Origin of the sequence: Vibrio sp. RE88, assembly GCF_013113835.1 — a bacterium.
GTDB lineage: Bacteria > Pseudomonadota > Gammaproteobacteria > Enterobacterales > Vibrionaceae > Vibrio.
In genome coordinates, this window is sequence record NZ_VTYQ01000003.1 from 57,672 (window position 1) to 115,342 (window position 57,671).

General features: G+C 45.4%; 57 protein-coding genes (2 of these 57 cut by a window edge). 29 read left to right on the forward strand and 28 right to left on the reverse strand.

Annotated elements, in window-relative coordinates; all coding sequences use genetic code 11:
- Positions 1 to 360: the final stretch of an ABC transporter permease gene (locus F0265_RS06150; protein ID WP_171748226.1), read on the forward strand. Its footprint begins 765 nt before the window's first position; 360 of the gene's 1,125 nt are visible here — the last part of the coding sequence; its start codon lies off the left edge, out of view; it ends in the stop codon at positions 358 to 360.
- 224 nt (positions 361 to 584) lie between these two features.
- Complete coding sequence (locus F0265_RS06155) at positions 585 to 2,060, forward strand: EAL domain-containing protein (protein ID WP_253809359.1); 1,476 nt, start codon at positions 585 to 587, stop codon at positions 2,058 to 2,060.
- Between the two features lie 33 nt (positions 2,061 to 2,093).
- Here F0265_RS06155 and F0265_RS06160 read toward each other — a convergent pair whose 3' ends face one another.
- Both F0265_RS06160 and F0265_RS06165 read right to left on the reverse strand, forming a co-directional pair.
- Entirely contained in the window at positions 2,094 to 2,531 is a 438-nt protein-coding gene (locus F0265_RS06160; protein WP_171748228.1) for a DUF3859 domain-containing protein, read from the reverse strand.
- Positions 2,510 to 2,953 carry an ATP-binding protein gene (locus tag F0265_RS06165; RefSeq protein WP_171748229.1) on the reverse strand — a complete coding sequence of 148 codons (444 nt, stop codon included), beginning with the start codon at positions 2,951 to 2,953 and terminating at the stop codon, positions 2,510 to 2,512. The genes F0265_RS06160 and F0265_RS06165 overlap by 22 nt, the downstream gene beginning before the upstream one ends.
- A gap of 81 nt (positions 2,954 to 3,034) precedes the next feature.
- Here F0265_RS06165 and metA point away from each other — a divergent pair, with 81 nt between their 5' ends.
- Positions 3,035 to 3,976, forward strand: a complete 942-nt coding sequence (metA, locus tag F0265_RS06170; protein WP_171748230.1) for a homoserine O-succinyltransferase — start codon at positions 3,035 to 3,037, stop codon at positions 3,974 to 3,976.
- Here metA and F0265_RS06175 read toward each other — a convergent pair.
- Entirely contained in the window at positions 3,963 to 4,775 is an 813-nt protein-coding gene (locus F0265_RS06175; protein WP_038158757.1) for an alpha/beta hydrolase, read from the reverse strand. The genes metA and F0265_RS06175 overlap by 14 nt on opposite strands.
- 122 nt (positions 4,776 to 4,897) lie before the next feature.
- Here F0265_RS06175 and pilW point away from each other — a divergent pair, with 122 nt between their 5' ends.
- Entirely contained in the window at positions 4,898 to 5,572 is a 675-nt protein-coding gene (gene pilW / locus F0265_RS06180; RefSeq protein ID WP_171748231.1) for a type IV pilus biogenesis/stability protein PilW, read from the forward strand.
- A 13-nt stretch (positions 5,573 to 5,585) separates the two neighbouring features.
- Here pilW and F0265_RS06185 read toward each other — a convergent pair whose 3' ends face one another.
- Genes F0265_RS06185 through F0265_RS06195 form a run of 3 tightly spaced genes read right to left on the reverse strand, consistent with a single transcriptional unit; the run spans position 5,586 to position 7,347 of the window.
- Positions 5,586 to 5,780: a hypothetical protein gene (locus F0265_RS06185; protein WP_038158755.1), complete on the reverse strand. Its 195-nt coding sequence runs from the start codon at positions 5,778 to 5,780 to the stop codon at positions 5,586 to 5,588.
- Positions 5,781 to 5,790: 10 nt separating this feature from the next.
- On the reverse strand, positions 5,791 to 6,834 hold the full coding sequence (gene rlmF / locus F0265_RS06190) for a 23S rRNA (adenine(1618)-N(6))-methyltransferase RlmF (RefSeq protein ID WP_171748232.1): 1,044 nt from the start codon (positions 6,832 to 6,834) through the stop codon (positions 5,791 to 5,793).
- 3 nt (positions 6,835 to 6,837) lie between these two features.
- A complete protein-coding gene (locus tag F0265_RS06195) occupies positions 6,838 to 7,347 on the reverse strand; it encodes a M48 family metallopeptidase (protein WP_171748233.1) in 510 nt (169 codons plus the stop codon).
- Positions 7,348 to 7,459: 112 nt separating this feature from the next.
- Between F0265_RS06195 and F0265_RS06200 the strand changes: the two genes are divergently transcribed.
- A complete protein-coding gene (locus F0265_RS06200; RefSeq protein ID WP_006962058.1) occupies positions 7,460 to 7,690 on the forward strand; it encodes a glutaredoxin family protein in 231 nt (76 codons plus the stop codon).
- Here the strand turns inward: F0265_RS06200 and F0265_RS06205 are convergent, their stop codons facing one another.
- The 4 genes from F0265_RS06205 to F0265_RS06220 all read right to left on the reverse strand — a co-directional run bounded on the left by F0265_RS06205 (position 7,691) and on the right by F0265_RS06220 (position 13,930).
- Positions 7,691 to 10,129 carry a PAS domain-containing hybrid sensor histidine kinase/response regulator gene (locus F0265_RS06205; RefSeq protein WP_171748234.1) on the reverse strand — a complete coding sequence of 813 codons (2,439 nt, stop codon included), beginning with the start codon at positions 10,127 to 10,129 and terminating at the stop codon, positions 7,691 to 7,693.
- A gap of 22 nt (positions 10,130 to 10,151) precedes the next feature.
- Positions 10,152 to 11,366 carry an ABC transporter substrate-binding protein gene (locus F0265_RS06210; protein WP_216607802.1) on the reverse strand — a complete coding sequence of 405 codons (1,215 nt, stop codon included), beginning with the start codon at positions 11,364 to 11,366 and terminating at the stop codon, positions 10,152 to 10,154.
- A 155-nt stretch (positions 11,367 to 11,521) separates the two neighbouring features.
- Positions 11,522 to 12,973 (reverse strand): molybdate ABC transporter ATP-binding protein ModF, encoded by a 1,452-nt coding sequence (gene modF / locus F0265_RS06215; RefSeq protein WP_171748235.1) that lies wholly within the window; start codon positions 12,971 to 12,973, stop codon positions 11,522 to 11,524.
- 87 nt (positions 12,974 to 13,060) lie between these two features.
- Positions 13,061 to 13,930: a LysR substrate-binding domain-containing protein gene (locus F0265_RS06220; protein ID WP_171748236.1), complete on the reverse strand. Its 870-nt coding sequence runs from the start codon at positions 13,928 to 13,930 to the stop codon at positions 13,061 to 13,063.
- Positions 13,931 to 14,046: 116 nt separating this feature from the next.
- Between F0265_RS06220 and F0265_RS06225 the strand changes: the two genes are divergently transcribed.
- On the forward strand, positions 14,047 to 15,288 hold the full coding sequence (locus F0265_RS06225) for an MFS transporter (protein WP_171748237.1): 1,242 nt from the start codon (positions 14,047 to 14,049) through the stop codon (positions 15,286 to 15,288).
- 71 nt (positions 15,289 to 15,359) lie between these two features.
- Positions 15,360 to 15,920 carry a DUF1415 domain-containing protein gene (locus F0265_RS06230; protein ID WP_171748238.1) on the forward strand — a complete coding sequence of 187 codons (561 nt, stop codon included), beginning with the start codon at positions 15,360 to 15,362 and terminating at the stop codon, positions 15,918 to 15,920.
- 21 nt (positions 15,921 to 15,941) lie between these two features.
- On the opposite strand, the gene F0265_RS06235 is transcribed toward F0265_RS06230, so the two are convergent.
- On the reverse strand, positions 15,942 to 17,027 hold the full coding sequence (locus F0265_RS06235; RefSeq protein ID WP_171748239.1) for a diguanylate cyclase: 1,086 nt from the start codon (positions 17,025 to 17,027) through the stop codon (positions 15,942 to 15,944).
- Between the two features lie 185 nt (positions 17,028 to 17,212).
- On the opposite strand from F0265_RS06235, the gene F0265_RS06240 reads away from it, so the two are divergent.
- Positions 17,213 to 17,788: a nucleoside triphosphate pyrophosphohydrolase family protein gene (locus F0265_RS06240; RefSeq protein WP_171748240.1), complete on the forward strand. Its 576-nt coding sequence runs from the start codon at positions 17,213 to 17,215 to the stop codon at positions 17,786 to 17,788.
- Between the two features lie 296 nt (positions 17,789 to 18,084).
- On the opposite strand, the gene btuD is transcribed toward F0265_RS06240, so the two are convergent.
- From btuD to F0265_RS06285, 9 genes are all read right to left on the reverse strand, one after another.
- Complete coding sequence (gene btuD / locus F0265_RS06245) at positions 18,085 to 18,840, reverse strand: vitamin B12 ABC transporter ATP-binding protein BtuD (protein ID WP_171748241.1); 756 nt, start codon at positions 18,838 to 18,840, stop codon at positions 18,085 to 18,087.
- The gene (btuC, locus tag F0265_RS06250) at positions 18,827 to 19,822 is read right to left on the reverse strand and encodes a vitamin B12 ABC transporter permease BtuC (RefSeq protein ID WP_171748242.1); all 996 of its coding nucleotides are present in this window, start codon (positions 19,820 to 19,822) and stop codon (positions 18,827 to 18,829) included. Before btuC ends, btuD begins: the two co-directional genes overlap by 14 nt.
- A 117-nt stretch (positions 19,823 to 19,939) precedes the next feature.
- Positions 19,940 to 20,968 (reverse strand): succinylglutamate desuccinylase, encoded by a 1,029-nt coding sequence (locus F0265_RS06255; RefSeq protein ID WP_006962046.1) that lies wholly within the window; start codon positions 20,966 to 20,968, stop codon positions 19,940 to 19,942.
- A 225-nt stretch (positions 20,969 to 21,193) separates the two neighbouring features.
- The gene (locus F0265_RS06260; RefSeq protein ID WP_171748243.1) at positions 21,194 to 22,984 is read right to left on the reverse strand and encodes a M3 family oligoendopeptidase; all 1,791 of its coding nucleotides are present in this window, start codon (positions 22,982 to 22,984) and stop codon (positions 21,194 to 21,196) included.
- A 3-nt stretch (positions 22,985 to 22,987) separates the two neighbouring features.
- The gene (locus tag F0265_RS06265; RefSeq protein ID WP_171748244.1) at positions 22,988 to 23,608 is read right to left on the reverse strand and encodes a histidine phosphatase family protein; all 621 of its coding nucleotides are present in this window, start codon (positions 23,606 to 23,608) and stop codon (positions 22,988 to 22,990) included.
- On the reverse strand, positions 23,595 to 24,143 hold the full coding sequence (cobU, locus tag F0265_RS06270; RefSeq protein ID WP_171748245.1) for a bifunctional adenosylcobinamide kinase/adenosylcobinamide-phosphate guanylyltransferase: 549 nt from the start codon (positions 24,141 to 24,143) through the stop codon (positions 23,595 to 23,597). Before cobU ends, F0265_RS06265 begins: the two co-directional genes overlap by 14 nt.
- Before the next feature lie 4 nt (positions 24,144 to 24,147).
- The gene (locus F0265_RS06275) at positions 24,148 to 24,918 is read right to left on the reverse strand and encodes an adenosylcobinamide-GDP ribazoletransferase (protein ID WP_171748742.1); all 771 of its coding nucleotides are present in this window, start codon (positions 24,916 to 24,918) and stop codon (positions 24,148 to 24,150) included.
- Positions 24,918 to 25,946, reverse strand: a complete 1,029-nt coding sequence (gene cobT, locus F0265_RS06280) for a nicotinate-nucleotide--dimethylbenzimidazole phosphoribosyltransferase (protein ID WP_171748246.1) — start codon at positions 25,944 to 25,946, stop codon at positions 24,918 to 24,920. Before cobT ends, F0265_RS06275 begins: the two co-directional genes overlap by 1 nt.
- 6 nt (positions 25,947 to 25,952) lie before the next feature.
- Positions 25,953 to 26,564: a flavin reductase family protein gene (locus tag F0265_RS06285; RefSeq protein WP_038511780.1), complete on the reverse strand. Its 612-nt coding sequence runs from the start codon at positions 26,562 to 26,564 to the stop codon at positions 25,953 to 25,955.
- A 524-nt stretch (positions 26,565 to 27,088) separates the two neighbouring features.
- On the opposite strand from F0265_RS06285, the gene F0265_RS06290 reads away from it, so the two are divergent.
- From F0265_RS06290 to cdd, 6 genes are all read left to right on the forward strand, one after another.
- Positions 27,089 to 27,775: an NAD(P)H-binding protein gene (locus tag F0265_RS06290; RefSeq protein ID WP_253809361.1), complete on the forward strand. Its 687-nt coding sequence runs from the start codon at positions 27,089 to 27,091 to the stop codon at positions 27,773 to 27,775.
- Positions 27,776 to 27,966: 191 nt separating this feature from the next.
- Positions 27,967 to 29,340: an L-cystine transporter gene (locus F0265_RS06295; RefSeq protein WP_171748247.1), complete on the forward strand. Its 1,374-nt coding sequence runs from the start codon at positions 27,967 to 27,969 to the stop codon at positions 29,338 to 29,340.
- A 139-nt stretch (positions 29,341 to 29,479) separates the two neighbouring features.
- Positions 29,480 to 30,904 (forward strand): exodeoxyribonuclease I, encoded by a 1,425-nt coding sequence (sbcB, locus tag F0265_RS06300; protein WP_171748248.1) that lies wholly within the window; start codon positions 29,480 to 29,482, stop codon positions 30,902 to 30,904.
- Between the two features lie 145 nt (positions 30,905 to 31,049).
- Positions 31,050 to 31,415, forward strand: coding sequence for a CidA/LrgA family protein (locus F0265_RS06305; protein WP_171748249.1), 366 nt, complete (start codon positions 31,050 to 31,052; stop codon positions 31,413 to 31,415).
- Positions 31,415 to 32,092: a CidB/LrgB family autolysis modulator gene (locus F0265_RS06310; protein ID WP_171748250.1), complete on the forward strand. Its 678-nt coding sequence runs from the start codon at positions 31,415 to 31,417 to the stop codon at positions 32,090 to 32,092. The genes F0265_RS06305 and F0265_RS06310 overlap by 1 nt, the downstream gene beginning before the upstream one ends.
- A 253-nt stretch (positions 32,093 to 32,345) precedes the next feature.
- Complete coding sequence (gene cdd, locus F0265_RS06315; protein ID WP_171748251.1) at positions 32,346 to 33,233, forward strand: cytidine deaminase; 888 nt, start codon at positions 32,346 to 32,348, stop codon at positions 33,231 to 33,233.
- A 53-nt stretch (positions 33,234 to 33,286) separates the two neighbouring features.
- Here cdd and F0265_RS06320 read toward each other — a convergent pair whose 3' ends face one another.
- Positions 33,287 to 34,489, reverse strand: coding sequence for an HD-GYP domain-containing protein (locus F0265_RS06320; protein WP_171748252.1), 1,203 nt, complete (start codon positions 34,487 to 34,489; stop codon positions 33,287 to 33,289).
- A gap of 339 nt (positions 34,490 to 34,828) precedes the next feature.
- Here F0265_RS06320 and purT point away from each other — a divergent pair, with 339 nt between their 5' ends.
- Positions 34,829 to 36,004: a formate-dependent phosphoribosylglycinamide formyltransferase gene (gene purT / locus F0265_RS06325; RefSeq protein WP_171748253.1), complete on the forward strand. Its 1,176-nt coding sequence runs from the start codon at positions 34,829 to 34,831 to the stop codon at positions 36,002 to 36,004.
- A gap of 37 nt (positions 36,005 to 36,041) precedes the next feature.
- Here purT and F0265_RS06330 read toward each other — a convergent pair whose 3' ends face one another.
- Positions 36,042 to 36,689: a thiopurine S-methyltransferase gene (locus tag F0265_RS06330; RefSeq protein ID WP_095663941.1), complete on the reverse strand. Its 648-nt coding sequence runs from the start codon at positions 36,687 to 36,689 to the stop codon at positions 36,042 to 36,044.
- A gap of 316 nt (positions 36,690 to 37,005) precedes the next feature.
- Here F0265_RS06330 and F0265_RS06335 point away from each other — a divergent pair, with 316 nt between their 5' ends.
- The 3 genes from F0265_RS06335 (at position 37,006) to F0265_RS06345 (ending at position 39,418) form a co-directional block, all read left to right on the forward strand.
- Entirely contained in the window at positions 37,006 to 37,779 is a 774-nt protein-coding gene (locus F0265_RS06335) for a phosphoribosylglycinamide formyltransferase (RefSeq protein WP_171748254.1), read from the forward strand.
- Positions 37,780 to 37,839: 60 nt separating this feature from the next.
- Positions 37,840 to 38,307: an ASCH domain-containing protein gene (locus tag F0265_RS06340; protein ID WP_171748744.1), complete on the forward strand. Its 468-nt coding sequence runs from the start codon at positions 37,840 to 37,842 to the stop codon at positions 38,305 to 38,307.
- A 127-nt stretch (positions 38,308 to 38,434) separates the two neighbouring features.
- Complete coding sequence (locus F0265_RS06345; RefSeq protein WP_171748255.1) at positions 38,435 to 39,418, forward strand: DUF3187 family protein; 984 nt, start codon at positions 38,435 to 38,437, stop codon at positions 39,416 to 39,418.
- Here F0265_RS06345 and F0265_RS06350 read toward each other — a convergent pair.
- Positions 39,415 to 40,158, reverse strand: a complete 744-nt coding sequence (locus tag F0265_RS06350) for a sporulation protein (RefSeq protein ID WP_065740236.1) — start codon at positions 40,156 to 40,158, stop codon at positions 39,415 to 39,417. The genes F0265_RS06345 and F0265_RS06350 overlap by 4 nt on opposite strands.
- A gap of 186 nt (positions 40,159 to 40,344) precedes the next feature.
- On the opposite strand from F0265_RS06350, the gene hutC reads away from it, so the two are divergent.
- From hutC to F0265_RS06380, 6 genes are all read left to right on the forward strand, one after another.
- Positions 40,345 to 41,058: a histidine utilization repressor gene (gene hutC / locus F0265_RS06355; protein WP_171748256.1), complete on the forward strand. Its 714-nt coding sequence runs from the start codon at positions 40,345 to 40,347 to the stop codon at positions 41,056 to 41,058.
- 107 nt (positions 41,059 to 41,165) lie between these two features.
- On the forward strand, positions 41,166 to 42,404 hold the full coding sequence (gene hutI / locus F0265_RS06360) for an imidazolonepropionase (RefSeq protein ID WP_171748257.1): 1,239 nt from the start codon (positions 41,166 to 41,168) through the stop codon (positions 42,402 to 42,404).
- Complete coding sequence (hutG, locus tag F0265_RS06365; protein ID WP_038158682.1) at positions 42,397 to 43,395, forward strand: formimidoylglutamase; 999 nt, start codon at positions 42,397 to 42,399, stop codon at positions 43,393 to 43,395. Before hutI ends, hutG begins: the two co-directional genes overlap by 8 nt.
- Positions 43,396 to 43,490: 95 nt before the next feature.
- Positions 43,491 to 45,188, forward strand: a complete 1,698-nt coding sequence (gene hutU / locus F0265_RS06370; RefSeq protein WP_171748258.1) for a urocanate hydratase — start codon at positions 43,491 to 43,493, stop codon at positions 45,186 to 45,188.
- 27 nt (positions 45,189 to 45,215) lie between these two features.
- On the forward strand, positions 45,216 to 46,748 hold the full coding sequence (hutH, locus tag F0265_RS06375) for a histidine ammonia-lyase (protein ID WP_171748259.1): 1,533 nt from the start codon (positions 45,216 to 45,218) through the stop codon (positions 46,746 to 46,748).
- 137 nt (positions 46,749 to 46,885) lie between these two features.
- Entirely contained in the window at positions 46,886 to 47,611 is a 726-nt protein-coding gene (locus F0265_RS06380; RefSeq protein ID WP_006962014.1) for a DUF3581 domain-containing protein, read from the forward strand.
- Positions 47,612 to 47,659: 48 nt separating this feature from the next.
- Here F0265_RS06380 and F0265_RS06385 read toward each other — a convergent pair whose 3' ends face one another.
- Both F0265_RS06385 and F0265_RS06390 read right to left on the reverse strand, forming a co-directional pair.
- Complete coding sequence (locus tag F0265_RS06385) at positions 47,660 to 48,121, reverse strand: isoprenylcysteine carboxylmethyltransferase family protein (protein WP_171748260.1); 462 nt, start codon at positions 48,119 to 48,121, stop codon at positions 47,660 to 47,662.
- Between the two features lie 66 nt (positions 48,122 to 48,187).
- Positions 48,188 to 51,220: an FAD-binding and (Fe-S)-binding domain-containing protein gene (locus F0265_RS06390; protein ID WP_171748261.1), complete on the reverse strand. Its 3,033-nt coding sequence runs from the start codon at positions 51,218 to 51,220 to the stop codon at positions 48,188 to 48,190.
- A 204-nt stretch (positions 51,221 to 51,424) separates the two neighbouring features.
- On the opposite strand from F0265_RS06390, the gene F0265_RS06395 reads away from it, so the two are divergent.
- The 5 genes from F0265_RS06395 to F0265_RS06415 all read left to right on the forward strand — a co-directional run bounded on the left by F0265_RS06395 (position 51,425) and on the right by F0265_RS06415 (position 55,325).
- Positions 51,425 to 52,108: a DUF3334 family protein gene (locus tag F0265_RS06395; protein WP_171748262.1), complete on the forward strand. Its 684-nt coding sequence runs from the start codon at positions 51,425 to 51,427 to the stop codon at positions 52,106 to 52,108.
- Positions 52,109 to 52,279: 171 nt separating this feature from the next.
- A complete protein-coding gene (locus tag F0265_RS06400; protein ID WP_171340885.1) occupies positions 52,280 to 52,963 on the forward strand; it encodes a DUF2786 domain-containing protein in 684 nt (227 codons plus the stop codon).
- A 194-nt stretch (positions 52,964 to 53,157) separates the two neighbouring features.
- The gene (locus F0265_RS06405) at positions 53,158 to 53,826 is read left to right on the forward strand and encodes an OmpA family protein (RefSeq protein WP_171748263.1); all 669 of its coding nucleotides are present in this window, start codon (positions 53,158 to 53,160) and stop codon (positions 53,824 to 53,826) included.
- 114 nt (positions 53,827 to 53,940) lie between these two features.
- On the forward strand, positions 53,941 to 54,975 hold the full coding sequence (locus tag F0265_RS06410; RefSeq protein ID WP_171748264.1) for an SEL1-like repeat protein: 1,035 nt from the start codon (positions 53,941 to 53,943) through the stop codon (positions 54,973 to 54,975).
- Between the two features lie 170 nt (positions 54,976 to 55,145).
- Positions 55,146 to 55,325, forward strand: coding sequence for a hypothetical protein (locus F0265_RS06415; RefSeq protein WP_006962007.1), 180 nt, complete (start codon positions 55,146 to 55,148; stop codon positions 55,323 to 55,325).
- A gap of 78 nt (positions 55,326 to 55,403) precedes the next feature.
- Here F0265_RS06415 and maiA read toward each other — a convergent pair whose 3' ends face one another.
- The 3 genes in view from maiA to F0265_RS06430 are tightly spaced (at most 12 nt apart) and all read right to left on the reverse strand, a layout consistent with a single transcriptional unit that may run on beyond the window.
- Entirely contained in the window at positions 55,404 to 56,057 is a 654-nt protein-coding gene (gene maiA / locus F0265_RS06420; protein ID WP_171748265.1) for a maleylacetoacetate isomerase, read from the reverse strand.
- Positions 56,057 to 57,067: a fumarylacetoacetate hydrolase family protein gene (locus F0265_RS06425; RefSeq protein ID WP_171748745.1), complete on the reverse strand. Its 1,011-nt coding sequence runs from the start codon at positions 57,065 to 57,067 to the stop codon at positions 56,057 to 56,059. The genes maiA and F0265_RS06425 overlap by 1 nt, the downstream gene beginning before the upstream one ends.
- Before the next feature lie 12 nt (positions 57,068 to 57,079).
- On the reverse strand, positions 57,080 to 57,671 hold the 3' portion of the coding sequence (locus F0265_RS06430) for a homogentisate 1,2-dioxygenase (protein ID WP_171748266.1). Its footprint extends 548 nt past the window's final position; only the last 592 of its 1,140 coding nucleotides appear in the window; its start codon lies off the right edge, out of view; the stop codon is at positions 57,080 to 57,082.

Consider the following 57,671-nt stretch of genomic DNA (forward strand, 5'->3'; position numbering starts at 1 on the left):
CAGTTAGCCAGCAGCACTCAGCTTCTCAGTCTACTGTTACCTTTTTTACTGGCGTCCTGCGCGATTGGAATCTGGCTTGGTGCTGTCGTCCCTAGACGTGAATTAGTCACCTTGGTGGTGCTGATAAGCTCGATGCCACTGGTATTCAGTGCTGGGTTTATCTGGCCATTAGAAAGCATTCCGACATCGATAATCTGGTTGTCACAGCTATTTCCAAGTACACCAGCTATTCAGGGTTTTCTTGCCTTGAATCAAATGGGCGCAGATTGGAATCAAGTATCTTCTCAATGGAGTCTATTGTGGCTGCAAAGCTTATTTTGGGGATGTATAGCGTTATATAGCTATCGAAAACATTGTTAATAAAAAGGCTGACTTTATGTCAGCCTTTTTAAAATCCATCGAGAAACAAACTCATTATTTGGGAGGAAAGTTTGATTATCAGCCAAGACTTGGTCAGTAATTAATTTAGTTACTGCGAATATTTTGCGAACAATGTAACATTTCTGCTCATAATATATACTATTGTTCAATTAGTCATCAAACATTCTATAAGTCAAATGAACCGATCTATACCAGCACCAACTTTGACACTAGAAATTAAATCGCTGCTTGCTTACATCTTAATTCCACTCTGCATTGTTTTTCCAGTTTCGCTCTATGTCGCCTATTACGGCATGGCAGATAGTCTAAAAACCATTGCCTACACCTTCGAAGAAAGAATAGAAGACGTAGTCCGTGAGCTCAAAAAAGAAAATATTCAGGCAATGGAGCATCCTGAAAGCTGCTCAGCAATTCGTGAAGATCTTCTGTTTGAAAGTAACCTAAGAGAGCTCATTATAGTTCAAAACGGTATCGCTATTTGCTCATCCAAACGTGGGGAAATAAGTACAGATTTAAGGTACGCCTTTAAAGACGGTGCTGCGAAAACCGGAGTTTATCTATTCGATATAAACCAGGACCCACACCAAAGAACCATGGTGGTGGTTAACATATTACCTGGTACGACTGATAGCGGTGCTTTTGCTATCGTTGACAAAAACTATTTAGTTGAGCGGCTTGGGCGAGTTGAGAATGATAAGTTAAGTTTTATTACCGCTAAGTTTGGCCAGAAAATTTATCCTGCTGATAGGACCTTCGTGTCTGACACCTTGCATTACATAACGACATCTTCCAAGTATGGCTTTTCTCTGATGGTCGAAGCTAGTCCCGAATTTATTCAGCGACGCGTTATTTATTCTGCATTGAGCAGTATCCCGATCTCATTTTTAATTTCTATTACTTTGTTTGTCGTCTTGTCGCGGCTCAAAAATCGCGACAGCCTTGCTGACGACCTAAAGAAAGGACTAAAGAGAGAAGAGCTTTTCCTTGTCTATCAACCTATTGTTGACGCATCCAAGGATCACCAACTGAGTGGTATTGAAGCATTAATACGTTGGCAGCACCCTACGCTGGGTCTAGTTCGACCCGATGTGTTTATTCCATTAGCTGAGCGACAATCGCTCATTGATGCAATTACGGATTATGTCTTAGAAAAAGCACTGGAAGATCTCAGTGCTGAACCCTTGTTTAACAGCATTCATTTAGGCGTTAACGTTCCACCTTCGTATTTACACGAGCAGAAAAACATCGTTAATGTTTGTAATTATGCTCTCCAGTTTAGACGTATTGGAATCCGACTCGCAGTTGAAGTCACTGAACGACAAATATTGGATGACGTTGGAAGAGAAGCTCTCGCTGAACTTCGTAAGAGTGGTATTTTGGTCTCTATTGACGACTTTGGTACCGGGCATACAGCCCTCTCTGTCATCCAGAAAACCCAATTTGATTATCTAAAAATAGATAAGTGTTTTGTGGATACCATAGGTTTGGAAACCGTTAACTCTACCGTGCTCAATACGATCATTGACCTTGGCCATCGCTTGGGAGTAAAAATGATTGCAGAGGGAGTGGAAGAACAAAATCAAGTCGAATATCTGGCTGAAATGAATGTTTCTTATCTGCAAGGATATCATTTCTCCAAGCCGCTAGAATTAGACGAACTTAAAGAGTCTTGGTTATAAATAAAGGCCCATGTCACTAGAACGGGCCTTTTATTAGAATCCTCGCCGCTTCCAGAATTCACCTTCATCACGACTGTATATTTCGAAAGTTTTCTCGGCAATGACTTTCCCATTCATTTCAATGATCATCCGCCACTTACCAATATTGGAGTCAAAGCCATTAATCGGATCGAGCAGCTGGATTGTATCACCCAGATAAAAATCCCAGTCGTTGCTGCCAACGTGGAGGTCGCCAGTAAAAGGATCCAACACTTGGCCTTTTTTGCCTAATACACCTGGGTGTTCAATACAATATTCGATAACTTGCCCTTTGGCTTTTTTGATATTCACAATGAAACCAAATTCGATATCCTGATCAGCAGGCACTTTGGTTGTAAATTCTTGTATCTTCGGTAGGTGTTTTGACTTGGAATCCCACTGGCTATAGATGCCGTAAGACGTCATTTCTACTACCGCTGATCTTTTCGCCATTCTTGCCACCGTTTCTTCATTTGCTGGATGGTGCTCGTTGTTACACCGTGAATATTGCCAAAGTTCTCTTTACATTCAATGATTTCAAACTCAGCGCCGTATCGCTTTGCCATCTGATAGTAAGGCGCTATTTCCCATCTCATCACAAACGTATTCGAAACCACTACGCTTTGCCTTTTCATCAGGCTATCCCGCGTCATGTGCTTACACCAATCATGGGCCTTTGCGATATGTTCTGGCCTGAAGTCATATTCGCCTTTGTCATCAACGAAATACATGTCCGCTTCGTAGTGATTCACATCCAGTGTCTTAGCCAGCGTACTTTTCCCTGAACCAGGCAATCCGCGAATAATGGTCAGTTTTAACGTCATGAAAATGAATAAATCGAATAAAGAAGCGCTGATATTACCGTAAATAAGCATAAAAATGCTATCGACATCTCATTCCGTTTGAGTTAACTTTGGATGTATAGACGTCCAAAACTCAAGCTTAGGGAGAAAGCTGTGCCGATTAAGATCCCCGACCAATTACCTGCCAGTGATGTATTACGTCAGGAAAATATATTCGTAATGCCTGAATCCCGAGCTTCCACTCAGGAGATTCGTCCACTTAAGGTATTGATCCTCAATCTTATGCCGAAAAAGATCGAGACTGAAACTCAGTTCCTTCGTTTGCTTTCCAACAGCCCACTTCAAGTCGATATTGAGCTGCTTCGTATCGATGACAGGCCAAGTAAAAACACACCGACCGAACACCTTGATAATTTCTATCGTCAATTCGAGATGGTGAAAGGGCGTAACTTCGATGGATTGATTATTACTGGCGCTCCGCTAGGGTTAGTTCAGTTTGAAGATGTGATCTACTGGGAGCACCTACAGGCAATCATGAGTTGGGCAAAGAAACATGTCACCTCAACTCTGTATGTCTGTTGGGCTGCGCAAGCTGGCTTAAAACTGCTTTATGACTTGCCGAAACGCACGCGTAAAGAAAAGCTGTCTGGTGTTTATCACCATCAAATTCATCAGCCATACCACCCGGTGTTACGTGGCTTCGATGATACGTTTCTCGCTCCCCACTCGCGATACGCTGATTTCTCTCCAGAGTATTTAGCTGAGCATACCGATTTGGACGTACTGGCGACTTCAGATGTCGCTGGCGTTTATCTGGCCGCGACGAAAGACAAGCGAAACGTGTTTGTCACGGGTCATCCTGAATATGATGCTTTCACACTTCATAACGAATACATTCGTGATCTGGGTGAAGGAATGGAACCTGCGATTCCAGTGAACTACTACCCGAACAATAACCCCGATAACAAGCCAGTTGCTAGCTGGCGAAGTCATGGCCATTTATTGTTCTCAAACTGGCTCAATTACTGCGTTTACCAGCAGACACCTTACGATCTGGATCACTTCAGTGAAGCCAACTTTACTACGGACGATTAAGGTCAGCGATACTGATTAGTTGTTTGATCTCATTAATCACTTTCGGGGTATTTTGCCAAAGGATAAAATGCCCCTCTCCTTTCACTTCGACGAGCTTTTTTTCTTTCCCTGTTAAGCGCTGAATCGCAAATGCCGAGTTTTCTGGATCGGCAATATTATCTTCATCGCCATGAATCAAAGTCACAGGTACTGAGTCCAGTAAACCCCAGTCTTTATTGCTCAACTTGGAAAGTTCATCAGCCAGCGGCATCATCTCTCCATTCGACTTTTTCCAGTTGTCAGACAAAAACACACTGATCAACCAAGTGTCGGCCAATTCGTTGTACCATTTTGGTTCCTCAAGCTTAGGGTCAAAAGCAGGCGCCACCAGCACCATTCCTTGTACGAGATTTGGAAACATAAGGGCAAGATTGAGAGCGATTGGACCACCGAGTGAATGGCCAATGAGAATGTTGACTTTGTCTTTGGAGAGTAGAGATTCTATCGACTTTGATTGTGAGTCCAAATCGGCAGCGAGTTCTTCTGGAGACTGACCATATCCAACGCGATCCACAGAGATGAGCTCAGCATTTTCAAGCAACCAAGTATCTTTAAGATACGCTTCATAACCCTCTTTGTTGCCGGGTGATCCATGTATAAAAATTAGCCGATAATTGCTGGCTTGGTTGCCCTGCTCTACATAAGCGACGCCACTGTCAGCAAAACGAGTGGTGGCATCCAGCTCTGAAGCAATGGACGACTTTATCGATAACCCAGCTAGGAAGCTTAGAACCGTTGCACCAACGACTTGTTTTCTCACACTTCGTCTCCTTTATTTTCTAGTATTGTTGCCAAATCAGCCGCATAATTGGGCTCATTTCTACCAGACCGGACAGACCACGTTATACATTCAAGATACTTAAAATTTTCTTCATCTATCTTATGCGCTTTGTTTGCTTCATCGCCACTATACTTTTATCCGCCTGCGTCACAATTGACCCTCAAACTGTCACTTCGGGCACACAAGACAAGGCCGACGCGCGAATAGCATTGGGCTTGAGTTATTTGCAACGTAATAACAGGGTGAAAGCAAGAGAGAATATCCAAAAGGCACTGGAGCATGCACCAGATTATTATCGCTCTCAATTAGCGATGGCACACTATCTTGAACAGGTTTCTGAGTTTACCCGCGCGGAATACTGGTTTCAAAAGGCGACTTCCCAACACCCTGATAACGGGCAGTTGCTCAACGATTATGGCAGCTTTCTGTGTAAGCAATCCCGATATCAGGAAGCAAACGCACTATTCGAAAGAGCGGTAGTTCAACCCAATTACTACTATGTTGCCGACAGTTATGAGAATGCGGCATTTTGCGCTTTAAAGGCAGACCAGCAAGCTAGCGCTGCCAGTTACTTTGAACGGGCGATTGCTCATGATCCAAACCGACCTCAGGCTATTTTAAATCTGGCGAAATTGGAAATGAATCAAGGAAGGTACGAAGCGGCGCAAAATCGTATAACGCAGTTTCATCAACAGTTTGGCGTGCAGGCACTATCACTGAAACTCATGGTCGAGCTGGAAACCCGAAAGCTTCGGCGTTCTTCTCCAAAGCATTAAATAGCTTGAAAGGTTATCGTTTTTTGCGTTGGGAATGCAGGAGCTTACGGCGCTCGCGGACTCGCGAAGCGCGCTGAATTTTTACGTACTCTCGATAGACAATATAGATAAACCCGATCAGACCAGAAACAAACAAAAGCGCAAAAAGTATCAGTAAACTGTCGCACACCCATTCGGGCTCACAGGGCATATAAATTTCAATTTCCATATGCCCTCCTTTATGCTTTTGCGTCGTACCACGCCTGTCTTTCAGTCGCAGTTTTAAATGTCCAAGCGATAAAGCGGCTCACCTTCTGTCCCTGGCTCATTTCAACGATCTGAACTTCTCTTGCACCGGCTTTTTCTAGGTTCTTGCGCATCCAACGGACATTCTCTTTCTTTGAGACAAGCGTAGAAAACCACAATACCTGATGAGCAAAGTCACGGCTTTCAAACGCCAGATTCTTAATGAACGCTGCCTCACCACCTGGGCACCATAGCTCTGCATTTTGGCCACCAAAGTTAAGTATAGGCGAAGCTTTGACCTTACCTTTCTCACTCGCTTGACCACGTTGTTGCTTACTTCGGCTGAGGTTTTTGAGCTTACGCTCAGTACCTAGTTGCGCTTCCTGCATGGATTTATGAAATGGCGGGTTACAGGTCGTTACGTCAAAGTACTCATTTTCCTTAATCACGCCCTTGAAGAAATAACGACTCTGGGTTTGTAAGCGGCACTCAACACGATCTTTAAGCGCAGGGTTTTCTGAAGCAATTTGGTTAGAGTTCTTAACCGAAGCTGGATCAATGTCTGACCCAACATAATGCCAACCATATTGGGTCACACCAACAATGGGGTAGATACAGTTGGCGCCGACACCAACATCAAGCGCGTTTACCGATTCATGTTTCACTTGCTTACCATCTTTTGACAGTAATTCTGCTAAACGGTGAATGTAATCGGCTCGGCCTGGAATCGGCGGACACAAGTACCCCTTAGGAATATCCCAAGATGTGACACCGTAATGATGCGCAAGCAACGCTTTATTGAGCACCTTTACCGCCAGTGGATCGGAAAAATTAATAGAGGCCTCGCCTTTAGGATTTTTCACGACATACTTTTTAAGCTCAGGTGTCGCTTTTACCAAGTGAGCGAAATCATAACGGCCATGGTGAAGGTTTCGTTTATGAAGGCCTGCTTTGCCTTTTATCACGGTCACTTTCATTTCCGAGCGAATGGTGTCGCTCGCATTTTTTGAATGGGCTGCTTTTTTCTGCTTAGTCATAAGTTACTTATTCGCTTTCTCAACCATCTCGGTATAAATCATGAACAGACGAGCATCCAGCTCTAATTGATGATAGTCGGGTTCCATATGACAACAGAGTTGGTAAAACGCTTTATTGTGTTCTTTCTCTTTCAAGTGAGCTAATTCGTGTACCACGAGCATGCGCAGTAAAGGTTCAGGAGCATTTTTAAATACGCTCGCAATGCGAATTTCATTCTTCGCTTTTATTTTACCGCCATGCACTTTCGCAACGTAAGTATGCAGGCCAAGCGCGTTATTGATTAAGTGAATTTTATTGTCGTAAATGACTTTGCTGATTGGCGCAGTCTTCTTCATGTAACGATTTTTGATCGCGATGGTGTATTCAAACAGCGCTTTCTCACTCTTAATCGTATGATTATCTGGGTAACGCTGCTTAAACCAAGGTTGTAAGCGACCAGACTCCACCATCTGAGTCACAGGCGTCACAATATGCTCTGGGTAGCCTTGGATGTAACGAAGAACGGGATTCATAGGGTAAGTTTCAGTCCGCCAAATTGAAGACGCGTAAGTCTACCTAAATCACACTTGCCATTCACTGTCTTTTCATTACACTCTGCTGCAAAGCAAGATGTAGGAATTTACGATGAAAAGACTCGTGCTATACGTGAAGGACAAATGCCCTCACTGTAAAGATGCTCAGCGTTACCTAGATGAAAAGGGTTATGCGTACAGATTGACCAATGCAAAAATGCAGCGTGGCAGAAAAGAGCTGGATGCGATTGGCGCACGCTCTTTACCTGTGCTCAAAATTGGTGATCGCTATATGATTGGTTGGAATCCTAAAAACTTCGAGAAAATGTACAACTCGAAATGATCAAGCCTCACGCATCGCATTGGCTTCTAGGGGTTTTAGCGTTGCGTGAAATACTTCATCCAGCTTGTCGGAGCTGATAGGCTTTGTGATCACATCCGTACACCCTTCCGAAATCATTCTTTCTCTCGTCTGTTCAAACGCGTCAGCTGTACAACCAATAATCACAGGAGGATTAGGTAAATCAAGTTCCATAATCGCCCTTGTTGCCTTCAGGCCGTCCATCACTGGCATGTGGTTGTCCATTAAGACACAATCAAAGTGTTGGTGCTTTACTTTTTCGACTGCAAGTTCGCCATTCTCAACCACTTCATATTCAAAGCCTTTGTTTTTGAGAAATTTACCTAAAACCAGTGCATTCACGCGAGTATCTTCAGCAATTAATACACTCAGTCCAGTGCCGTCAAAAGCAGATAGTCGCTCTTGTTGATCACTTCCCTGGAGAACCTTTTTCAACCCGACGGGCACCACAATTGCAAACTGGCTGCCTTTACCAACGTCACTGCTAAGGTCGATTGTCCCATTCATGGCTTTAACCAGATCCCGAGTAATCGACAGACCTAAGCCAGTACCACCAAACCTTCTCGTTGTGTCACTTTCCGCCTGTGAGAATGGGTCAAAGATTGCGGACTGTTTCTCAGCACTGATACCAATTCCGGTATCAGAGACATCGATATGAAGTTCAATACGATGGCTTTGCTCTACAACGTCTAGCGACAATGTAATACCGCCCTCAGACGTAAATTTAAGAGCATTGCTTAATAGGTTTTGTAAAATCTGAAGTATGCGCGTCTCATCGGCAACTAGCGCACGATCACATGATTGAGAGTACTCGCACTTAAACTCAAGGTGCTTATCCGCACACAATGGCTCATAGAGTCTTGTAAGTCTTGTCACCACGTCTTTCAGCAAGAACTCAACTTTCTCAAGCTCAAGCTTACCCGCTTCAATTTTAGAGAAATCAAGTATGTCATTAAGCACATTTAGCATGTGTTTTCCTGAGCCTAGAAATGTATCAACATACTCTTGTTGTTCTTGGTTGAGTGTCGTATTTTTGAGAAGGTCCCCAACACCAAGAATACCGTTCATTGGCGTTCTCAATTCGTGGCTCATTGCCGCCAAAAACTGGGATTTTGCAATGTTTGCCGCTTCTGCTTCAATCGCCTTTATCTTAAGAGACTCTTCCAACTTTACGCGTTGAGTGATATCTCTCTCAACAGCCATAAAGCCTTCTACCTGTCCGTGCGTTGAGTACAATGGTGTCAACGCAATTTCTATCCAGTATGACTGTCCTTCCTTGTTGTAGTTGAGCAATTCAAAGAATCCGGGCTCTCTACGATCTATCATTTCTCGAATTTTTCGGGTAGTCCGTTTATCAGTGTCAACGCCCTGAAGCATATCGCCAGGCTTTTTACCCATCATCTCTGGCAGTGAATACCCTGTAAGCCGCTCAAATGCCCCATTCACCCAAATCACTTTGGAATCTAAGTCAGTAAACACAACCGCATCACGCATATGTTTAACAACCCGAGCTAAGCGGGCAGACTCCGCCTCTCGTATTTTTAGCGACTCAGATTGTTCATAAAGTTGCTGCTCAGATTCAGCTAACTTGCGGAATGGTGATACCAAAATTCGCCGCCCAAAAATAAACATAACAACCAGTGTCATACTGGTTGCAACCAACATCCCTATAAGCAGGCTTCCCGTTAAATTAGATTCCGCATCAATGACCAGTTGAGGTGAGACCGAATACAATAAGGACAGATCAGTGCCCTCAATCGGAAACATGTCCATCGTCCAATTACTAGGAGCTTGCATATTCCAATCAAGTCTATTTTGGGCAATACCAAACCAGTGCATACTGTCGGTACCCAAGCTCTCGAAGAACTGACTCTCATCCAGTGGTGTTACATAAGTCCCAAGCCCTTCTGCATAACCGTTGTACAAAATAGGAGAACTAAGAAGGAGATAGTCCCTGCCGTCATTTTTGTAGAGCGAATACGAAGGCTTTCCCATTAAGGCTTCGTTTTCTATACCAGTTGTAATGAAGGTATGTACAACATCAGGCAATGTGACTTCTTGATAAACGTTACCGCCAGAAAAATCATATATGTTAACGTGAGCCGTCGCTCCCGAAGACTTGAGAAGCTCAAGTTGATCTTTAAAAGCACTCCGATCCGTGACTCCTTCTAAGACTGCACCTTTAGTAACGGGGTGAGAGGTCACGCGCTCAAGCCTCTGTTCATGTAATTTTAGAAACTCAAATACGTATCTCTCAATTGCAACAAACTTTCCTTTCAGGCTTTCACCTATCAAGACCTGAGCGGTTTCTCTGGCTTGATGTTGAACAAAGGCAAAACTTGCAAGCATAAAAACGCAGGCCCCGACGATGAGAAACAACGAAAACAGATGCATTCCATTTTTCTTATCAAACTTCAACATAGACCTGCGTTACCTCTGTACTCTAGATGGATTTAGGAATCAGCTTCACGGCGTCTTTATCGTCATAAATAGCCATACAAAAGTCGCTTGCATCTAAGGCCTCATGAGCATCAAAATCATCTTCAGTGAAAGGAGCGAATGGAGAGCGATACTCTTTGATCAACCCTTGAACTGGCTCGTCCATTGATTCCAAAGCTTTCTTCAGTGCGGTTCGGTTAGACTCTGCATCATCCGTTAGCTCTACGGTACTAGCGGCCTTAAGAAATACCTTTGCCAAATCGTAACCGTGGACAAAACCAGCGGGCGCTTCAATATTGGCGTCTTCAAAGTAAGCAGGGAACATCGTCTTTGCATCCTTAAACACATTTTGATTAAAGCTGTTCTGCTCCGAGCTGTAGAAATTGAAACAAGACTGGATGAAATGAAGATTAGCTTTTTCACGAATAGGGAAAGGCACGTTCTGTGCAAACTTGCCGCCAGTGATGCCCCAGTGGCTGTATATCGGCATTTCAATACCAACGTCTGAAACACTTTCAACGATGAGTTTACCTTCACGGCTGTTAGCCACCAGCAGAACACAATCTCCTCCGCTTGATTGTGCTTCACGAATCAATATTCGTGCATCGACATCTTTTATGCCCCAATCAAACCAGCTAGTTTTTACGCGCTCTACCAGATCTCCAGGTAAAGCAGACATCATCGCTTTGTAGTTAGACTTGCCCCATCCCGTGTTTTCTAGAACCAAATGTGGCTGTCTACATTGCTGTTCTAACGCGTAGTCAACTAGTATTTTCCCGACTTTAGAGTCATCAACCGAGAGACGAAATACGTAGTTGTCCTCGGCAGATGGATATCGAGTAATAGGTGTACCCGCAGCCCAAGGAACCAAGGTCAGCATCTTGGATTTATTAATGTATTCTCGGTATTTGATCAACGGAGGGGAATGCAAACCACCGATGTAAACCAATCCATCGCTGTCTTTTAGAAAACGCTCCATGTTTTTCTTGCTACGTAAGACGTTTCCTCTATGGTCAGTGGTAACAAACTCTACTGGTATACCTGATATTTGGTTCCCCTCCTGGGAGAAGGCAACCTTAATTCCATGCTCAATGGAGAGTGCCGATTCCAGATGCCCTGTTCTGTCGGCATCAAGATAGATCTTAAGCACATCGGGTTTTGCAGCCTGCACGACGCTGGCAAACAGCGCTAACACTAAAATTAGAAATTTCCTAGCCATACTTATCACCAACGTAGTCGTTATAATTTGTTTCTATAGTTAGCCTAGGAAAGCATGAAGTTTTTTCCAGTAATTTATTGACTTTACAAAATAAAAAGTGGGTTGCGTCTATTCTTCAAGACACCAACCCACTTTATTTATGTTCAAGATTGCTACTACTGATGAATGGTCGATTTGTAACACGCATCCGCTTCGTCGAAACAGAATTCCAGCTCATTTTGGATACTCTCTAGTTTGTCATCATGATAATGAGAAACGTAGAGAAGTTGGCTGAGATTTTCTTTGGCTATCAGCTCTAGCGTATTTTTTACCAACCTACGACCGAGGTAATCGAGCCCCTGATAAGGTTCGTCCAGAATCAAAATTGCAGGTTGCTTTACAATCGCTCTGGCAATAAGAAGCAAACGTTGCTGACCATATTCCAACTGCTTAAATGACGTTTTAGCATACTCTGACATATGCAGAATTTCTAACCACTCTTGAGCAATTTGGATTTCTTTCTTTGCAGGTTGCTGATATAGGCCGATGGAGTCATAGAAGCCAGATAAAATGACTTCCAGAGCACTGCAACTCACACGATATTGAAGATGCAATGCCGAGGAAACCATACCAATGTGTTTTTTAATGTCCCAGATGGACTCGCCCGAGCCTCGCTGATTACCCAAGATATGAATGTCGTTGGAGTAACATTGAGGATGGTCGCCGAAGATTAACCCAAGAAGCGTGCTTTTCCCGCACCCATTCGGGCCCTTCACCTGCCAATGCTGGCCTTTATCGATTCTCCAGTTCACCTCTGAGAAAATGGTTTTCTCTGTATATTCTACTTTGCCATTTTTAAGCTCAAAAATCGGATTGCTAAACTCTGTTTTGTGTTGATGGCTACGAATGAGATCCATCATTTGCTCACTTTGCTGCTTGGACTGAGCTTTGATTTGGTTGATGACCGGATGCTGATGCCATGATTGGATATCCATCACACTGTCTAACTTGCCGTGGTTAAACAAAGCGAGCTTTTCAATCCATGATGGGACGTCTTCTTCGCGATTGAATGTCACGACCATCTGCAACGACTGCGATAATTCAGTCAGGTAACGAGTCAATGAAGCGCGATGAGCCACATCCAAACCTGTGTAAGGGTTATCGAGAACAATCAGATCCGGCTTAGTTGCCAAAGCGCGGGCTAACATTACACGCCTGGTTTCACCCGTCGACAGGACTCGGAATCCACGCTCACTCAAATGTTCCAGATCCAAATCGTTAAGCAATTGAGCCGTTAATGACTCATCCTGACACTGTTCAAACACCAGAGAATAAACCGAGCTGCCTTTATCTATTCGGTCTAAAAAATCAGTGTCATCTTTCGCCAATTCTTCTTCCAGTAGCCTTTGTTGCTCTACCAAGGAGACTTGTGAAATCTTGCCTCCTGTGAGCTCCAAATCGCCTTGCTGAATTTCTGACTCGCCACAAAGCAAACAGCCAAGAGCAGATCCAATATCACCTTCGGTACTGAAAACGCCCCAAGATTGACCGCTTTCGATGGCCCAGTCTTTTATCTCCAACGTATTCGAACCTGTTTCAACCACCAGATCTGTCATCTTCAACTGCATTTAACCGCATTCCTTTCTTTAATTTTGTATGCAATCAACTTACTTTAATTAGAACAATGTTGCGATCACCTTGAAAAGAAATGTGAACTACACATATTGCTTAACGAATTCGATGAATGTTCTGTCCGCAATCGATAAGTAGGCGTTCTTTCGCCATGCAAGAGATAAGGTGAGATTGACTGGTTCATCAAAGGGAATGGCGACCACATCTTTTTCATGCTCGGTCACCAACTTCAAAAGCGCGGTGATTGCAAACTCATGTTTGACAATGCTGAGTATCATTGGCAATAGATTCGTTTCAAATGAAAACTTCATTTCTTTATCGTGCAAACGCGCCTTATTCTCAACAAAATCACGGTGAAAATAGCCCGGCTTAAACATGACCAATTCGTGTTCGAAAAATTCTTCAAAACTAATACTTTTTCGCTGTGCCAAAGTATGTTCCGGCCCAACTACGGCCACCATCTCTACATTCAGCAAATGGTCCGTTTCGAGATCTTCCGGGACGTTTTCATCATCAATAACGCCAATGTCGAGTTCACCATCCAAAAGCATTCTTCGAATAGAGCGAGTACCCGCATCGATTAACGTGAGTTTAAGGTTCGGATAATGCGATTTGAACGCCATCAAAACTTCGGGGAAAAAGTAAGACCCCATCATGCTTGGCGCACCAAGTCGAACCTCTCCTTTTTCAAGGCCTCTCAGTTCGTCTATTGCTAACTTGGCATCATCGATTTGCTGCAATACGCGCTTTGCGTGCTCGTATAGCACTTTGCCTTCATCTGTGAGCGTTACACGCCGTTCTTCTCGTCGGAATAATTCAACACCCAATTGCTGTTCAAACTTCTTGATTGAGATACTCAGTGCAGGTTGAGCAATATGCAGCGCCTTTGCTGCCATGGTGAAGTGGCCGTGGTCAGCGACGGCAACAAAGTGTTTCAAGTGTCGAGAGTCCATTAACTATCCATATGCAAAATATATCAACTCTATATTTTTAATATATTTCATTAATCCAGATATCACTGATATTTTGATCACAATAAATGATTGGATAACTAGAGTAGCCAACACTAATGATCGAATTTGGAAGCCAAGATTACCGACGAGTCACACTTAGCCTTGCGCTCGGCTCATTCATCGTGTTCTGTAACCTGTACTTGTTCCAGCCGATGCTACCGTATATGGCGCAGCACTTTTCCGTATCGGAGACGCAGGTTAACTGGCTGTTTGCAGCAACGACGCTGGCGCTCTCTTTTAGCCTAGTACCGTGGGCCGTCGCGTCTGAGTCAGTGGGACGAAAACGGGTGATGCTTGCTGGCCTTTTGGCTATGCCTGTAATCGGAATTGGGATGCTTCTGTCACCATCACTTCTTAGCTTAGTTGTTATGCGTGCCCTCATGGGGATCGCATTAGCCGCTTTCGCTTCCGTGGCAGTCGCTTACATGGTGGAGGAGTTGTCTCCTAAAGCCTTCGGTCAAGCCATTGGGGGATATATAGCGGCCAACTCGCTCGGTGGTATTACTGGGCGCATCGTCGGCGGTACCCTCACTCACGCCTTCGGCTGGCAACAAGCAGTGATTGCCATGGCGGTGTTTACCATGATTGGTGCCATCGCGGTATGCGCTATGCTGCCCAGACAGAAACACTTCTCTCCTCAAAGAGGCATGCTCAGATACCACAACCGTGCATTGGTTAAGCACCTAAAAAACAAAGCTATTTGGTTAGCTATGCTGATCGGTGGGGTGAATTTTGCTTTGTTCGTTAACTTGTATTCGGTCATGGGCTTTCGACTTGTTGAGGCACCTCACTCGCTGCCAATTGGCCTAGCTTCGTTGATTTTCCTCTGTTACTTACCCGGAACCTTAAGCTCTAAACTTACGTCGGTGTGGAACCGAAACCGTCAGCCCATTTCAGGCATGGTTTGCGGTGCAATCATAAGCCTGCTTGGCATGCTGGTCGCGTATGTGGATCGTATTCCATTCATGATACTCGGATTAGCCCTTATCAGCTTTGGTGCCTTCTTCACGCATACGCTGGCCTATGCTTGGATTAGCCAAAAAGCCACCCAAGCAAAAGCGACTGCCACGGCTCTTTATCTTGTTCACTACTACGTCGGCGGAAGTCTAGGAGGCTTTTTCTTGATTTATTGTTGGCAACATGGCGGTTGGAGCTATGTTATCGGCGGCGGAATGTTGCTTTATCTGATGATTTTTGCACTGTGCTATAAACTGAATTCGACCCACCAAAGCTCAGCAGAGATGGAGAACGAGGCCAGCGCGACTTCTGAGCTAAAGGCAACACCCTCTTCTCACTAGACTATGTTCGACGCTTACGACCACAAACCGAATCTGTTATTCTTGCTTCCAAATTATAAACTGGAAGCAAGATGACAACCCTAAGCTCAACTCAGACCATCGCAGAGCAAATCAATCAGTGGCTCAATGACGTGGTAATTGGCCTTAATTTATGCCCATTCGCTGCAAAGCCACAGCGCAATAAACAAATAAAAATATTTGTCAGTGAAGCAAAGCAAGAAGAGGCATTGCTGGAAGACATCCTCACCCAGCTAATGGAATTGGAATCAAAGACAGCCGAAGAGTTGGAAACCACATTGGTCGTTGTACCAAACATGCTGGAAGATTTTTATGACTACAACTTGTTTATAGATTGGGTAGAGGCGCTAATCCGTCAACAAGGCTGGGAGGGAATCTACCAATTGGCAACGTTCCATCCAGACTATTGCTTTGGCGGTGCAGATCCGGAAGATGCGGAGAACCTAACTAACCGCTCACCCTACCCAGTGTTCCACTTGATTCGAGAAGAGAGCATGGAGAAAGTGCTCAAGCATTATCCAGATCCTGAGTCAATTCCTGATACCAACATAGCTCGTGTGGAGTCCCTGACTCAGGCCGAGTTAGTGAAGCTTTTCCCCTACTTGTTTAAATAATCATTGCGATAAGAGTGGAGTTCAGTCTCCACTCATCACTTCAGTACCAGGTACTTTCGCTAGTGAACGAACCACCACTCGATTTCGCCCCTGATTCTTCGCCTGATACAAAGCTTCATCAGCCACTAAGATGATTTGGTCAAGTGCACCTTTCTTGTTATCTACCTTTGCCTCGTCCCCAAAATCAAATTCACATACACCGATGGACACGGTAATGGGTTCTCCATCTAGGAGAGTCTCATTGACAGATTGGTGAAGGTCTTGAACTAATCGACGCCTGTCTGCTTCTGTTCTTTCGGGTAACCAGACAACAAACTCTTCACCACCAAACCGTGCAATGAAGTCCCTTTCAGACAAGCAACCCTGAAGTTGTTGTGCCGTTTTCTTTAAAACATCATCGCCGATTTGATGGCCGTGAACGTCGTTTACCTTCTTGAAGTTATCTATATCAATCACAGCCAATGAACCTTTGCCATTGGCAATCTTCATGCGTTCGATATCAAGGTGTATGGTTTTGAACATACAACGGCGGTTGGCAACATTGGTCAACGCATCGTGATAGGCTTGATATTCCAACTGGCTATTTAACTTTCTCAGGCGTTCTTCCTGTTTACGGCGGATTAATTCTACTTCAATCCAAGACGCCATCAGTTTGAGCGCATCAATGTCGATATCTTTGAATTTTCGTGGATAAGGTGATGCTGAGGAAAAATTAAGTGTGCCAAAAACTTCATCATCAACAAAAATTGGGATGCCGATGTATGACTCTAAACCAAACGCTTCATAGGCAGGATGTTTGGCATATTCATCGTTTTCTCCCATGTGCTCAATAGCAACTGGAGCATATGAGCTACAAGTGATCTGGCAATAAGTAGACTCATAGTTGAACGTGTCTCCGGGCTTTAACTCTACACCTTCAGACGTCACGCAATACAACACCGTGTATAGCTCGCCATCAATGCGGGATAAAATACCAATATCAAGATTGAAGCGTTCCAACCCCATCATGATGAGCTGGGTAATCTGAATATCAAACCCTTTCTGATAATCGTTTGTGATCTGATAGAGTCGCCGTATGACCTTTTCACTTTCACTCGCTACAACCATATGCTGTCCTGATAGCTAAAATTTCTTATAAGTAAGATAGACTTATCCTCATAATGATATCAATGGCCTTGCACGTGAAAGTCTGAATACTTTGTCCTTGTCCCCATTTATTTTCGTGCTGTAATGGCACGTTTCATAAGGCTTTGTTAGTATGGCGCGATAATTATCAAATGCAGGTTAAGTTCATGCACCTATCTAAACTTACTCAAGAAATCTTTGACCACCTTTACCGCGACATTACTGAGTTTCGTACTACTTTCGACTTACCTGTTGCCTCTCCAGAAAGCTTAGACGAGAAAGCAGACACGCTGCATACCTCTTTAGCGGTAGAAGAGCTCACTGAACTGGCTGAAGCCGATAATAAGACAGAACAAGCTGACGCGATCATCGACAGCGTTTACGTGTTGATGGGTCGTCTAGTACATTTAGGTGATGATAAGGTTGAGTCGAATCTAGCCATCAGTTACCTGATTGACCTGCTACTTAACGTTGCCGTTAATCGTGGCATTGATTTCATACCGTGTTGGGATGAAGTGCATTCGAGCAACATGAGTAAGGTTTGCCGTAACGAGAAAGAATACGCAGAAACAGAAGCGCATTACGCCGAACAGGGAATCAAACTGATGGCCGTACAGAAAGGTGATTACATCATCGCGAAATGTGCTGAAGATTTCGTTTCAGAAGCGAAAACGATTCGCCAAGGAAAAGTACTGAAGTCTGTTTACTACTGCCCTGCTGATCTTGCGCCGCTAACCGCATAAGCCTCCAGATAAAAAGCCGCCACCTTCGGAAAACCTTAGGTGGCGGAAGCTGCCATAGTCATAAAAATGGCTTATATATGTCAGCTTTCCAGTTTCCCTTCAAATTGACTAAGCCTAACAAGAACGAGAATGTATCGTTTTTAATAAAGCCAAACTTATGCCAAGTTTCTGAAAACGGTAACTAATTGATTTCTATAGGAATGATGTTTTCATCGATTTCTGTAGGATTGGGGCGTGCTCAAATTCAGTGCGCAGTGCACTAATTTGAGAATTGGAAAGTGGGGATTACTGTCTGATTAATCAAAGATTAATACAGATTCTCCGTTAAACTCTGTCTTATGAACACAAGTTTTGAATACTCTAGAAAGCTCACTTGGCTCGAATACCTCACTCACTGGACCTACTTGCTGAATCACGCCTTTATCCAACAACAGAGCCTTATCGGCATGCTTAAGCGTTCGATTGAGATCATGATTAGACATCACCACAGTGATCCCCATATCAGCGACTTTACGAATCAGCTTATACAGTAAGGCTTCCTGACCAATATCCAGCGGCGCAGCAGGCTCATCCAAGATAAGGAGCTTCGCATAAGGATTTAGAGACGGCCATATTTGCAGGCATATCGCACATAACCTAACTCGCTGCCACTCACCTCCAGACAATTGGTGAATCGAACGATGAAGCTTATCCTCCAGTTCAAGTACATCCACCAGCTCTTTGACGGCTTGCTCAACCACATCATCCAAGCGCTGGACGGAGCTTGGAAGTGACAAGGAAAGATATTGCGAAACCTCAAGATTGAAAGCGGGACGATCACTCTGGCTCAGAAAACCACGATAGCTTGCAAGGCTCTCTATGGAGCTACTTTTGACGTCTAAATCAAAAATCGCGGCGTCACCCTCAAAGTCTAACAAGCCAGCAATCGCCGTCAGTAAGGTACTTTTACCACTGCCATTTGGACCTACAATATGAAGCACTTCACCTTTGTCGACAGAGAACGAAAGCGGCAATAAACGTGAGCCAACCGATAAGCTATTAACGTGAATCATGATGTTTCACCAGCATCCAGATAAAGACAGGGGCACCGATCGTTGTGGTGACCACACCTAGCGGTAGCTCAGCAGATTCTAGGGCGACGCGAGCAATGATATCGGCAAACACCAACAGCATCGCACCGGACAATGCGGAAATAGGTAGCAAGTATCGATTCTCACTGCCCAATGCAAGTCTTAGAAGGTGAGGGACAATCAAGCCAATAAATCCAATCACACCACCGAGTGCAACGGCGCCGCCAACCAGAATCGAAACGGCTAAGATTAACTTCCAACGAACCGCTTCTACGTCCACACCGAGTTGTTTGGCATGCAACTCCCCCATCATTAGCTTATCTAGGGTCTTACCTTTCATGCATAGCCAAACAAGAACAGGGACAAGAGCCAGCGTCAATACGTGGTGATACCAGCTTGCACCACCAATGCTACCCATTAGCCAATACATTAACTGCCTTAAGCTAAGATCGTCACTGAAATAGAATGCCCAGGTGACAATCGCGCCTGTCAAAATGCCTAACGCCACCCCAACCAATAAGAGTCTCGTGGTGGTTAAACGCATGACTTTCGCCATTGAAACAAGCAGGAGAGTAAACACCAATGCGCCAATGACCGCGGCGATCATAAACCCAACAGGCGTTGCAAGTGCAGGAAGGAAAAACAACACAATGACCATCATGACACTGGCACCACCAGAAATGCCAAGCACGCCGGGTTCTGCCAGAACATTACCAAGTAAAACTTGCAGCACAGCACCTGAAACGGCCAATGAGGCACCTATGGCAATCGCGGCAAGCAGTCTTGGTAAACGAAGTTGAGTGATCAGTTGTTGTTGAAGGCTTGACAGTTCAGAAAAAGGAGAAATAAAGACTTCACCAACCATTAGATGCGTCGCTGAGAATAGAACAAGCGCAGATAGGATCACGATAAAGTAGCGCTTCCAGCGTTGATGTCTACGGCTTAATAATTGACTCAGTTCCATGCAGCTTCGATTAGCCTTAAACAGCTAAAGTTGTGGGTACAAATAAATAATGGCTTAACGATACCGTTAAGCCATTAAAATAGAAAGCTTCTATGATGAGTTTAGACTGTAAACGCCTTAATCGTAGACAAGTTGACCTTCTTCATAGCGCGTTTTCACTGGGCACACCATGAGGGCTGCACGCTGGCCAACTGCCACATGACGATTAGGGAACACAACCGCTTCCCCTTCATTTTTCGCCATCAGTGGCTTGTCACCATCATGACCAAACACTTCGCCGTGCTTAAACGAGGTAAAGTTTTCAACGTCGTCATCAAACATGAAATCAAAGTCATCATGCAGACGCACAATAGTTCGGCTAACACGATACATCACAGGTGCACGCGGCAAATGCTCAGCTTCGCTGGAAGCGATCAAATCTCGCATTGCCAGATCAAAGGCAACCAGTTTATCAAGATCATTTTCTCCAATACGAGCCACTCGTCCCAACTCAACCGTCAACGCCTGCGCTGCAAAGTTTTCGGCACTGAACCAGCTAAATGTGCTGGAGGGCGCGTTAGAGAACATCACCGCATCAATATGACCACTCGCGACAAACTCCATCAACGCTTTACTGCGTACAGGGTGGCGCGTTTTCGGGCTCACGACAAAGGTGTAGTGTTTGGACAAACGGATCGCACAGTGTAGATCTAGGTGCCAGCGTTTATCAGACGGCGTGTCTTGATAGAAATCAGCAACAATACGTTTCAGGTTCTGCGCAATGGCCAGCTCTTTCGTTGGCTCATATTCTTTATCATCAAACAAACGGTTAAGGTTCATTTCAAGGAAACGTGTATGAGCGTTCGTTGACTCGGGGTGAGCAATGATAAACAACAAACGTTCTGTCACCGGCTGGAAGCCAGACTGGATATCGGAAATGATTTTATCCACTAACTCCATAGGTGCGGTTTCATTACCATGAACACCACAGGAAAGAATGATGTGTTTGCTGTTTTCGTCCAACGTTGATGGGATGACTTCCAGAACTCCGCGTTCATGAAGCTTGAACACAGTGCCATTCGCAACAGTGATTTCTCCTGCTGGCATCTCTTGTTCTAAGTTCAGGCTGTCAAAAAGAAAAGATTGGCGAAAGAGGTTTTTCGTCATGCGCTACTCCTTTATTGCACAGCGGGTATGTTAATGAATTGTTCAGGCAATTTATGTAGCCACGATCTCACTTATCAAGAGAAATCTCGCGCTTCATCGTAAAAAACTCAATTGCCACGCCCGATACTATTTTCCGTTCGGGATAGAATGCTTTCGCTGTACATAAAACAACCGGGCAGACTCCCTGCCCGGCTTGCTGACTATCGTATCATATTTGTGGTGAATTTATTCTTGATCCAACAGAGATTCAAACTCATCAATCTTGTTTTTCACCATGTCGACACTTTGTTGCCAAAACGCTTCGCTATCCAATGCCATACCTAAATGCTTCTGAACCACATCTTCAGCCATCATCGAACCAGTATCGCGCAGAAGGTTAACGTAATCTGAGTAGAAGCTGCCACCTTTCGCTTCACGTTGCGCATACACGCCTTTGCTAAACAGGTAACCAAACAAATACGGGTAGTTGTAAAAACTGACTTCTGAGATAGAGAAATGCAGTTTACTTGCCCAGAAATAAGGATCCGCTTCCGTCATTGACTCACCGTACCACTCTTTCCATGTCTTACTCATTAAGTCACACAGTTGCTCAGCGCTGAGCTCACCTGACATCCTCTGCTGATAGAATTCTTTTTCAAATTCGAAACGAACAGGAATGTTAATCATCAAGGCATAGCAACTAGAGAGCTCTTCCCACAGCATCTCGAGTTTTTCTTCACGACTCTCGACTTGTTCAAGAAGATAATCACGCACAATATTCTCAGCGAAAATAGACGCTGTTTCTGCGAGCGTCATTGGGTAGCGTGTTTGGCACAGCGGCATATCTCGCATCACCCAGTTATGGAAAGCGTGCCCTAACTCGTGAGCGAGAGTCAGCAGGTCAGAACGACTTCCACCCCAAGTCATAAAGACCAATGGTGAGCGTGTAGCTGCAAACTTAGTACAATAAGCCCCAAGTCTTCTGCTGGCAGAAGGCGCGGCATCAATCCATCCATTTTCCACCATCATGGCGACAAATTCCGCCATTTCACCATCCACCTGTGCAAAGGCCTTAGTGATGATGTCAATGCCCTCATCGAAGCTGTAGACCTTAGGCTCGCCGTCAGTCAGGCTCGGCATACCCGCTAAGTGGTTCCATGGTTTCATTTCATTCAGGCCATGAACCCGAGCCATAAGTAGGCCAGCTTTCTGCCCCACATGACGATTGTCTTTGGCGACTTGCATCATAGCGCTCAGCGTCTCTGACTGAATGCGGCTGTCGTGGAGACTGGTATCAAGAAAGTGAACATCTTTAAGGTGAGAGCGTTTTTGATTTTCTGTATGACGCCAACCAGCTAACGCATTTAGAATCCCAGCAAAGCTTTCCTGATGGGTCTGCATCGCTTTTTGAACACCACGCCAAGCGGGCTCTTGATTGTCGAAATCTGTGCCATACAAGATACTGGCAGCCTGGGAAAAACCAATACGGTTCTCATCCCCTTCTTTCAGATCCACCTGGAGTGCACCTGTGATATTGTCGTACATTCGCCCCCAAGCATCACGGCCATCCACCTGCATGGCTGACAGTAGCTGCTCTTCCGCGACACTCAACTTAGTATCTGCCAGCTTTCGTGTGCATTCGATCTGGAATGCCTGACCAGATACATCGCCGTTTTCATGGTTCAAAACTTCAGAGATAAATTCTTGAGGTGCATTGGTTAGAGTGTCTTCATAAGGGGTAAATGCTTGCGATAACTCTGAGCTCAATTTGGCAACGCGGCCAATCATGGCTTTAGCATCACTGTTCATCGCATCAACCGACGCGTGACAACTTGCAAAGGTGTTGATCGTCGCAAGCAGTTTACCCGCGGCTTCACTGGTCAATATTGCGTTTTGCATTACCGTGACCGAGCTGCGCTGATCGACATTCAATCCCAGTACCTGAATGCATTGCTGAACCAGCGCTACATCTTGCTCTATTTTACTATCGTCCAATCCTTGGTAAGCAATAGACAAATTCCAGCTTGGTGTCGTCATGTTTTAATCCTTTATGTGAAGTGGTGTGCCAATAGAACATACGCGCTGATATAGACTGTCCGTTTTGGTAAGTTGAATATGAGTCAGGCTCTGATTGCCTATCTGTAACACGGAGTAAAGTGCGGGGTTTCGCCAGTCTAAGTTTAATAGTGAAGCCAATATCATACGTATGGTACCACCATGGCAGATGATTAATGTGTCCTCTTCGACACTCTCCATCAGTGAGGCCCATTGTCTGCTAACGCGCTGATGAAACGCTTGCAGTGTTTCAGCTTGAGGTAACTCAACCGCCGCAGGGTCATTCCAAAATCGTTCGAGTAGTGGCCACTCTGATTTGATAGAATCAAATGGCTTTCCATCAACCTCGCCAAAATCCATTTCTCTAAGCTCATCTTCAATCGATAAAGAAAGCTGGGAATTCTTTGCAACGAGTAAATCAGCTAAATCAGCGCAACGGCGAAGAGGTGAAGTGATAATATGTTCAAAACTGATTGAAGCGTCTAACAAACTTTGGCAAATCGCTTGCTGTGTGCTGTGAGCGACTAAGACATTGTTCGCTCCGTTGAGCGCCGGTTCGCCTAACGTTTTTCCATGTCGCAATAGGTAAATATTAACTGTCTTCACGCGACTTCTCTTTCAGCACCATAGGCAACCCCGCCGCAACAAACGTTACTTTATCTGCTACCTTCGCGATGGCTTGATTCATCCAACCCGCATGATCAACGAACAGTCGAGTGACTTCTCCCATTGGAATCACGCCTAACCCTACTTCGTTAGAAACAACCACCAGATTAGCTTCACTGGCAGCCAGCGTTTTTACCAAACGCCCCACCCTGTCAGATATCTGGTGTGGCTCAATAGGTTGGCCTTGATTGTAAATGACGTTATTTATCCAAAGGGTTAAACAATCAATCAACACGATATCTTGAGAAGTGAAGCGTTCGATCTGATCTTCGAGAGCATTCGGGCACTCATGCTCTACCCACCCGCTGCCTCTGCTGATTTTATGATGAGCAATTCTTGCCGCCATTTCATCATCAAAAGCCGTTGCAGTCGCAACATAGTGACGTGTGTAAACAGAGTGGCTCTCAACGACCAGTGATTCTGCAAAACTGGATTTTCCTGATCGAGCTCCGCCCAATATCAGATGTACACTCATTCACTCACCTTAAAGACCAGCCAAGAACAATCATGTAAATCAGCAGTTCCATAATTTGCTGAGCGCCGCCTAAGCAATCCCCCGTAAAACCACCTATTCGTTTCATCAACCAGTGTTTAAACATAATACGGAAGATAACGGTTATACCGGCGATCACAGCGACCAATTCAAAATCAAACCACAATAATGGCATCAACGCCGATACTGCCAGCATTGCTAGCTCACTTTTAGATTGTTGATTCGCGAGTGGCTTACTTTTGCTGGCCTCAGAGTCACTTACATAAGGCATGTCATAAATGAGCGATGCAGCCACGGCGCGGCTTAGCGTGTAAGCAGCAACGATAACCAATAAAACATTCGTCAATAATGCAAGCTCAGTTAGCAGGACATACTTACCTAGTAACGCCATCACCAGCGCGCTAGCACCATAAGTACCTATACGGCTGTCTTTCATAATGGTTAAACGCTTTTCTAGCGTCATCCCACCACCAATGCCATCTGCCATGTCTGTCAGGCCATCTTCATGGAAGGCACCTGTGAGCAACAAACTGAACACCATCATGACAACAACCGCCACGCTCGGGCCAAGTACACTTTCAGCCAACCAATACACGGCTGCACATAATGCCCCTAAACACAGGCCGACTAATGCAAAATAACGCCCCGCCTGATTCATGCGTAATTCCGAATAAGGCGTAGACTGAGGTATTGGTAGGCGAGAAAAAAAGCCCAGAGCCAGCCAGAACAATTCAAGTTGATACTTGAGGGTACTGATCACACTGTCACTCCAGCATCTTCAAAACTTGCCATTGAGTTGTAAAATTCAGCCGCTGCGCGAACCAAAGGGACAGCAAGCGCTGCGCCCGTGCCTTCACCGAGACGCATCGACAAATCCAACAAAGGTTTAGCACCTAATTCTTCAAGCAGAAGTTGGTGCGCCAACTCCTCTGACTTATGGGCAAAGATCATAAATTCGCGACATTCAGGTTGAATCAAACTCGCGGCATAAGCGGCCGTTGTGACAATAAAACCGTCAACAATAACTGGCGTCTTAGTTTCACAGGCAGCTAAGAAGGCCCCAACCATCTGAACGATTTCAAAACCACCCACTTCGGATAGAACTTGATAAACATCCCGACCTTGGCATCGTGAGACTCCTTTATCGACTAGAGCCACCTTTTTCGCTAACTGCTCAGGAGTAATTCCTGTGCCTAGACCAACACATGACTGGACATCCTGACCTGTCAAAGCTGCAACTATGGCAGCGGCACTTGATGTATTCCCAATCCCCATTTCACCAAACATGACAAGGTTGCTGCCTTCATTGACCGTTCGCTTAACCAGCTCGTGACCAAACTCAATACCCTGTTTGACTTGCTCACTAGACATTGCTGCTTCATTGGCAAAATTTGCAGTTCTGTCACCCAGTCTTTGCACCACAAAGTTAGGCGCTGTCGCCTCTACAGGAATCAATATTCCCGTATCAACCACCTTAAGCTCAATCTGGTTTATCCTACAAAAACAATTGATTGCAGCTCCACCAGCAAGAAAATTCAACACCATTTGTTGAGTCACTGCGCTTGGCGCGATGCTCACGCCTTCGTCCGCAATACCATGGTCACCGGCAAAAACGATCGCGGTTGGCTTTACTATATCCACATTGGTGACGGCGTCACATTTTGAATTACTCTGAATCAAAGCAAGCTGGTGGGCAAGTGACTCTAGCTGCCCAAGAGCACCCAGTGGTTTAGTTTTTTGATTGATTCGATGCCAAATAGCATCTGAATAAGATTGATCTAACATACGACTTTATTTCGGTCTAGCGACAGTAAAGGTTTGGTCTAGGTTGGCGTATTGACTGCCACCTAAACGAGAAAGAGGATTCACTTTTAGCGCTTCAACAACTAAGCGTTCTTGGTTATTTCCAATCACTTCTGGAGCAATGTATATGTCTTCGATTTGAGCAAAGATTAGGCTTTGAGGTGTTTCACCAATCTCTTTAACTTCAAACAGCTTGCATCCAAAAGCAATTGGGCAATCTTTGATTCGGGGTAATTCAAACCCTTCAAAATCTATGAGTTCTAACCCCGCCAAAGCGACTTCAGATTCTCCATGCGGTAATGTTGCCGAAGTCTGCGTCACTTGTTCCGCCAAATCAGCATTCGCGATATGAACCACCATTCGACCTGTTTCGAGAACATTACGGGTTGTATCTTTGATTTCTCCGGTCGGTTTCTTACCTACAGAGAACATCAACAGAGGTGGATTGCTAGAGATAGGAGTGAAGTAGGAAAATGGAGCTAGGTTGTAATCAGCTTCACTAGATTCCGTCAAAACCCACGCTATTGGCCTTGGAATCACAGTTTGCGTCATTAAGTGGTATATCTGAGTGGGAGCGAGAGTGCTAGCGTCGATATTCATCTTGTTCATCCTTTTGGTATCGCGAGTCCCCTGTGAATCTCAGAGTGTAACGTGAAATCAGCCAGTTAACACCCCTATGCATCGACTGAAAAACGCTATCCTCTTGTCATTTTTGCAATCAAATTGATACCAAAAATGAAACTTTTTCCATTTATCACCTATCTTATTAAATGGGCACAACCTAATCGAACGCTAACTTATTGAATTGTAACAACCTGAATTTTAGACGGCACAAAGACTGCATTAGATACTGCCGTGATGAGGTTAACCCAACTTTGATAGTGCAAGGAGGTTTGTATGTTTGCCAATCAAAAATCAAAGAAACAGAAGCAACACAAGTCGAATCAAAAGACTCAAAAACGAGTCCCTCTCTCTCTTACTTGACCACTCCACCATCAGAATTGGCCTCGATAAACGGGGCCAAACGTAATCTAATTTTACTCGCAACCTAAAAGATTGATCACAGACTTTCTGTGTTTGTTGTTAGATGCTCTGATCGTCACGATTAGCTAAAGGTACGAAATTTGTCTGAGTCTAGAGATCTGGTCGTTATGGTCGCCGGTGCAACAGGGTTAATAGGAACCGAGCTCATCAAACAAATGTTAGAAGAAGATCCTGTCACACGTATCTATGCGCTTAGCCGACGTGAACTCCCTTTTTTCCACCCTAAGTTGGAAGTCCTTCAAAATAAGCAGCTTCAAGTTCAAGAGTGGGACACAGATAAGCCTTCGCCTAAATATGGATTCATCTGTCTAGGCACAACCATTAAGCAAGCAGGCTCTAAGCAAGAGCTAGAGCGTGTTGATTATGAACTGGTGTGTGATGTCGCCCAGACAATGAAAGTACTTGGTGTCACTCATCTGGCTGTCGTTTCAAGTTACGGTGCCTCCGTCCGTTCTCTTTCCCACTACCTTCGCTGTAAAGGGAAAATGGAAATGGCGATTGAACGTATGGGTTTTGAACATATCACCTTCGTTAGACCCGGACCTTTAGTGGGTTTAAGAGACACACCGCGCACTGACGAAGCCATCGTACAAGTCGTCCTAAAATCTTTGCGCCCCCTCATGTTTGGCAAACTGGCAAAACTCATACCGATTCAGGCAAGCGAAGTGGCGAAAGCAATGCAATATGGACTCCTGGCAAATACGGACCGAAAACTTCAAACATTGGACAGCATTCAGATGCGAAATTTGATTAATAAATATCAATAATTCGACTATTTTCGCTGTCTTCCGAACAAATTCGATACAACTCCCATATTTTAATAACTTAAATACATATCAAATATCTTTTTTTCATTTCAATCATACATTTCAAATCATTATCGTTTGTTACAGAATTTAATCCTGTAATCAATTTACTCAATAAATAAGTTACAAACACTCAATAAGGAATATCAATTATGTCAGTAGCGGCTATCGCTTCATTAGTGGCATTTGTCGGCATTCTCTTTTTCCTCTATGGACAGCAGCGAAAAGAGAATACGCTATCCCGACTCGTACTATTGGGCTTAGTACTTGGCAGCTCATTTGGCCTAATACTGCAGCTTGTTTTTGGCGAAGGTAACCCTGTCATCGCTCAAACCTTAGAATGGGTTAACGTCGTTGGCCGAGGCTATGTTGGCCTGCTTAAAATGGTCATCATGCCTCTCGTTCTTGTTTCCATGATCGCAGCCGTTGTCAAACTTGAGAAAGGCGGTTCACTGGGCAAGATTTCAGGCCTTACCATTTCTGTGCTGCTTGCTACTACAGCGATTTCAGCCATTGTGGGCATTGTCATCACCCAAGCGTTTGGTCTATCTGCAGAAGGGCTGACGGAGGGCGCGCGCGAAACCGCTCGTATCGCAGTGCTAGAAGATCGCGTAGGTACTGTCGCTGATCTCACTATTCCACAGATGCTGGTAAGCTTTATCCCTACCAACCCATTCGCAGATCTGACAGGTTCTCGTTCTACTTCCATTATTGCTGTCGTGATCTTTGGTGTCCTGACCGGTATTGCTGCACGTAAGGTGATGGCGGAAAAGGAAGAACTGGAAGCGCCAATTCGCACTTTTGTTGAAGCGACTCAATCTGTTGTGATGCGCTTGGTGAAAATGATTATGGCGCTCACACCATATGGTATTGCGGCGTTGATGGCGAAAGTTGTCGCGACATCCAGTGCGGGTGACATCCTGAATCTATTGGGCTTTATCGTTGCCTCTTACATTGCAATCGCCCTAATGTTTGTTGTTCACGGTATTTTGGTGTCATTCGTTGGTGTGAGCCCGAAAGAGTACTTCCAGAAGATTTGGCCAGTACTGACATTCGCATTTACGTCACGCAGTTCAGCCGCAACTATCCCACTTAACGTGGAAGCGCAAATCAATAAGCTACGCGTGCCACCTGCGATTGCGAACCTTTCAGCGTCATTTGGTGCAACCATAGGACAAAATGGCTGTGCGGGTATCTACCCTGCAATGTTGGCCGTGATGGTTGCTCCAACTGTGGGTATCGACCCAACGGATATCAACTTCATCCTATCTCTGGTCGCTATTATTGTGGTGAGTTCATTCGGTATCGCTGGTGTTGGTGGCGGTGCAACTTTCGCTGCACTAATCGTACTTCCAGCAATGGGATTACCAGTGACCATCGCTGCGCTACTTATCTCAATCGAGCCTTTGATCGATATGGCGCGAACCGCGCTCAACGTATCCGGCGCTATGACGGCTGGCACCATAACCAGCCGTATCCTTGGCGATAAAGTCTCAGACGAAGAGCTTGAAGCTCAACAAGCCTAAAATGACCAAGCCCCGAGTGAAAAACTCGGGGCTTTTTCTATCCGCACAATTTTCTAGCAATCAAGCGCTTCTCGTTTGCCTTGTCACGGTCTCAATGGTCTAATACCCAAGTGAATTTCAAAGACTTGGTAAAGAGATAATGCAACAAGCGCATCAACCTACGTTTTTCTTTTTTGATTATGAAACGTGGGGAACCAGCCCAGCAAAAGACAGACCGTCCCAGTTTGCGGGTGTACGCACCGACATGGATTTCAATATCATCGGTGAGCCTCTTGTTATCTACTGCCAACCACCTTCAGATTATCTTCCATCACCCGAAGCTGCGCTTATCACAGGTATCACACCTCAGACGGCAGCAAGTAAAGGGTTACCAGAACCGGAATTTATTGCCAGAATTCATGAGCAGTTGTCCACGCCAAACACCATCAACTTAGGTTACAACAGCATTCGATTTGATGACGAAGTGACGCGATACACCTGCTACCGAAATTTCATCGATCCATATGCATGGAGCTGGCAAAACGGTAACTCTCGCTGGGATTTACTTGATGTCATGCGCGCCTGTCACGCCCTTCGCCCAGAAGGCATTAATTGGCCAGAGAATGACGAAGGTTTTATCAGCTTTAAGCTAGAGCACTTGTCCGTTGCCAATGGCATTGAACACGAGAATGCACACGATGCGATGGCTGACGTTATAGCAACGATTGAAATGGCTAAAAAGGTCAAAGCCGCTCAGCCTAAGCTCTTTGATTATTTCCTTAGCATGCGCCACAAGCGCAAACTGAACGAACTCGTCGATATCGTGAATATGACGCCGCTTATGCACGTATCGGGTATGTTGGGTCGTGAATGCAATTACACTAGCTGGGTGGTTCCGGTTGCTTGGCATCCAACCAACCAGAATGCGGTGATCGTGGTCGATTTGGCGAAAGATCCTCAGCCGTTGTTGGATTTAGATGTAAAACAGCTTAATGAGCGTCTCTACACCAAACATTCTGAACTTGGCCCAGAAGAACTACCTGTGCCAATCAAACTTATCCATCTCAACAAGTGCCCTATTTTGGCCCCGGCCAAAACATTAACTGCTGAAAATGCGGCCAATATTGGCATTGACAGAGAAAAGTGCTTACAAAACCTTGAGCAACTTAGACAACATCCAGAGATTAGAGAAAAACTCAATTCGCTATACAGCATCGAGCGAGAATACGAAAAGAGCGATGATGTTGATACTATGCTATACGATGGTTTCTTCTCTCCTGCAGCCAAGAAATCAATGGATATCATACGAGAAACTGAAGCACAGAATCTTTCCGCCCTTGATATCTCATTCAGTGACGACAGAATTGCTCCGCTTCTATTCCGCTATCGCGCCAGACATTTCCCGTGGACATTGGACGAGAGTGAACAACAAAAATGGGCGGCACACAGCCGCGAGTACTTCGAAAGTCGAATTGAAGACTACATGCTCAATTTGGAAAACTTAGTTCACGAGCATGAGAGTGACGAAAAAAAGATAGCTATCTTAAAATCTGTTTACCAATACGTTCAAAAGCTAGTATCTTAACAACTTATTGCCTGCACCCTATAACACTCAGGCCTCATAACACTATAAAAAATACCACGTTGATTGAGGCCAGTGAGCATACTGAACCCACGGTTCAGTGCTTTCACATACGCAAAAGTTGATAAAAATTTGGACGACACCACCTATGGCGAAAACCTTGCTTAAATACGTCGTATCTATGGGGCTGATTTTCCTCTGCCTCATGGCAGGCATTAACATTCAAAACCTTCTAGATATCTCCATCCCGGGAAGCATTATTGGCATGCTTATCCTTTTTGCCCTGCTAGCGAGTGGATTAGTACCTTTTGAATGGGTACGCCCAAGTGCCACACTGTTTATTCGCTACATGGTTCTGCTCTTTGTTCCGATCAGCGTTGGACTTATGGAACACTTCGATCTGCTATACAACAATGCCCTGCCAATTCTCGCCAGTGCCGTCGGTGGCACGTTCATCGTACTAGTCTTGTTGGGGCTGATGTTGGATAGAGTGTTGAAGCGAGGTGAGCAATAATGTGGCTACTGGTAACTATTGTCGTATTTCTCTCTGCGCGCTGGCTTTGTCAGAAGATCAGCAGCCCATTTATGAATCCTCTGTTAATCAGTTTAGCGGTGATGATTCCGTTGCTTACGCACCTTAAGGTGCCATTTGAAACTTATTACAATGACAATGAGTGGATTAATTTTCTACTTCAACCCGCAGTGGTTGCACTCGCTTACCCTTTGTATGAGCAACTTCCGCAAATAAGAGCTAACTGGCGAATCATCATGCTGGCGTGTGGTGTCGGTAGTGTCATGTCGATGCTGACAGCCACGGTTATCGCCTCTTACATGCACACGGATCTCTCTTTGATCGCTAGCCTACTGGGTAAATCCGTCACAACTCCCATTGCGATGGAAGTGTCTAGCCACCTAGGTGGTGAGCCAGCCATTGCCGCTATTTTGGTTTTGCTGGTTGGTCTGTTTGGCGCGATCTTGGCTTATCCAATTTACAATTTACTTAACATTACACATCCCATTGCAAAAGGGCTGACCATGGGCACAGTTTCCCATGCTCTAGGTACTGCGACCTGTGCAGAAAAAGACGCTCAAGATGCCGCTTTCAGCTCTTTGGCACTCGTAGTCTGTGGGGTGATTACCTCAATCCTTGCCCCTTCATTCTTTGCGCTGGCTGTCTGGCTTGCCGCATAACACCCTTTGCGTCGGATTGCGTATGCCCGCATTCCGACGTACATCACTCTATCGAATGCTGCAATCGTTATCATGTGTGAGCTCACTCTAATTGTGAAACAACAAATCTCATTACAACAATTTATGTGACTTGCATCTCAGTAAAGTTCTCTGCGTTACATAAAATGAAATACCAGTATCAGGGTAAGCCACTCTAAACAGGTAACTCAGGCAGACCCGTAGATATCTACAATTGCTTAAACAAGGATTCAATATGAGAAGCCGCATTGAACAAGCGCTGTCTGAAGCGCCAGCTAAAGTCGCAGAGTTCCTTTCTCCTATTTTGTTAGCGGACGATTTTGACGCAACGCTCTCTTCGGAACAATTTGCAGAGCTATTAACCATTTCCGGCTTAGAAGACGATGAGCTACGTGTAGCCCTACTTCCTTTTGCAGCAGCTTACTCTTATGCTCCTATCTCGAAATTCTACGTGGGTGCCATTGTTCGAGGACTCACCGGGCGTCTTTACTTTGGAGCAAACGTAGAGATCTTAGGTGCTCAGCTTGGCCAGACGGTACATGCAGAACAATCAGCAATTAGCCACGCTTGGATGAAAGGTGAGCAAGGCATCTCTGACATCACAATCAACTTCAGCCCATGTGGCCACTGCCGCCAGTTTATGAACGAACTAACGACCGCAGACGAATTAGTGGTGCAATTACCTCAACGTGATGAGAAAACGCTGCAGGAATACCTACCTGAATCCTTTGGTCCATCAGACCTTGGTATCAAATCCGGCTTGATGGCGACCATCGATCACGGCAAAAAGTGTGAAGAATCCGATGAGATGGTGTTGAAAGCACTTAATGCGCTCAATAAGAGCCATGCACCGTATACTCACAACTTGAGTGGTGTAAGCATTAAGCTGAAGAATGGCAAAGTATATCAAGGCGCTTATGCTGAAAACGCCGCATTTAACCCTAGCCTTCCACCTCTGCAAGTCGCACTTATCCAGCTCTTGCTTGATGGTGAATCATTTGATGATATTGAAACAACGGCGCTTGTAGAAATGTCTGAAGGTACGATTAGTCACCTTGCGGATACGCAGTCAACTCTGGAAGCAATTAACCCAGATATTCCTGTCGCGTATCTGGCTATTTAGTCAAATAGATTAAGAAAGGCGCTGATGAGGCGCCTTTCTTGTACATTTAAAAATCAAACATCAAAGAAAGGGGTGGGATCGACTTCAAGGTTACTCGGCGCAATGGCTTTTTCGATTTTATACTGGCTATTTTTGATATCGACAAAGCTGACATCAACAAAGCGCTTATATTTACGCGAATAAAAACACTTCACTTCAGGTTTTAAGGGCTCGTCAGCATTCGATGTCCAAACAATACCTACTCTTCCATCACTCAGCTCGACCAAGGCCCCGACAGGATAAACACCAATACAGTTGATGAACTTATAAACCAAGTCACGATCAAGATGGAACGGCGTTAAACTCAATATTATCTTGAATGCCTCTGCTGAACTCATGCCTTTTTTATAACAGCGGTCCGCCGTCAATGCATCGTAAATATCAACGATACAACTCATTCGACCGTGAAGTGGAATTTCGTCACCTTTCAAGCCTTTCGGATAGCCATTCCCATCCAACTTTTCATGGTGCATCAGGCAAACATCTCGGCTAATGTCGCCCAATCCGTCAACAGTAATAATGATCTCTTCTGCAAACACCTGATGCAGCTTCATATGATCAAATTCTTCCGGAGTAAGCTTACCTGGCTTATGCAGAACCTTATCATCGACTTTGATTTTGCCGACGTCATGAATGATGCCACCAATCGCTAGCTGCTTAAGCGTGTCTTTTGGTAACTCAAGATGTTTACCAAACGTAACCAGTAAGGTGGCAACATTGACTGAGTGCTCAAGCAGATATTCGTCTTTACTGCGAAGTGCAGATACACAATGTAACGCATCCGAGTCAATCAATACTGCTTCAATAAGATCATCGGCCCAACCTTCTAAGTCATCGACATGAATCGACTTGTCATCAAATGTTTGGTTAAGAATCTTTTGAGCGAGCCCCTTAGCTTCACGAATAATCTTCGACGCTTTCTTCTGCTTGGAAAAGCGGCTCATAGATTTGCGTTTTACTGGAGTGACAGACACGTCTTCTTCAGGTGGCTCCTCTTCAACGACAGGTTTGAAGACACTCCCTTTCGCGGAGAGACTTTGGTCCACCCACGCAAATTTAATCCCATTTTTCACAAGTTGCTGGATAGCCTGCTGGGAGGAAACCCTACCTGCATTGGCTAAATTGACGCGTTTGTTATCTTCGATTGCGGTAACAAACATCCCAACCATTAACGTATCAATCGGAACTTTTATTGAGTTGCTTGGATCGTACTTCATCTATTGACTATGGCTGCTATTGTTATTTCTATAGTTTTAATGAATTATAAGCTCAAACTCATCACTTTACTTAAGCATTTGCTCTATTGATACGTCACATATTTAAGAATTTTTCTGATACTAGACGAGTCCATTGTCTTAGATCGCCTTAACTCTCTCAGCACAAGCAGTAATAACGAAGAAATCATCGCACCCAAAATTAATTGTCCAGATTGTGTACTAGGCCAGATTTTGAGTTGCTGGACTAAAAACACCCACCTCACGCAAACGTTTGCTTTTTGTGTTTATATCCGTATGATTCGTGTCAATTTCATATCCACTTATTTAAAAAGGTTATCTATGTTTGGTACTGCAACTCGTAAGAACGCGACACGCGTTTTACTCCTTGGCTCAGGAGAGCTAGGGAAAGAAGTCGCGATAGAATGTCAACGCTTGGGTTTAGAAGTCATCGCTTGTGACCGATATGAAAACGCGCCAGCCATGCAAGTAGCACACCGAAGCTACACACTGGAGATGCTTGATGGTGATGCATTAGAGCAGATCATCGCCAAAGAACAACCTGATTACGTAGTACCTGAAATCGAAGCTATTGCCACAGACAAGCTTGTTGAGCTCGAAGCAAATGGGCTTAATGTAGTGCCAACAGCGAACGCAACTCGCCTAACAATGAATCGCGAAGGCATTCGCCGGTTGGCGGCTGAAGAGCTTGGCCTCACCACTTCGCCCTACCATTTTGCAAGCACCTATGAAGAGTTCACCCAAGCCATTGAGTCCGTTGGCATCCCGTGCGTATGTAAACCAATTATGAGCTCTTCCGGCAAAGGTCAAAGTGTTATCAAATCGGCAGAGGATGTAGAGACAGCATGGCAGTATGCGCAAGAAGGTGGCCGCACAGGTGCCGGACGCGTCATTGTTGAAGGTTTTATCGATTTTGATTACGAAATCACCTTACTCACAGTCAAAGCTGTGGACGGTTTCCACTTCTGCGATCCGATTGGACATCGCCAAGAAGAAGGTGATTATCGCGAGTCATGGCAACCTCAAGCGATGTCCGATGAGGCGCTATCTGCCGCCCAAGACGCCGCCGGCAAGGTTGTCAATGCGCTAGGAGGTTATGGCATCTTTGGTGTAGAGCTGTTCGTTAAAGGCGACACCGTCATTTTCAACGAAGTCTCCCCTCGCCCGCATGACACCGGACTGGTCACTCTCATGTCTCAAGACAGTTCTGAATTCGCACTTCATGTACGCGCTTTCACTGGCCTCCCTATTTCAGGTATCACCCAATACGGACCTACCGCTTCAGCCGTCATTTTGGGGCAAGGCCAATCCGATAACCTTAAGTTTGAAGGAATGGCAGACGCTCTAGCAGCACCACAAACTCAACTCCGATTGTTTGGAAAACCTGATATTAATGGACGCAGACGCCTAGGAGTGAGTATTGCTCGTAGAGAGACCATTGAGCAAGCGATTGAAAGCGCCGTTGCCAGCGCAGAAAAGATAAAAATCGTTTATTAAAATAAAAGCCCCTGAGCTTATTCAGGGGCTTTCATCATTAACTTTCAATCAAATACACTTCTTCGGCGAAGCTGGATAACCCTTTCTTCGCTATCTTAGGATGGTTTTCATCTGCGTTATCACGATACAGTTTAGTGATGCGGTATTCTGAGAATAAAGTGCGAACTTCGTTTTCGGTTACTGAAAACGGAGGACCAGCCATTTCCGCTTGCGGGTAATCTAAGGTAACTAACAGAATTCTTCCGCCCGGTTTCAGCAGCGATTTAACGCGTTGGACGTAATCTGCGCGCATTTCTTCCGGTAAAGCGACCAGAGCGGCACGATCATACACAATCTCTACTGGTTGAACGGGTGCCGTAAAGATGTCTCCAGTGTAAATAGACAGTTCATCAAACTGATACAGTTCATGCTGACCGTTTACAGGGATCACCGTAGGTGTATAAAAATGCTCGGAAAAAAATGAGCGGACCGCGATTTTACTTAGTTCGACACCCTGAACGTCTTCATGCTTGGTCGCTAACCAAACAAGATCTTCTGTTTTGCCACATAGTGGGACAAACACTTTATCTTCTCTGCTTGGCTTGGTTTCGGACCAATACTCAACCAGCAGCGGGTTTACATCTTCTAGGTGAAAACCAATTTGGTTTGATGCCCATTTACTGTGCCAAAATTCTGGATCTTTCATTTCTATTCCCTACCTGACGTGACTGCCTCATAGCCTATACGAAAGCGTTTCTTAGTGGTATCCCTCAAACTGTATAAACCGTTCAGATTAGGTTCAGGTAAGGTGTTTATACTTATTTACAACTTGAGAATGAACCATAAGGAAATCGGGCACTCAAATAAATTGAGAGTTAGTTCAAACAATTACACCATAGGATAACTCCTACATTGTAATTCGCCAGCTAGCCCCCATATAAACTTTAGAGATTGGTACGTTTTGGCTGTTGAGCCTTTTCTTACACCGTTTACCCAAGACGCTACGAATCTAAGGAGAGTGAATGAGCCTATTTTTGCGAACTACGGCCCTGATGCTTTTAATGCTCAGCCGCGCGCCAGCTTTCGCCGCTATTCCAACAGCACCCGGTAGTGAGGAAAATCGTTCGACTAACCAGAACGAAGTCTGTTCCAAAGCATTCAAACACAACCTGAGTGGCCTGTACGGCATCCAATCCACACCAACAACTCCACTTCAACCCTACTCTGACTTCGACATTCTATACAGCAAAGCGCACCAAGCTCAGGCTGAACTAGAAATGCTCTGTAAGAGCACTGCAATGCTGACCTCAACAGATGCGCACTTTGCTGGTGTGAAATCTGCAGAACGAGCAAAGCAAAAAATCGCCTATGAACTTGATGGTGATGCTGAGCGTATTACTGACCTTGCCCGTGCGACGATTGTTGCCGATGACATCGAAGGCTTGATGTCGGCTTATGAAGTGTTAAACCGTGAAACAACGGTGGTGAAAGTAAAAAACCGCTTTAAGAAACCTGGGGCTTCGGGCTATCGTGACCTAAATCTACTGGTCCAGCTTCCAAAGACCAACTTGGTTGCTGAAGTTCAGCTACACCTTAAAGCCATTGCTGACGTAAAAAGTGGTCCAGAACATGACCTGTACGAGCGTATTCAGAAAATTGAACGTCAAGCAGCTTCAGAAAGCCGAGACATCAGCGAGTTTGAATTCGCCCAGATTAAGTCAATGCGCGCTCAGTCGAAAGCGCTTTACCAAGAAGCATGGCAGCCTTATATTACTACCCATCTAAGTGCCGCCTAGGCCTAACTAAATGCTATCAACCCCTTCTCATTGAAGGGGTTGTTTTTTTCAAGGAAGATGATGACCCCACAACAGCAAGCGTTTCTGAACCAATACCTCACCACACTCACACCTCAACAGCGAGAATTAATACCAGACACCATCGCTGAATATTTTTGCGCTGACGAGTTTAATGCCAACGAATGTGCAAGGTTGATTAATGAAGGTACAAAGCGAGCTTCCTGCAGCCTGAAACAAGGCTACGACATTGAGCAAGAGCCTCTTCCTCAGGTGGGCCGCATTACAGTAGTGCTTAACTGGCAGCAAGAGCCGGTTTGCATCATTCGCCTCACAGAGGTTTCTATCTGCCCTTTCGATCAAGTTACTGAAGAGTTTGCCCACTCAGAAGGAGAAGGTGACCTGAGCTATGAATGGTGGTGTGATGCACACATTAAATTCTTTACTCAGTACGCTGGGGAGATCGGCGCCGAATTCAATTTTCAGTCAGAGCTGGTACTAGAACGATTCGAAAAAGTGTACCCGCTGTAAGCCTTACTCTGCTCGACTGCTGAGGGCTAGCCTGACGCCCCTCAGCACATATCCGATCATAAATTCTGCACGCGATAAAATCATAAACTATCCTTTTATCAGTGACATAAGAATAAGAAACGAATCTATGATCCTTTGCAGGCAGTTTTTCCTCTCTCTCATTCCTCTGGTAATCGTTAACGTTGCGTGGGCACAAATCGACTACGGACCAGTGCAAAGCTATACACAGTCGCCTTTCCATACCAACAGTTTGTCCCCTCAGCTCCGCTCTGGATTTTCAATGGATGAAGACGAGGTGGAAGTCTATGGGACAGGCACCATTTCAAGTATTTGGGCAGTCACTCCAGACTACGAGTTAGACTACTACCAAAATCAGATTGCCGTTGGTGGGAAATGGCAGTTCTCTTCAGAATGGCAATTAGAGCTAAGCTATCGCTGGAACTACGCTGGTAATAACCACCTCGATCGATTAACCATTGCGTTTCACGATTGGGTTGGCATTGACCAAAATGGCCGAGAAGATGTGGATAATGATCGCTTTGTGATCAATATGCCTGACTATGGCATAGAGTTGGAAGACTTCCGCGGAGAAAGCCTAAGCCACGCGATAACCAGTTACATGCAATACCAGTTTATCAATAAAGAACATCACGGGCTTTCAGTCGGGGCCTCTCTTTACTACAACGACACCAAACATGGAATTTTCAGTTCTTCAGAGTTCGAGCAAGGTATTCAGCTCAACTACGGCTATCGCCGCGATAAACACTCCCTAGACACCCTACTTGCGATCACTTTTCGCAATACGCCAACAGTCTTCAAAGAGATGCCTTATCGCTCTAGCACCTGGACGGTTGGAGCTAGCTATCGCTACCAGCTATTGGAAAGACATCATCTTATTGGGCAAATCGCTTTTCATGAGGGTGTATCCGATGGGGAGGATGAATTTTCCAAGCCGTCGACCGAATTCACCTTTGGCTATCGCTATCAGATGGAGAATTCAGCCATTGAATTGACCGCAGTGGAAAACATGTTTAACGCAGACAACAGCACCGATATCGCCTTTGGAATAGGATATCGGTACCGCTTTGGAGGTTCAGATAACCAAGCTTAAACTGAAAGCACTCGGCTAACCGCAGAGCTGATTTCAGCATCGCTGGCGTTAAGGCTCAAAGAGAAAGAAACGTACTGGTCACCACGCATGCTAAGCGAACGATCAACTTCCGCTAAACAATGCATAACACTGCCATCCAGTATGAAAGACAGCTCTATTTCTTTCTTGTTAATGAAACCATTGTTGCGGAATTCTATCTCCTGATAGCAACCAGATTTAGATGAGAAGTTACTGCCTCGCAAATGCCCTTTTTCCACATCTGCTTTGACCATTCCAAAGCCCGCCTGCTCTATAGCTGAAATCACTTTGGAAGCGACAGGCAATGCTTTCACTTCAACGAAGTCACGATCTTTAGGGTCAATCGCGAAATCGATGTCTAGCGTTGTTTCTACCCATACGTGGCACTGATTCTTCATTGCATTCAGCGCCGTAATTGGGGTCTCATCATCTAACTTTAATTCAAACGGAACCTGTTTATGTTCCTGAGGCTGAATGGTGAAAGGCTGAACCGCTTGAAGGCTACCAATGGTGAAATTCTGATAGCTGGCACCGTTATCACTCTCCACTTTAACTTCAGTGCAAAGCTTGAGATTAATGGCATCAATTTGCTGCTCAACATCGCCACCCTGAATATGAACCACGCCCTTCAGAGTTTCTCCCTGAAACACAGACATACTCTCAAGAACCGTATCCACTTTTGCAGCTCCAATTCCCAGTGACGCCTTTAACTTACCAAACATAAGGTTTCCTTTTACTTTCTATGTCGTTATTGTTTCTGATTAACATGCGCGGTTATCGAGTCGCAAGACATTTATCTGAATAATGTGTAAACCATCGGTTAGACTGCTTAATCCGCAACCAGAGTTGCAATTTCATGACAAATGAACCACCATTTGTATAGTCAAATGCATAATTATTAAATCATCATGAGCCAATCGCCATTATATCTTCAAATAAAACAATATATTACTGACAAAATTGATTCCGGACATTGGCCTGTGGGTCATCGTATATCGACTGAACTTGAGCTAACAGAACAATTCAAGGTTAGCCGAATGACGGTCAATAAGGCGATTCGCGATTTGGTCGCCGAAGGCAAGCTTCAGAGGCGGCCTAGAGTAGGCACCTTTGTTTGCGCTCCTGATGATAAGGCGGAATCTCCATTACTGGATATCCAAAACATTGCTGAAGAAGTGAAATTACGAGGTAAAAAATACTCTAGTAAGGTAATCAAACAAGCCTCAATGCTCGCTGATGAAACAGTTGCGATAAAGTTAGGAGTGATGTTGAACAGCCCGATTTTCTATAGTGAAATCATTCACTTTGAAGATAATTCTCCTATTCAATATGAACTTCGCTGGGTCAACAGTGCCTACGCGCCTGACTATCTTGAACAAGACTTTACCCAAATCACCCCAAATCAATATCTGTCTGAGAACTGCCCACTGAGTGCTATCGAACATACCGTTGAAGCCATCGTTGCAGATGATGAGGTGCGTACCGCCTTGAGACTCGGTGCTAACGAACCTTGCCTGCTACTGAACAGAAGGACATGGAGCCAAGATAAGCTCGTGAGTTCTGCATTGCTTTACCACCCGGGTACTCGCTACAAATTAAGCTCCAAAATATTACTCGGTTAAAGCATTTCATACTTTTTACTGATCACATTTTTGCAACAAGCCACTTGATCAATTGTTATACCTGAACAATTATTTGTATATACATTTAAACTTATGGACTCAATTACATGCTTGGAAGCGCTTCTTCATCCTTAAACACCGACAGCCAAGAATTGCTGCTAACCAATGCACGACTGGTCTCTATGGTCGCTGGATCGCAAGGGTATTCCGTTTCTGAGCCGAGTAGCCTTCTGATTCAGGGTGGAAAGATTGCACAAATCGGTGGCTCCGTGCTTTCTTGCACAAACTCTTATGATTGTAAAAACCAGTTGGTCACACCTGGATTTGTTGATTGCCACACTCACCTAGTCTACGCAGGTAATCGCGCCAATGAGTTTGAAATGCGTCTTAATGGTGTCCCATACCCAGAGATTGCCAAGCAAGGTGGCGGAATTCTATCAACCGTTCGTGCAACGCGAGAAGCAAGTGAAGAAGCTTTAATTAACCTCGCCCTGCCACGATTGGACGGTTTGATTCGAACTGGTGTCACATCAGTAGAAGTCAAGTCGGGTTACGGTCTGACTGTAAAAGACGAGATCAAAATGCTACGTGCAGCAAAAGCACTAGAAGATCACCGTAAGATTCGAATCACCACAACGTTACTCGCCGCACATGCCCTTCCTCCAGAGTATGCGGGTAAAGCGGATGACTACATTAAACTGGTATGCGAAGAGATTATTCCTCTTGTCGCTGAGGAGAAGTTAGCAACTAGCGTCGATGTGTTCTGCGAATCGATTGGCTTCAACTTGGAACAAACCGAAAAAGTCTTCGCCGCAGCCAAGCAATACGGTCTGCATGTAAAAGGTCACACTGAGCAGCTTTCTAACTTAGGTGGCACAGCCCTAACTGCTCGCTACCAAGGGCTGTCCGCCGATCATATCGAATATCTCGATGAAGATGGCGTAAAAGCACTCGCCCAATCTGGAACGGTTGCCACACTGCTACCTGGGGCGTTTTACTTCTTACGAGAAACCCAATTACCGCCTATTGAGCTACTTCGTCAACATAATGTTCCTATGGCAATTGCAACGGATATGAACCCAGGCACCTCGCCTTTCTCAGATTTGACTATGATGATGAATATGGGCTGTACACTTTTTGGTCTAACACCTGAGGAAACATTGCGTGGCGTGACTTACAATGCTGCTCACGCGCTAGGCTTCGGTGACAGCCGAGGGCAAATTCAGCCGGGCTATGATGCTGATCTTGCTATTTGGGACGTGAGCCACCCTGCCGATTTCAGTTATCAGCAGGGTTTGTCACGCTTATCTGCTCGCGTGGTAAACGGAGAACTGGAATATGTCTAACCTACCAACGACTAACCAGGATTTTCACTGGCAAGGACGCCATGACGCTGAAGATGGTGCGATGGGCAAACGCGTCCATCACGTTATCAAACAGTTGCAAGTGCAGGGCCTTGAACCTTATCGAAATGCCGTGAGCATCTTGGGTTTTGCGTGCGATGCTGGTGTTGCGCGAAACAAAGGTCGCGTTGGCGCCAAAAAAGCGCCTGATTTGATTAGACGCGCACTTGCCAATATGGCTTGGCACAAAGAAAGTGCGCTTATCGATTTGGGTAATGTCGTCTGTGAAGATGACTTGCTGGAACAGTACCAATCAGAATGTGCTGATGTCATCGCTGCAGCGCTTCGTTCTACTCCGGTTATCACACTCGGCGGCGGTCATGAAGTGGCGTGGGCTTCCTTTCAAGGACTTGCGCGCTACTTCGAGTACTTAAACCCAGTAACGCCTCCTAAGATTGGTATCATCAATTTTGATGCTCACTTTGATTTACGTGCGTTTGAAAGCAGTAACGCCGATGTAAAACCCAGCTCTGGTACACCATTCAACCAAATTTATGATTACTGCCAAAAGCACGACTGGCCATTCCATTACGCCTGTTTAGGTGTGAGTAGAGCCAGTAATACACAGGCCTTGTTTGAGCGAGCCAAAGAGCTCAACGTGTGGTTCGTCGAGGACAAAGATCTCGCACATCTAAACCACATCTATCACCTGACCCAGTTGCAGCATTTCATCGATAATTGCGATTACATCTATCTCACCATCGATCTTGATGTTTTCCCAGCTGCGACGGCTCCGGGCGTCAGCGCCCCTGCTGCCAGAGGTGTCAGTATGGATACACTGGCACTCTTTTTAGACCGAATTTTACACTACAAACAGAAGTTGGTTATTGCCGACATCGCTGAGTACAACCCTACCTATGACGTTGACAGTCAGACGGCGCGGTTAGCTGCAAGGCTTTGTTGGGATATTGCTAACGCCTTTTCCGAAAAATAGAAAAACCAGAAAGGAAAGCAACTAAATTGCGTGAGAGCTTTGCTCTTGCGCCACTCGCTTTCAACCTGAAAACGTGAAATACAAGGAGTCTTACCATGACGGAACGCCAAGTAGAAGATATGCGTCTCGATACAACCCGCACTATTCGTGCCCCACATGGCACGGATCTGAGAGCAAAATCTTGGCTGACTGAAGCCCCGCTTCGCATGTTGATGAACAATTTGGATCCTGACGTTGCAGAGCATCCTCATTCGTTGGTTGTGTACGGCGGTATTGGCCGTGCAGCACGAAACTGGGAGTGTTTTGACAAGATTGTTGAAGTTTTGGAGCGTCTTGAAGACGACCAAACCTTACTGGTTCAGTCTGGTAAACCTGTTGGTGTATTCCCAACACACAAAAATGCGCCACGTGTTCTTATCGCAAACTCAAACCTAGTACCCCATTGGGCGAACTGGGAGCACTTTAATGAGTTGGATAAAGAAGGCTTGATGATGTACGGCCAGATGACCGCCGGCAGCTGGATCTACATCGGTTCACAGGGCATTGTTCAAGGCACTTATGAAACGTTTGTTTCTGTTGCGAAGAAGCACTTTGATGGCAAAGCAAACGGACGTTGGATTTTGACCGGTGGCCTTGGCGGCATGGGCGGCGCTCAGCCTCTGGCTGGCACCATGGCGGGCTTCTCTATGATCGCGGTTGAGTGTGACGAGTCTCGTATCGATTACCGTCTACGTACAGGCTACGTTGACAAGAAGGCCACCAGCTTAGATGAAGCACTGGCAATCATTTATGAATCTGAAGAGCCTGTTTCTGTCGGCCTACTAGCAAACGCCGCAGATGTATTCCCTGAGCTGGTTGAGCGCAACATCACTCCAGATGTAGTGACAGACCAAACTTCAGCGCACGACCCACTCAACGGTTACCTTCCAATTGGTTGGTCGATGGAACACGCGGCCGATATGCGTAAGCAAGATGAAGCAGCTGTTGTCAAAGCAGCCAAAGAATCGATGGCGATTCAAGTTAAAGCGATGCTTGAGCTTCAAGAACGCGGTGCAGCGACTCTGGATTACGGTAATAACATCCGTCAAATGGCCCTAGAAGAAGGCGTAGATAACGCGTTTGACTTCCCGGGTTTCGTTCCAGCTTATATTCGTCCACTCTTCTGTGAAGGTATTGGTCCATTCCGCTGGGCAGCACTATCCGGTGACCCAGAAGATATCTACAAAACCGATCAGAAAGTCAAAGAGTTAATCCCAGATAACCCACACTTGCACAATTGGCTAGACATGGCCCGCGATCGTATTCAGTTCCAAGGCCTACCTGCTCGTATTTGTTGGGTTGGATTGAAAGATCGTGAACGCCTAGGCCAAGCATTCAATGAAATGGTCAAAAATGGCGAGCTTAAGGCGCCCGTTGTTATTGGCCGTGACCACCTAGATTCTGGTTCAGTCGCCAGCCCTAACCGTGAAACCGAGGGCATGATGGATGGTTCTGATGCAGTATCGGATTGGCCTCTGCTGAACGCTCTGCTAAATACAGCAGGCGGTGCTACTTGGGTTTCACTCCACCACGGTGGCGGTGTAGGAATGGGCTTCTCTCAGCACTCTGGTATGGTTATTTGTTGTGATGGCAGTGATGATGCGTCTGAGCGAATTGCTCGCGTTCTTCACAATGACCCAGGCACAGGCGTGATGCGTCACGCAGACGCTGGCTATGACATTGCCAAGCAGTGCGCAGCAGAGCAAGGGCTCGACCTACCTATGCTCAACGAAGAGCTGAAGAAGCTTAAGTAAGCACACCTGAAGAAAGGAAAGACAAAGATGTTAAATTTAACGCTAAAGCCGGGAAATATTAGCTTAAAAGAACTCCGCCAGGTGAGCCGTTCTCCTGCAAGATTGACTCTGGATCCGGAAGCCATTCCTGCTATCGATGAAAGCACTAAAGTGGTTGAACAAGTGATTGCCGAAGACCGCACTGTCTACGGCATCAACACAGGCTTTGGTCTGCTTGCTAACACTCGCATTGCACCAGAAGATCTCGAGACGCTGCAAAAAAGTATCGTGTTGTCACATGCGGCAGGTATCGGCGAGTTCATGTCAGATGAAACAGTTCGCCTGATGATGGTACTCAAGATCAACAGCCTTGCTCGCGGTTTTTCCGGTATTCGCCTTAAAGTCATTCAAGCGCTGATCGACCTAGTCAACTCTCAGGTCTATCCATGTGTGCCACAAAAAGGCTCTGTGGGTGCTTCTGGCGACCTTGCGCCACTGGCGCACATGAGTACCGTATTACTCGGTGAAGGTCAGGCACGCCACAACGGTAAGATCATCTCAGGTCTGGAAGCGATGAAAATCGCTGGCCTTGAACCAATCACACTTGCGCCTAAAGAAGGCCTTGCGCTGCTTAACGGCACTCAAGCATCGACTGCCTTTGCGCTTGAGGGCCTGTTTGCTGCTGAAGATCTGTTTGCTTCAGCAACAACCTGTGGCGCAATGTCTGTAGAAGCGGCACTGGGAAGCCGTCGTCCATTCGACCCTCGTATTCACCGCGTGCGTGGCCATCGAGGCCAAATGGACGCCGCACTGGCTTATCGCCACGTATTGGATGCCAATAGTGAAATCGGCGACTCACACACAGGTTGTGAGAAAGTTCAGGATCCATACTCTCTGCGCTGTCAGCCTCAAGTTATGGGCGCGTGTTTACAACAAATCCGTAACGCCGCTGACATTCTGGAAGTGGAAGCTAACTCTGTCTCTGACAACCCACTGGTTTTTGCCGAAGACGGTGACATCATCTCTGGTGGTAACTTCCATGCTGAGCCTGTCGCCATGGCAGCGGATAACCTAGCTTTAGCCATTGCTGAGATTGGCAGCCTCTCTGAGCGTCGTATGGCACTGTTGATCGACAGCGCACTGAGTAAGCTACCGCCTTTCCTTGTCGACAACGGCGGTGTTAACTCAGGCTTTATGATTGCTCAGGTCACCTCCGCTGCATTAGCAAGTGAAAACAAAACGCTGGCTCATCCTGCGTCTGTTGATAGCTTGCCAACATCGGCAAACCAAGAAGATCATGTCTCTATGGCAACGTTTGCAGGGCGCCGTCTACGTGACATGGCGGAAAATACTCGCGGCATTTTGGCAGTTGAGTATCTTGCGGCCGCTCAGGGGATAGACTTCCGTGCTCCAAACAAGTCGTCTACGAAAGTCGAAGAGGCGAAACAGATCTTGCGTGAGAAAGTGTCTTTCTACGATAAAGACCGCTACTTTGCACCAGACATCGAGCAAGCAAACAGTTTACTCAAGCTTGCAGTGCACAATCATCTGATGCCAGACTCGATTCTACCTAGTATCTAAACACCAATATGAGGGCTCCGATTCGGAGCCCTTTCTTCTTCTCAATGTCATAATTCAGTAATAACTCCACTGGATGGACCATTCAAAAAGAATCGTCATATATAATCCATCTCAGTTTTGGCTATTTACCGTAAATTATGTTTTTAAAACCATATTTTTCTAACAACGACAAGCAGTTCCAGTTCACTCGTCAGCAAGCAAGCCATTTTGCTAAGATGGTTGCAGGCGACTTCAACCCAATTCACGATGAAGACAACAAGCGCTTCTGCGTTCCGGGCGACCTGCTTTTCGCTGTCTTACTACAGAAAGAAGGCGTCAGCCAGAAGATGCGTTTTGATTTCTCAGGTATGGTCAGTGACGGTGTTGCTCTGCACATTGAAAACAAGTGTGACAAAGAAGCCGCTGTTGTTGACGAAAGCGGTAAAGAATACCTACACATGAATCGCGAAGGCGAAGTAAATCGTGATGCCGCATTCATCGAGCATGTCGTAACAAATTACGTTCAGTTCTCAGGCATGAACTTTCCACACATCATGGTTCCACTAATGGAAGAACAGCAGATGATGATCAACTGCCAGCGCCCGTTAGTGATTTACGAGAGCATGGAAGTGGAATTCACTCGCTTAAACCTATCCCACCCAGAAGTCGAGTTTGCAGGTGCAACGTTTGATGTTGAAGGCAAACGTGGTGTTGTCACATTGAATTTCGACTTTAAAGAAGGTGACGAGGTTGTCGGTAAAGGCGTTAAGCGTATGGTTGCGAGTGGTTTGAAGCCATACAACCAAGAAGACATTGACGGCTTAGTGACTCGCTTTAACGAGCGCAAAGAGGAATTCTTAGCGCAGTTCAACAAAGCGGCATAGCCTACCCAGATTTCTAAAAAGAACCCCGCTCAAATGAGCGGGGTTCTTTTATATCCAGCGTCTGACACGTTGCTTGTAGTCTAAATAAGCGGCCCCAAAAAGTTCTTCCAGAGCACGCTCTTCTGGGCTAATTTGAAAACGATTCATGTACAGTACAAACACGAAAGCCAGCGCAATGCACAACAAGTTCTGCTGCCAGTACGCAAACCCAAGCAACAACAAAAACATACCCAGATACATTGGGTTTCGCGAGTAGGCAAACACTCCACTATCTACCACTTGAGACGCATCCTTCACCTTGACTGGATTCACGGTTGTGTTCGCTTTGCGAAACTCGTAGACCCCGGCTAAGCCAACAAAAACAGAAATCGCGAAGCACGCCAATAAAACTATCCAAGGTATCGGTAAACCAACCGAGAAAGTGTGGAACTCGTGCCCCACATGGTTCATCACCACACCGAGAACAATAAACTGGGCAACAGGAGGGATTTTTCTTTCTAATTTTTCCATAATGTTCAATAGTTTTGCTGACGTTACTAAAAAATAGCCCAGCTTTGAAAGCTGGGCTAGGTTTAATCACACAATTTGTAGTAGTGCCTGTAAAGGATGCTTCACTTTGACATCCTCAAAGCGCTTCACCTGACTTCGACAGGAATAGCCGGTAATCAAGCAACGTTCCTTCGGCAACTGCTCTAGTTGAGGCTTCCAGCTCAGCCCATAAATGTCTCTCGACATCTGCAACTTATCGACCTCGTGGCCGAACGTTCCTGCCATACCACAACAGCCCACAGGAACCGTATTCAGGCGGGAACCAAAGTGCGAGAATATTGCTCCCCACTCTTTCTCTGCGTTTGGCATTTTGGTTTTCTCTGTACAGTGAGCTAGAAGATACCAAGGTTCTTCTGCACTTGTACCAGAAGCCTCAAACTCACCTAACCTAGGTTGCAGCCATTCATGAACCGTCAGCACTTCGAAATCACCACGCTTATCGCCAAGCACTTCGTTATACTCATCGCGATAGCAGAGCACCAATGCGGGGTCCACGCCAACCATAGACACTTCCAGATCGGCGACTTGTTGTAAGAACATCGCTGTGCTCTTAGCACTTTTGGCAAAACGCTGTAAGAAACCTTTCACGTGTTGAGCTTTACCATTAGGTTTGAAAGGCAGCAAAACCGGCGTTTTACCAAGTTTAGTCAGCAGCTTAGCAAAATCTTCCACCACTTCCGCATCGTAGTAGCTGGTAAATGGGTCTTGTACGATCACCACATGGTTCGCTTTATCTTCTTTAGACAAAGCCGCTAGGTATTGCAGATCAAAAGGTTGATAGTGCTGCAATCTCGACTTGAGTGTTGGCACTGACATGAATGGCGCATCAGTATAACCCACCGCAGAAGCTGTGAGACTTTGGACCCATTTCTGGTTGAGAACACCATTCACTAACTTCGGCGCTTTCGCCATGACAGGTAAAACTGATTCTATATTCGCGACCAGATAATCCTTTGCAGGACGCTGATAGCGCGAATAATAAATATTCAGGAATCTTGAGCGGAAGCTTGGTACATCTACCTTAATCGGACATTGGCTGGCACAAGCTTTACAGGCTAGACAGCCATTCATCGCTTCGTAGACTTCATGAGAAAAGTCATACTCATGACGCTTGTTTAAAGAATTACGCACTCTGTCCAGCATCGACTTGATGGATGACGTTTCTTCTAAAGCCTGCTTCTCCAAATCAAGAATATCCACACCCTGCTCTGTCAGCTGACGCAGCCACTCACGAACCAAGCCAGCACGACCTTTCGGAGAATGGCGACGATCTGCCGTCACTTTCATTGAAGGACACATTGGCGAAGATGTATCGTAGTTAAAGCAAAGGCCGTTACCGTTACATTCCATCGCCTGCTTAAAACTGTCTCGCACTTCAACGTCGATCTGGCGATCAAAGTAGCCGCGCTTTGTATCTGTGACTTTGACTAGTTCTTCTTGGCTCTCTAGTGGTGTACAGATCTTGCCGGGGTTCATCTTGTTGTAAGGGTCAAACGCCGCTTTTACTCGTCTCAACTCAGTAAAGAGCTCTTCACCGAAGAACTCTGGGCCATATTCTGAGCGGTAACCTTTACCGTGTTCACCCCACATCAAACCACCGTATTTAGCGACGAGCTTAACAACTTCGTCAGACACTTCATGCATCAAGGCTTCTTGCTTAGGATCGCACAAATCTAACGCTGGTCGCACATGAAGAACACCTGCATCAACGTGGCCAAACATGCCGTAACTGAGAGATTTGGAATCCAGTAGCTCTCGAAATTCAACAATAAAGTCGGCTAGGTTTTCAGGAGGGACACAAGTGTCTTCTGCGAATGCGACAGGTTTCGCTCTTCCTTTCGCTGCGCCAAGCAAGCCCACCGCTTTTTTGCGCATGTTGTAGATACGGCCAATGCTAGCCACATCGCTACATACCTGATAACCGATAATACCCGCTTGCTCGGCTTCCATCATTTCATCTAAGCGTTTAGTCAGAGCTTCGACCTGCTGCTCGACTTCCTCAACATCTTGGCCAGCATACTCCACCATATTGATGCCTTGCATATCTTTGCCTGGAACGTCAGTCAGCAAATCGCTGACGGTATGCCAGACAATATCTTGCTTAGCCAGATTGAGTACTTTTGAGTCGATGGTTTCTACTGAGAGCGCATTGGCTTCAACCATAAATGGCGCATTACGCAGTGCGGAATCAAAGCTGTTGTATTTCACGTTCACTAACGTGCGAGCTTTAGGGATTGGAGTGAGGTTAAGCTTAGCCTCAGTGATAAACGCCAAAGAGCCTTCTGCGCCACACAACACTCGGGTTAAATCGAAGCTCTGTGTCTCTTCATCCAATGCATTCTTTAAGTCATAACCCGTCAGAAAGCGATTGAGAGGTGGAAATTTCGCGTTGATTTGCTCGCGCTTGCTACGACAAACTTGCTCGGTCACCTGTAATGCTTGGTATGCATATTCGCCATCCTCAGGCTCCCCTTGAGACATATCCGACTCAAGCACAGAACCATCGGCAAATACAGCCTGCAAAGACAATACATGATCAGACGTTTTTCCGTATTTCAGTGAGCCTTGACCGGAAGCATCGGTATTGATCATGCCGCCCAAAGTGGCACGGTTACTGGTCGAAAGATCAGGCGAGAAAAAATAGCCATAAGGCCTGATAGCATCGTTTAACTGATCCTTAACCACACCGGTCTGAACACGAACCCAGCCTTCCTTTTCGTTGATCTCCAGCACCTTGTTCATATGGCGTGACAAATCAACCACGATACCTTTAGTCAGCGACTGACCATTAGTTCCTGTACCGCCGCCGCGCGGGGAAAAAGTAATACGTTCATATTGCGATTGGCTACTGAGCTTGCCGATTAAAGCAACGTCTTGAGTCGATTTCGGGTGAACAACCGACTGGGGTAATTGCTGATAAACACTGTTGTCAGTGGCAACAGCCAGGCGGCTTGAGTATTGGCTTTCGATGTCTCCGGAAAAACCCGATTGTCGGAGTTCTTCTAGAAAACTGAGTACGACGGGATCCACATCAGATTGAGAGTGTAATCTTGGTAACATTTGCTTCCTGCCCCTACTACGCTGATCCTATTCAGCATTGGGTTCAATACAATAAGTAATATTTTTTTGATTTTCGTCACTTTACAACATTTGAAAGGGTGAATAAAACAGAATTGCAATGTCAGAATGGCACTAATCGCAATTCTTACCCACACTTAGTAATTATACCTAGATTAGTAAGTGTCTTTTATGAGCGAATCATCAATGAAAAAAAATAAAATTATCACCACAGAAGATATTCTATTAAAGCTTTGCCAATCTGTGTCTGGCGTGCTGACTTCAGCAACAAGCTCCGATATTAGCTATTCAGCAATGGTGCAGAAAATCACAAAAACCAGCCTGAAACCTGACTTCGGGTGTTTTGTATTGTTTGACGGCGGTTTTTCAGGACTGGTTGTTATCAACTTTACTTCGAAAGCCGCTTTAGAGATTTACACAAATTACATGCGCAACATGGGCATGCCAGAAGAAGAATTAGCCGTACTGCACACCTCTGATGAAGTAGGCGATGTTCTCGGTGAACTTATGAACCAACTGGTGGGTGATTTTACTAACCAGGTGAGAAAAGATCTGCAAACGCATATCACTCAGAACCAGCCGAAAATGTTAACGCTGAACAAACAGGTGATCTTGTCGGTAGACACCAACTTAGATCGTCCACAAGCGCGTCGAGTTACCTTCTCCACAGAGAGCGGCAACATTTTCTACCTTGAGCTAGCGATGGACAAAACTGAGTTTATTCAACTAGAGGAATTCGAATCACACGAAGATGAGAGCCCAGATTCGATTCTTGAGCAAGCTCAGAAAAAGCTAACATCTAAGAAAGAAACGCCACAAGAAGAAGCCGATCCAAATGGCAGCGATCTACTCGATGAACTAGGTATCTAAACCAACTCCCTCTTCTTTCAATAAGCCGCTGAACAACAGCGGCTTTTTTGTATTTGTTAATGCTTTGTTTCGAAACAAATCTTCCAAGCGGACCATTCAAGAGTTTCGTTTTAATGTCAGAAGCGTTAAAATGGTCGACTTCGTAAAAATCAGTGAGATTTTCTGTTGTCGATGGATAAACAAAAAGCCCTCAAAAAAATTGCTAAGTGTCTAGAACTTGGTAACTCAGCCAACGTTAATGAAGCAGCGAATGCGATCAAAATGGCGCATCGCCTTATGCTTAAATACGGCTTAGACAAAGATGATATTGAATTCATCAAAATGGGCAAAACCAAATCGACACACTTACTGCCATCTAATGTCAGCTCGACCCTGCTTCGCATCATTCGGGGTATCAACACTAAGTTTGGTGTTGAGGCTGTGCTGACCAATCACAAAGGCCTAAAACGCGCCGAGTTCATTGGTGAAGCAGATCGTGCGATTTTCGCGGCATTCGCATTCGACATCATTTATCGTGAAATGAATGAGCAAACGGGCAAGTTCCGTAACAGTTTTGCGGGTACAGGTACTTCGACGGGTGAAGTTTCTCGACGGGTCAATTCGTTTGTGTCTGGCTGGGTCGAAGGCGCATTAGAAAAGCTGCCGATCATCAGCCCAGATGACGATTCAAACAAGAAAATCGACGACTATATCGATAAAGAGTTTAAGAACATCGACCGTGAAACGTTCAAGAAACAACTCAGAGAAGCGATGAAAAACCTGACCGAAGATTACGAAGTCGGTCTTAAAAAAGGCCGCTCAGTCTCAGTAAGCCGACCTATTGATGGCGCACAAGCCCCTAAAATGCTTCGCTAATTTCCTATCCTATTCCCATGATCTGGCTGAATTTCCACCACTTACGTTCAGCCAGCGTTAACATTCAGTCAATTAATATCTCCTCAATTGACATATATAACAGCAAATAGTTAATTCTGTTCCTCGCAAAAGTTCGCTTCTTTGTTTCATCCCTCGCGAACAAACGAATACTAAGAACACATGGAGATGTTTTCGTGAAAAAAATGACTTTAGCGCTAGCCGTCGCTATTGCCCTGTCCGGCTGTCAGGCAACTCAACGCCAAAATGCAACGACTGGTGAATCAGAAACCAACTCAGCGACCAGAGGTGCCTTATTAGGTGCTCTGGCAGGTGCGGCTGTTGGATTAGCAACTGGCGACGACGCGACTGAACGTCGTCAACACGCCTTAATAGGCGCAGCTGGCGGTGCCGCTGTTGGAGGCGGCGTGGGTTACTACTTCGATCAACAAGAAGCTGCATTAAGAAAAGAGTTGTTAGATTCGGGCGTTCAAGTCGAGCGTGTTGGTGAAAATCAGCTACTGCTACGTATGGAAAATGGCATTGGTTTCCAAACCAGCTCATACAACTTAGACCCAAGTATTCATAACACCTTGCGTGGCGTGGCTAAGATTCTGGTTGAGTACCCTGATACCAGCTTGGTGATCGAGGGGCATACCGACAGCACGGGCAGTGACACCACCAATCAGATATTATCTGAACGAAGAGCCGAATCGGTGCGCTCCTATCTTATCTCTCAGGGGGTTGCTTCCGGGCGAGCCATCGCACGTGGTAATGGCGAACGTTTCCCACTGTGCACGAACAGCACCTCAGAAGGCCGTGCTTGCAACCGAAGAGTCGAGATCAAGATACTACCTCTCAAATAATACCCGTGATTTTCTCGATGAAAATGGCTTCTCAGGAAGCCATTTTTTTATTTATCAGATAAATACATTACACTATAGTGCAGGTAAGCCAGTTTTAATGGACTAAGGAATATCTTGAAATTTATCAGCCTTTTATTGTTGTTATTGTCCCCTCTCAGTTTGGCAGAGTCGATTGAAGCTTTAACCGCTAAAGCTCAGAATGACGACATAGAAGCACAGGTCCAGCTGGCCAACCAATACCTCAATGGTGAAGAAACACCACCTTCACGAGGTGATGCCATTTACTGGTTTGAGCAAGCCGCTAACAATGGCAGTGCTGAAGCCATCGCCCAATTAGCCTCTCTTCACCTTCAGGGTGACAATAAGAACACCAAAGAAGCGATTTACTGGCTGACCCAACTCGCGGTAGCAGGTAACGTACAGGCTCAATTAAATCTTGGCAAAGTGTATGAAAGCATGCCTCACTCACCAGAAACACTGGATTTGGCAGAAGTCTGGTATCGAACAGCTTCGCCACAAAGTGAAGAAGCAGAGCAAGCCTACGGGAGAGTGTTGGAGAAGAAGTTCAACGCTCAGAGAGCGAAACAAGTTTCCTCAATTGGTCAGTTGGAAGTCGCTTTCGATGATTCCAGCATTCAACTAAGCCCAATCGCTAAGAGCAAATCCAGCTCTAGCAAGCGCAGTAACGACATCATCTATTCTTTGATTGGGCTTTCGACAATACTTTTTATATTGGCGATCTGGCTAGGCCGAAAAGTACGCAAGCTGAAAGCACAATCAACACTGTCACATAAAGATTTATCCTCCGAAAAACGTCAATTGGAATCTCAGCTAAAAGACAAAAATAACTTATTGAAACAACAGAAAAAGCAACTGGAAACACTGTACAAACAGTTTAAGAAAATTCAGTCTGCTCAAAGTCCTAGTGCACCCAAACGTCGCGCTGAACCTTCCGCACCAGAACAAAAGCTTTCTCTGGCCTGCGCTCTATTTGGATTTAAAGTCGGCGCAATTCCTGCCGAAAAAGATATCAAAGTCAGATATAAGCAGTTGTGTAAGATTTACCATCCAGATTTAAAAGGCAGTGATGAAGAAATGAAACGCCTTAATAGTGCGTTAAAAATCATTCTCACCAGTGTTAATAGATAGTTACAAATTAAAATACATTGAGTTTAAAACGCTCAAAGGTCTTATTTTTACTCACTTGCGCAATCGATCTCTCTCCCAGTTCACGTAACAAATAGTTAACTTACATTCCGCATGTATGTCATAATCTGCGCCGAAAATAACACCTGGTAAAACAAGGTGAGGAGAAATCTATGTTTACTATCGAAGGTATTTGCGACTGGTGCAAAAAACCTAGCCTGGTTACCAAACATGAGTATATTGATGGCCTCTGCCACCACTCTTGCAAAGAGTGTAACGACCTAGCAAAACTGGACGTTCGCCAGTTCAATATTGCAGAGAGCCAGCAACGTGAGCGCCGCTCTCAGTCATAGCAGCCGCAATTTGCTTTCTCGATGAGAAGAAACAGCCACCGTTTGACGGTGGCTTTGTTGTTTTAAGAGGCGCTGTTATTAGTTGATCACAGCGTCGGGTTGATTTTCAGGGGAAGCGGCCTGAAAAGCAGGGTGTTGTCTTAGTGACATTGTCACTTTATGAATAATTGGATAACGGCTCAGATCTACCTTGAATCGCTCTGCGTTGTACACTTGCGGAACCAAACATACGTCAACCAAACTAATGTCATCCCCCACACAATAGGCACCATGAGTCTCAGCTAGCTTCTTCTCTAAGCTATGAAATCCGACTTCAATCCAATGGCGATACCATTGCGATTTTTCTGCCTCTTCCACCGATAACTCGTTGGTTAGATATTGCAGTACACGCAAATTGTTGATGGGATGGATATCAACCGCGATATCCTGCGCCAAAGCTTTAACCACATACCGCTTTTGTTTATCCAAAGGCGTGAGCAAAAGACTAGGATATTGCTCATCAAGATAATCAATAATGGCAAGTGACTGATTAAGGCATACGTTACCATCGACAAGAACGGGAACCAGTTCGCTAGCGTTAAGAGACTGGAATTGGGCGGAGTGTTGCTCTCCGCCATTTTTGACCAAATGGATAGACTTCTGCGCATAAGACAGCTGTTTCAAGTTGAGTGCAATTCTCACTCTATAAGCCGCAGAAGAACGCCAGTATCCATACAACGTCATTTCAGACATCAGTATTTCACCACTTTCTGGTCAATAGAACCAAAAATAGAATCACCAAATGCGTCTTTCATTTCCATCTTGATTCGGTCACCAAACTTCATAAAACTGGTTGAAGGCTTGCCATCTCGAATCGTTTCAATCATGCGCACTTCTGCAATACACGAGTAACCCACGCCACCTTCAGCAATAGATGTGCCGTATTCCGTGCCTTGCTTATTTGAGACCGTACCCGATCCCACGATAGCACCAGCTGATAATGGACGGGTTTTCGCAGCATGCGCAACCAGCTCAGGAAACTCGAACGTCATGTCCACACCGGCATTGGGGCAGCCAAATGCTTCACCGTTATAGAAAGACAACAGAGGTAGAGTGACTTTACCACCATCCCATGCGTCACCTAATTCGTCTGGCGTTACGGCGACCGGAGAGAATACAGAAGAAGGTTTAGATTGGAAGAAACCGAAGCCTTTTGCCAACTCATTCGGAATCAAACCACGTAGTGAAACATCATTCACCAACATCAATAGACGAATCGAGCTCGCCGCTTCTTCCGAAGTCGCACCCATAGGTACATCGTCGGTGATCACAGCCACTTCACCTTCAAAATCGATGCCCCACTCCTCACTGCCTACAGGAATATCATCTCTAGGCCCGATAAACGCATCGGAACCCCCTTGATACATGAGTGGGTCGGTCCAGAAACTTGGTGGCATTTCCGCACCACGAGCCTTACGCACCAGCTCAACGTGATTAACGTAAGCACTGCCATCGGCCCACTGATAAGCGCGCGGTAATGGGGATTCACACTGATTTTGTTCAAACGGTATCTCGGCAACCAGTTTACCTTCATTCAATGCTTTATAGACCTCAGCAAGTTGAGGCTCTACTTTCGACCATTGGTCGAGCGCCGACTGCAAAGTGGTGGCAATATCTGGCACAGCCGTACATTTAGTCAGATCTTTACTGACGACGACCAATTGTCCGTCTCGAGTGTCATTTTTCAGGGTCGCTAACTTCATCATTGTTCCCTTTTATTCTTCTGGATGTGATTTCCAACTGTAAACGTATTCTGGGTTTTCTACTGCATGAGCTTCATCGCTAAAGTTTAAAGCGTGTCGGGAATCGATCATCACAGCAACTTCATCAGTAAATTTCTTCTTGTATTGCTGACCCGCTTTAAATGCTTTCGGGTGTGGGCCATGAGTAAAACCTGCCGGGTGGAAAGTCACCATGCCGGCTTCAATATTGTCTCTGCTGAAAAAGTCACCTGCATGATAGAAAAGCACTTCATCGTAGTCATCGTTGTTGTGATAGAACGGCACCTTAAGCGCACCAGGATCACTTTCAATCGGTCTTGGTACGAAGGTACAAACGACAAAACCTGCTCCTACAAACGTCGTATGCGCTGAAGGCGGCAAGTGATAACGATGCGACATTAACGGGCGGATATCACGCCAGTTAAGTTTCACAACAGAGAGATCACCGTGCCAGCCAATCGCATCAAGCGGGTTAAACGGATAAGTAATCACGCTCACTTGCTCGTGTCTTTTTACCTGAACTTGAGTTTGATTCTCCGAATACTGCGCTTTGAAATGATCATCAATTGAAGGAATTTCCAACACG

Bases quoted from the DNA above. Each gene is read 5' to 3' on its own strand.
- F0265_RS06235 (WP_171748239.1), bottom strand. From the start codon at position 17,027: ATGGTTGTAGCGAGTGAAAGTGAAAAGGTCATACGGCGACTCTATCAG.
- F0265_RS06400 (WP_171340885.1), top strand. From the start codon at position 52,280: ATGGATAAACAAAAAGCCCTCAAAAAAATTGCTAAGTGTCTAGAACTT.
- hutG (WP_038158682.1), top strand. From the start codon at position 42,397: ATGTCTAACCTACCAACGACTAACCAGGATTTTCACTGGCAAGGACGC.
- pilW (WP_171748231.1), top strand. From the start codon at position 4,898: ATGCGCTTTGTTTGCTTCATCGCCACTATACTTTTATCCGCCTGCGTC.
- F0265_RS06205 (WP_171748234.1), bottom strand. From the start codon at position 10,129: ATGTTGAAGTTTGATAAGAAAAATGGAATGCATCTGTTTTCGTTGTTT.
- F0265_RS06385 (WP_171748260.1), bottom strand. From the start codon at position 48,121: ATGGAAAAATTAGAAAGAAAAATCCCTCCTGTTGCCCAGTTTATTGTT.
- hutH (WP_171748259.1), top strand. From the start codon at position 45,216: ATGTTAAATTTAACGCTAAAGCCGGGAAATATTAGCTTAAAAGAACTC.
- cobU (WP_171748245.1), bottom strand. From the start codon at position 24,143: ATGAGTGTACATCTGATATTGGGCGGAGCTCGATCAGGAAAATCCAGT.
- F0265_RS06210 (WP_216607802.1), bottom strand. From the start codon at position 11,366: ATGGCTAGGAAATTTCTAATTTTAGTGTTAGCGCTGTTTGCCAGCGTC.
- F0265_RS06285 (WP_038511780.1), bottom strand. From the start codon at position 26,564: ATGAATATCGACGCTAGCACTCTCGCTCCCACTCAGATATACCACTTA.
- purT (WP_171748253.1), top strand. From the start codon at position 34,829: ATGTTTGGTACTGCAACTCGTAAGAACGCGACACGCGTTTTACTCCTT.
- F0265_RS06415 (WP_006962007.1), top strand. From the start codon at position 55,146: ATGTTTACTATCGAAGGTATTTGCGACTGGTGCAAAAAACCTAGCCTG.
- modF (WP_171748235.1), bottom strand. From the start codon at position 12,973: ATGCAGTTGAAGATGACAGATCTGGTGGTTGAAACAGGTTCGAATACG.
- sbcB (WP_171748248.1), top strand. From the start codon at position 29,480: ATGCAACAAGCGCATCAACCTACGTTTTTCTTTTTTGATTATGAAACG.
- F0265_RS06230 (WP_171748238.1), top strand. From the start codon at position 15,360: ATGACAACCCTAAGCTCAACTCAGACCATCGCAGAGCAAATCAATCAG.
- rlmF (WP_171748232.1), bottom strand. From the start codon at position 6,834: ATGACTAAGCAGAAAAAAGCAGCCCATTCAAAAAATGCGAGCGACACC.
- F0265_RS06200 (WP_006962058.1), top strand. From the start codon at position 7,460: ATGAAAAGACTCGTGCTATACGTGAAGGACAAATGCCCTCACTGTAAA.
- hutC (WP_171748256.1), top strand. From the start codon at position 40,345: ATGAGCCAATCGCCATTATATCTTCAAATAAAACAATATATTACTGAC.
- F0265_RS06390 (WP_171748261.1), bottom strand. From the start codon at position 51,220: ATGTTACCAAGATTACACTCTCAATCTGATGTGGATCCCGTCGTACTC.
- hutI (WP_171748257.1), top strand. From the start codon at position 41,166: ATGCTTGGAAGCGCTTCTTCATCCTTAAACACCGACAGCCAAGAATTG.
- F0265_RS06335 (WP_171748254.1), top strand. From the start codon at position 37,006: ATGAGCCTATTTTTGCGAACTACGGCCCTGATGCTTTTAATGCTCAGC.
- btuC (WP_171748242.1), bottom strand. From the start codon at position 19,822: ATGGAACTGAGTCAATTATTAAGCCGTAGACATCAACGCTGGAAGCGC.
- F0265_RS06185 (WP_038158755.1), bottom strand. From the start codon at position 5,780: ATGGAAATTGAAATTTATATGCCCTGTGAGCCCGAATGGGTGTGCGAC.
- hutU (WP_171748258.1), top strand. From the start codon at position 43,491: ATGACGGAACGCCAAGTAGAAGATATGCGTCTCGATACAACCCGCACT.
- cobT (WP_171748246.1), bottom strand. From the start codon at position 25,946: ATGTTAGATCAATCTTATTCAGATGCTATTTGGCATCGAATCAATCAA.
- F0265_RS06395 (WP_171748262.1), top strand. From the start codon at position 51,425: ATGAAAAAAAATAAAATTATCACCACAGAAGATATTCTATTAAAGCTT.
- F0265_RS06165 (WP_171748229.1), bottom strand. From the start codon at position 2,953: ATGCTTATTTACGGTAATATCAGCGCTTCTTTATTCGATTTATTCATT.
- F0265_RS06295 (WP_171748247.1), top strand. From the start codon at position 27,967: ATGTCAGTAGCGGCTATCGCTTCATTAGTGGCATTTGTCGGCATTCTC.
- F0265_RS06350 (WP_065740236.1), bottom strand. From the start codon at position 40,158: ATGTTTGGTAAGTTAAAGGCGTCACTGGGAATTGGAGCTGCAAAAGTG.
- F0265_RS06310 (WP_171748250.1), top strand. From the start codon at position 31,415: ATGTGGCTACTGGTAACTATTGTCGTATTTCTCTCTGCGCGCTGGCTT.
- F0265_RS06340 (WP_171748744.1), top strand. From the start codon at position 37,840: ATGACCCCACAACAGCAAGCGTTTCTGAACCAATACCTCACCACACTC.
- btuD (WP_171748241.1), bottom strand. From the start codon at position 18,840: ATGATTCACGTTAATAGCTTATCGGTTGGCTCACGTTTATTGCCGCTT.
- maiA (WP_171748265.1), bottom strand. From the start codon at position 56,057: ATGTCTGAAATGACGTTGTATGGATACTGGCGTTCTTCTGCGGCTTAT.
- F0265_RS06380 (WP_006962014.1), top strand. From the start codon at position 46,886: ATGTTTTTAAAACCATATTTTTCTAACAACGACAAGCAGTTCCAGTTC.
- F0265_RS06195 (WP_171748233.1), bottom strand. From the start codon at position 7,347: ATGAATCCCGTTCTTCGTTACATCCAAGGCTACCCAGAGCATATTGTG.
- F0265_RS06220 (WP_171748236.1), bottom strand. From the start codon at position 13,930: ATGGACTCTCGACACTTGAAACACTTTGTTGCCGTCGCTGACCACGGC.
- F0265_RS06345 (WP_171748255.1), top strand. From the start codon at position 38,435: ATGATCCTTTGCAGGCAGTTTTTCCTCTCTCTCATTCCTCTGGTAATC.
- cdd (WP_171748251.1), top strand. From the start codon at position 32,346: ATGAGAAGCCGCATTGAACAAGCGCTGTCTGAAGCGCCAGCTAAAGTC.
- F0265_RS06330 (WP_095663941.1), bottom strand. From the start codon at position 36,689: ATGAAAGATCCAGAATTTTGGCACAGTAAATGGGCATCAAACCAAATT.
- F0265_RS06255 (WP_006962046.1), bottom strand. From the start codon at position 20,968: ATGACGAAAAACCTCTTTCGCCAATCTTTTCTTTTTGACAGCCTGAAC.
- F0265_RS06225 (WP_171748237.1), top strand. From the start codon at position 14,047: ATGATCGAATTTGGAAGCCAAGATTACCGACGAGTCACACTTAGCCTT.
- F0265_RS06240 (WP_171748240.1), top strand. From the start codon at position 17,213: ATGCACCTATCTAAACTTACTCAAGAAATCTTTGACCACCTTTACCGC.
- F0265_RS06160 (WP_171748228.1), bottom strand. From the start codon at position 2,531: ATGGCGAAAAGATCAGCGGTAGTAGAAATGACGTCTTACGGCATCTAT.
- F0265_RS06320 (WP_171748252.1), bottom strand. From the start codon at position 34,489: ATGAAGTACGATCCAAGCAACTCAATAAAAGTTCCGATTGATACGTTA.
- F0265_RS06260 (WP_171748243.1), bottom strand. From the start codon at position 22,984: ATGACGACACCAAGCTGGAATTTGTCTATTGCTTACCAAGGATTGGAC.
- F0265_RS06425 (WP_171748745.1), bottom strand. From the start codon at position 57,067: ATGAAGTTAGCGACCCTGAAAAATGACACTCGAGACGGACAATTGGTC.
- F0265_RS06305 (WP_171748249.1), top strand. From the start codon at position 31,050: ATGGCGAAAACCTTGCTTAAATACGTCGTATCTATGGGGCTGATTTTC.